The organism is Brevundimonas sp. ALps5 (assembly GCF_058681645.1).
This window is the reverse complement of sequence record NZ_CM178744.1, coordinates 4,112,256-4,166,681: the sequence shown is the minus strand read 5'-3', so window position 1 is coordinate 4,166,681 and position 54,426 is coordinate 4,112,256. Positions and strand designations below refer to the sequence as shown.

The following is a 54,426-nucleotide window of genomic DNA, read 5'->3' as shown; positions in this document are numbered from 1 at the left end:
GGAGTTCGGCCTCGGCGAGAACGCCGACGCGATCCGCGAGACGACCGCCCGCTGGGCCGCCGACCGGTTGGCGCCGCGCGCCGCGGAGATCGACGAGACCAACAAGTTCGCCCGCGATCTGTGGCCCGAGATGGGCGAGCTGGGCCTGCACGGCATCACCGTCGAGGAAGAATATGGCGGCCTCGGCATGGGCTACCTCGAGCACGTCGTGGCGATGGAGGAGGTGAGCCGAGCCTCGGCCTCCATCGGCCTGAGCTACGGGGCCCACTCCAACCTCTGCGTCAACCAGATCCGCCGCTGGGGCACGGCCGAGCAGAAGCAGAAGTATCTGCCCAAGCTGATCTCGGGCGAGCATCTGGGGTCGCTGGCCATGTCGGAGGCGGGCTCGGGCTCGGACGTCATGTCGATGCGGACGCGGGCCGAGGGCAAGGGCGACCGCTACATCCTGAACGGCACCAAATTCTGGATCACCAACTCCCCGACCGCCGACACCCTGGTCGTCTATGCCCGTACCGGCGAGGGCAACGGCGGGGTCACCGCCTTCCTGATCGAGAAGGGGATGAAGGGCTTCAGCGTGTCGAAGAAGCTGGACAAGATGGGCATGCGCGGCTCGGACACGGCCGAGCTGGTGTTCGAGGATTGCGAGGTTCCCGCCGAGAACGTCATGGGCGGCGAGGGGCGCGGCGCGGCGGTGCTGATGTCGGGCCTCGACTATGAGCGCACCGTCCTGTCGGGCGGGCCGCTGGGCATCATGCAGGCGGCGCTGGACGTGGTCCTGCCCTATGTCCGCGACCGCAAGCAGTTCGGCAAGCCGATCGGTTCGTTCCAGCTGATGCAGGCCAAGGTGGCGGACATGTACGTCGCCCTGAACTCGGCCCGGGCCTATGTCTATGCCGTGGCGCGGGCCTGCGACGCGGGCAAGACCACCCGCTACGACGCGGCGGGCGCCATCCTGCTGGCCTCGGAGAACGCGGTGAAGGTGTCGCTGGAGGCCGTCCAGGCCCTGGGCGGCGCCGGCTATACAAAGGAATGGCCGGTCGAGCGGCTGGTCCGCGACGCCAAACTCTATGACATCGGCGCCGGGACGAACGAGATCCGCCGCTTCCTGATCGGCCGCGAACTGCTGGGGAGCTGAGGCCATGATCGCCGCGCCGCCGCCTGTCATTCTCGAGGCCCCGCCACCCGCCGGCATCGACTGCTCGGCCGCCGATGAGACGACGGTGATGACGCTGCAGCAATCGCCGGCGCGGCCGGGCGCGACCCTGAGCCTGCGCGTGGCTGCGGGGCTGTGGGGCGGCAGCGACGTGCCCGCGGGTTGTCTCGCGGACTGGCGCACCAGCGATCCCGCCGTGACCCTGTCCCCGGATCGGCGCAGCCTGATCATCGGCGCGGGCGCCACGCCCGGCCAGACGGTGACCGTCTCCGCCGCCATCGGAAGCCGCCGCGTCGGGACATCGGTGCGGATCGTGGGTCGCGATGAGGTGGTGCTGACCGGCTTCTGGTCGCAGAAGTCCGTCGAATGCACGGGCGACCGACAGCCGATCGAGCCGGTGCGCGAACTGCATTTCGACGACAAGGGCGGCTATTCGGTCACCTTCATCCCGTTCGAGACCTACAAGGACTATTGGGGCGATTTCACACTGAACGCCGCGACCGGCGATCTGGCGATGACTTACGAGGGCGGCAACCGGGGCGGCGCCGATCTGGACCTGAGCGGCAAGGCGCGGCTGGAGCCGGGCGGCGACCTCGTGTTGGAAGACGTCTACCTCGGCGACCGGCAGGGGCCTTCCGACGGCGCCTGCCGCTATGTGTTCGGACGATAGATGACCATCCTCCCTCTGTTCTTCGCCTTAATGGCCATGGCTTGTTTGGGCGGCTCGCTGCTGATCGCGCGCATCGCCTGGCCGAGATTTCAGGCCATGGAACGGCGTGGAGACATGCGCGGGTCCGTGCCGGTTCACCTGATGGGGCCGGGGTCGGATCGGTCGCGGCTGGTGAGCCTGTTCTGGCGGACGCCCATTCCTGAGGATCGGCCACAGTTGAAGCGGCTGGTTCTGGCCTACCGGCTGGCCAATATCGCGGGGCTGGTGCTGATCATCGCGACCGCGCTCGCCATATGGGCGTCGGCTGGCGTTCGATCGAATTACACGCCCCGGCCGGATGGACGACCGACCGTCACGATCCCCATTTCCGCTCAGGATCACTGATGGCCAGCTTCGTCTGTTCCGTTTGCGGCGAGACCCACGATGGGCTTCCGGCCCGGGTGTTTCACTATCCCGACCTCTGGCTGGACCTGAGCGAAGCCGAGCGTGAGGCTGGCAAGGTCGACAGCGACCTCTGCATGACCCCGCAGCGAGAGTTCTTCGTCCGGGCGGTGATGAAGCTGCCACTGATCGGCGGACCGGAGCCGACGTTCGAGTTCGGCGTCTGGGGCTCGCTGAGCGAGACCAACTTCCAGCGCTACGTCGAGACCTATGACGATCCCGACCAGTCGAAGCTGGGCCCGATGTTCAGCTATCTCTCGAACGAGATCCGCGCCTTCCCGGACTCCTATGCCTTGCCGGGCGAGCTGATCCCCCGGGACGACGGGCGGCCCCTGTTCGTATTGGAGCCCGCCAACCATCCGCTGGCCATCGCCCAGACCCAGGGCGTGGCGTTCAGCAAAGTGCTTGAGATCATTCACCCGAACGGGACGTCGAATGCCTAGACTGACCTCCACCATCGACACCCACGGCGCGGCGTTCAAGGCGCTGGATGCGCATAATCGGGCGCTGGCCGACGAACTGCGGGCCAGGGTCGCCAGGGCGGCTCTGGGCGGGTCCGAGGCCTCGCGCGAGCGGCATGTGGCGCGCGGCAAGCTGTTGCCGCGCGACCGGGTCGAGCGGCTGCTGGACCCCGGCTCGCCCTTCCTCGAGGTCGGCCAGCTGGCCGCCAACGGCATGTATGGCGATGCGAAAGATCCCGACGGGGCGCCCGGCGCGGGGATGATCTGCGGCGTCGGCCGGGTCTCGGGCCGGGAGGTGATGATCGTCGCCAACGACCCGACGGTGAAGGGCGGCGCCTACTTCCCCCTGACGGTGAAGAAGCATTTGCGGGCGCAGGAGATCGCCGAGCAGAACAACCTGCCGTGCGTCTATCTGGTCGACTCGGGCGGGGCCAACCTGCCGCACCAGGCCGAGGTGTTTCCCGACCGCGAGCATTTCGGGCGCATCTTCTTCAACCAGGCGCGGATGAGCGCGAGGAACATTCCGCAGATCGCCTGTGTGATGGGATCCTGCACCGCCGGCGGCGCCTATGTGCCCGCCATGTCGGACGAGACGGTGATCGTGCGCAATCAGGGCACCATCTTCCTGGCCGGCCCGCCGCTGGTGAAGGCCGCGACGGGGGAGGTGATCTCGGCGGAAGAGCTGGGCGGGGCCGAGACCCATGGGCGCAAGTCCGGCGTGGTCGACCATGTCGCCGAGAACGACGAGCACGCGCTGGAGATCGTCCGCGACATCGTGGGCCATATCAACAGCGTGAAGTCGGTGACCATCGACGTTCGCGAGCCGAAGGCCCCCGCGCTGGATCCCGAGGAGCTCTACGGCATCATCCCCGAGGACGTCCGCGCCCCCTATGACGTGCGCGAGGTCATCGCCCGGATCGTGGACGGCTCGGAGTTCGAGGAGTTCAAGCCGCTGTACGGGTCCAGCCTGGTCTGCGGTTTCGCCCGCATCTGGGGCTATCCGGTCGCCATCCTGGGCAACAACGGGGTGCTGTTCTCGGAGAGCGCGCAGAAGGGGGCGCACTTCATCGAACTGGCCTGCAAGCGCAAGATCCCGCTGGTCTTCCTGCAGAACATCAGTGGCTTCATGGTCGGCGGCAAGTACGAGGCCGAGGGCATCGCCAAGCACGGGGCCAAGATGGTCACGGCCGTCGCCTCGGCCGAGGTGCCCAAGTTCACCATCCTGATCGGCGGCAGCTTCGGCGCGGGCAACTACGGCATGTGCGGCCGGGCCTATTCGCCGCGCTTCCTGTTCACCTGGCCCAACAGCCGGATCAGCGTCATGGGCGGGGAGCAGGCGGCGTCGGTGCTCGCCACCGTCCACCGCGACGCCGACAGCTGGACCCCCGAACAGGCCGAGGCCTTCAAGGCCCCGGTGCGCCAGAAATACGAGGACGAGGGCAATCCCTACTACGCCACCGCCCGCCTGTGGGACGACGGGATCATCGATCCGGTCCAGACCCGCGACGTCCTCGGCCTCGCCATTTCCGCGTCTCTGAACGCTCCGGTGCTGGACACGACGTTCGGAGTGTTCAGGATGTAGGTCCGCGGCGAAACGACCGACGGACAAGAACCAAAAAAACGGGAAACATCAGGATGCGGATGAAGATGGGCGGAATCGCCGTGGCCGGAATCGGTCTGGCGCTTTCGGGATGCGGGGCGAAGGTCGAGAGCTTGCCGACGCAGTTTCAGGGTCAGTGGGATCAGACGGCGGCGCTGTGCAATGACGCCGACGGGGTGTCGCGGTTGACGGTCTCGGCGACCAAGCTGGACTTCTATGAGAACCACGGTGCGCTTTCGGGTCCGGTGCGGACGCTCGGCGAGCGGGCCAGCGGCGCCTTCGATATGACCGGCGCCGACTTCGAGGACGCGAGCGTCAAACCGCGGGACATGCGCCAGTCCGGCGAACTGGTCCTGACCGACCACGGCACGGGCCTGATCCTGACGCTTCAGGGCCACCGCCAGAACTATGTGCGCTGCACAGGAAATCGAGCCTAGGTATTCATGTTCAAGTCCGTCCTGGTCGCCAATCGCGGCGAGATCGCCTGTCGGGTGTTCCGCACCGCCAAACGCATGGGGATTCGCGCCCTGGCCGTCTATTCCGAGGCGGACGCCAGGGCCCTGCACGTGCGCGAGGCCGATGAGGCGATGCTGATCGGCCCGGCGGCGGCGCGCGAGAGTTATCTGGATCAGGACAAGGTGCTGGCGGCGGCGAAGGCCATGGGGGCGGAGGCCATCCACCCCGGATACGGCTTCCTGTCCGAGAACGCCGAGTTCGCCGAGGCCGTGGTCGCGGCGGGGATGATCTGGATCGGCGCCCCGCCGGCCTCTATCAGGGCCATGGGCCTCAAGGATGCGGCCAAGAAGCTGATGGTCGAGGCCGGGGTGCCGGTCACGCCCGGATACATGGGCGAGGACCAGACGCCGTCGCATCTGAAGGCCGAGGCGGACGCCATCGGCTATCCGGTCCTGATCAAGGCCGTGGCGGGCGGCGGCGGCAAGGGGATGCGCCGCGTCGACGATGCGGCCGCGTTCCTCGACGCCCTGGCCTCGTGCCAGCGCGAGGCGGCGTCCAGCTTCGGCGACGACCGGGTGCTGATCGAGAAATACATCCTGAGCCCGCGTCACATCGAGGTTCAGGTGTTCGGCGACAGCCACGGCGAGGTCGTCCACCTGTACGAACGCGACTGCTCCCTGCAGCGGCGGCACCAGAAGGTCATCGAGGAGGCGCCGGCCCCCGGCATGGACGCGGCGACGCGGGCGGCGGTGACGTCGGCGGCGGTCAAGGCCGCCAAGGCCGTGAACTATGTCGGCGCCGGGACCATCGAGTTCATCGCCGACGCTTCGGAAGGGCTCAAGGCCGACCGCATCTGGTTCATGGAGATGAACACCCGGCTGCAGGTCGAGCATCCGGTCACTGAGAGCATCACCGGCGTGGACCTCGTGGAATGGCAGTTCCGCGCGGCGGCGGGGGAGGCGGCGCCGCTGAAACAGGCCGACATCCCCATGAACGGCTGGGCCATGGAGGCGCGGCTCTATGCCGAGGACCCTGCGAACGGGTTTTTGCCGAGCATTGGAAAGCTGGAGCATTTCGTCCTGCCTGACGACATCCGGGTGGACACCGGGGTCTATGAGGGCGGCGAGGTCAGCCAGTTCTACGACCCGATGATCGCCAAGCTGATCGTGCATGAGACCTCGCGCGAGGCGGCGGCTGCGCGGCTGGCCGACGCCTGCGGCGAGGTTGAGGTCTGGCCGGTCAGGACCAACGCCGGCTTCCTGAAGCGGTGCCTGGAGCATCCGCGCTTCGTCGCGGGAGATGTGGATACGGGGTTCATCGCCAAGGAAGAGGGCGCTCTCGTCCCTGCGATTTCACTGGAAGCGCTGGCGGCGGCCGCGAAGGAGGTTGCCGAGGAAACGGTCTGGCGGTTCACCAATCCAGACAGGGGCGATTCGTGGGAATCCCGCGTCAACCATCTGTTCGGATTCCGCTTGAACGCGGATCGTTCGTCGACCGTGGCCTTCGTCGCCGGAGGCGAAAAGCATATGGCCCAACTGGCGCCGGGGACTGAACCCTGGACCTACGACGCAAGCCTTCAGGGGCGTCGCTTTGTCGTCAGCCGCATTCCCGGGAACCGACAGAAGGGCGTACGTGCGAAATTGGCGGTGGAGCCCGGCGGGCGGCGTTTCTCCTATCGATTGGAGGGTCTCGAAGACGGCTCCATTCTCTTTGACGCGGGGCTGGCCGTAGAAGCTTCCCGGTTTGTCGCGGCGAGCGCGGCTGCCGGCGGCGGCTCCACCTCCGACGGCGCCCTGCGCGCCCCCATGCCGGGCAAGATCGTGGCTGCGCCGGTCAAGGCCGGGGATGCGGTGGTGAAGGGCCAGCCGATCGTGGTGCTGGAGGCCATGAAGATGGAGCACGCCCTGACCGCGCCCTTCGACGGGGTCGTCGGCGAGATCGGCGTCGCGGTCGGCGATCAGGTGGCGGCGGATGCGGTGCTGGCTGTGGTCAGGGCGGAAGCCTGATCCGGCACATTCGCGTGGCAGGGGATTTGCTCGCCTGACGTCCGAAGTCCCATGCCGGGACGTTCGGAGACGGGACGATGCCGAACCGACTGAAGATCAGGCCGAAAGCCCTGGCGGGCCAGATGGTCGCCGACCTGCTGCTGGTCTCGCTTCTGGCCGTAGTCACGGGCCTGATCGGGGTGCGCAGCGTGGTGCGCGGCGCCCGGGTCATCGGCATCCTGCCGCCCAAGCCGAACAGCGTGGTGTGCTGATCTAGACCGCGTTCCGCCCGTTCCAGCCGCGCCACCACTCGACGAAGCGCGGCAGGCCGTCGGCCAGAAGCACCCTGGGCTCGTATCCGGTCAGGGCGTGCAGTTTCGAGACGTCGGCATAGGTCGCGGTGACGTCGCCGGGCTGCATCGGGCGCATGATCTTGATCGCCTCGCGGCCCAGCGCCTTCTCCAGGGTCTCGATCATCTGCATCAGGCCGACGGGCTTGGAATCCCCGATATTATAGACCTCGTGCCCGCCCTGGGCCGGCGGGTTGTCGAGCACGCCCAGGATGCCGTCGACGATGTCGTCGATATAGGTGAAGTCCCGCGCCATCTCGCCGTTGCCGTAGACCTCGATCGGCTCGCCGCGCATGATCTTCTCGGTGAAGCCGAAATAGGCCATGTCCGGCCGACCCATGGGCCCATAGACGGTGAAGAAGCGCAGGCCCGACTGCGGGAAGCCGTACAGCGTCGCATAGCTCTGGCTCAGCAGTTCGCACGACCGTTTGGTGGCGGCGTAGAGCGACACCGGCGAGACCGTCGGATCGTCTTCCCGGAACCCCGCGCCGTCCAGCGGCCGGTCGCCGTAGACCGAACTGGAGGAGGCATAGACCAGATGCTCCACCTTCGCGTGGCGGCAGGCCTCCAGCAGGGACAGATGGCCCTTCAGGTTGGAGTGCTCATAGGCGAAGGGGTGTTCGATCGAGTAGCGGACCCCGGCCTGGGCGGCCAGGTGGACGACGCGCTTCGCCCCGCTGTCGCCGACGAGGGCGCGCATCGCGGCCTCATCGGCGATGTCGGCCCGCTCCATGCGGAAGGCCGGGTATGAGGCCAGACGCTCGGCCCGGGCCTCCTTCAGCGCCGGGTCATAGTAGGCGTTGAAGACATCGACCCCGATGACCGTCTCGCCCCGCTGGAGCAGCCGTTCGGCGACATGCATGCCGACGAAGCCGGCGGCGCCGGTGACGATGACGGGCCCCTGAGAAGCGGGCTGGGTCGATTCTGCGGTCATACGTCCTTTTACCAGCCGCTGGGCACGGGGATACGGCCACGACGCTGGCGCTGCTCGGTCGGCGGGGCCAGGGGGTTGGTCGCGGTCGGGGCGGGCGTCGGCGGCGGCGCGGCCTGGGGCGCCGGGGTCGGGGCGGCCTGGGGCTCGGGCGGAGGCAGGGGGGCGTGCTGAACCGGGGCCACGACCAGGGGCGTGGTGTCGACCTCGATGGCCGGCGGCGGGATCAGGCTGGGGTCGATGGGCGCGTCGAGCGCCTCCATCGGCGTGGTCACCAGCGCCATCTTGGCGATGACCGGCTCCTCGCCCGTATGTTCGCGCGTGAAGGAGAAGCGCTGACCCCAGGCGCCGGTCCAGCGATAGAAGATGTGCACCCCGATCTTGCGCAGCTTGACCAGCCGCTCGGCCCAGTAGGGCGAGACATAGTCGGCGTGATAGTGGGTGGCCATGCCGACATAGGAGGCGACCGAGCCGTTCAGGGCGGCGGTGGCCACGGCCTTGGCCCGGGCCCAGCCCTCGGGCGACGGCGGACGGTTCATGGCGCCGTCGCAGGTGAAGCTGAACTGGCAGCCCGTCGACCGCTCCTGACCCTGGAAGACCACACCGCAGATGGTGTTGGGATAGGCCGGGTGGCGCATGCGGTTCAGGACGACCTGGGCGACGGCGGCCTGGCCCTGGGGCGTCTCGTTTCCGGCCTCGTAATAGATGGCGGCGGTCATGCAGTCGACGGCGCGTGAGTACTGGACGATGTCGTCGGGCGACATGATGAAGGGCTTGGCGGCCTGAAGCGGCAGGTCCGAGAAGGGGATGGAGTCGTTGAAGATCTGGGCCGCGGCGGCGTCGAGCTGACGCACGGCGTCCGGGGCCAGGGTGAACTCGTCCGGCGTCAGGGGGCCGGACAGGGGGGCGCGGGTGTTGTGAACGCCCGGCGCGGCGGCCAGGCGGCTCTCCTGCTGGATTTGCGCCAGACGCTGGGTCAGGACCAGGGTGAGGGCGGCGGCGACGATCAGCAGACAGCCGAGACCGGCCAGAAGGCTGGGGGCCAGGTCCAGGAAGCGCAGTCCCAGCAGACGGTTCAGAAACGCCGCCAGCGGCCCGGGCAGGCGCGCGAACGGTTCTTCCGGAAGATTGGTGTCCAGGGTCATGGAGTTCCGAACAGGTTGCCGATGGGGGACCGTGCGAGGATCGATTAGAACCGTCTCGCGACGAGGCCAACCTCATTCACGGTCGCAGAGCATCATTCGTGCCACGATAGGGACGAACCCTGAGAGGCTGGCGAGGCCTGTCAGCGTCGCCCGAAGCTGAACTGGCAGCCCAGGAGGAAGGCCCAGAAGGCGGCGATCGACGGCACCTGCAGGCCGAAATCGACCGTGCCGTGGACCAGGACGACCACGCTGGCCGCGATCACCCCGCGCAGCAGGGTCTGGCCCTTGCGCAGGTTGAAGGTGCGCCAGACGGCCGCGACCAGGATGGTCGCGATCAGCAGGAACATCGGCAGGGCGCCGATGATGCCGGCCTCCTCGAGCCATTGCAGATAGACGTTGTGGACCGCCCGCACGCTCCACAGGGCGTGGTAGTTCTGGTCGGTGGTGATCTGGCTGTTGATGTCGGAGAAGGAGCCGAGGCCGTAGCCGAACAGGGGGGAGGCGGTGAAGGCCTGCCAGTGGGCGACGAAGATGTCGCCGCGCGTGACCTTGTCGGTCTGGACGGTCTGGAGACGGTCCCACAGCAGATCGTTGCCGCCGATCGCCAGGAACAGGGCCAGGACCGCGAGGACGCCGCCGGCGATCAGCAGGGGCATCCGGTCGCGCTTGGCGTCGAACAGCTCCCAGATCATCAGGACCAGGGCGCCCACGACCGTCGCCGTCAGCCCCATGCGCGAGGCCGTCAGCAGCAGACAGGTCATCGACATCAGGACGCAGGCCAGGGAGACGGCGACCTTGCCGAGGGTGCTGGCGGGGTCGAGGCCGCGGGTCTGGCGCCAGTCGCGCAGCAGGGCAGCCAGGCCGACGACGGTCAGCATGCCGAAGACCGTCGCGCCGCTGTTGGCGCTGAGGAAGCCGCCCGACAGACGCGGACCGACCATGAGCTGGGCGCCCGAAACGAAGGAGAGGAGGGAGATCAGGCCGTAGCCGGCGCCGACCAGAAGCACGACGCGCACCGTGGCCCGGGCCCAGGACATGCGGGCCGATTGCAGGCAGCCGACCAGGAAGATGCAGCCGAGGCCCAGCAGCTTGGCGATCTCGAACAGGGTGGCGGGCGGATTGACGGTGATCGAGCCCTTCTCGACCCCCGCCCAGGCCCAGATCGGGTGGGCGCCGCCGGGGGCCAGGTCGGTGAAGCTCCACAGGGCCGCTGCCAGGGTCAGGCCGAACAGGATCGCCAGAGGCGTCAACGGCGAGATGTCGTGCAGACCCCGGCGCACCGTCGGAAAGGCCAGGGCCACGCACAGGCTGAGCGCCAGCAGGACGGTGAACCACAGGGCCGCGATCGGCTGGTTCGCCCCGAAGGTCAGGTGGGCCGCGCAGAGCAGGGCCGGCGCCGCGCCCAGCGCCGCCATGGTCTTCCAGCCCAGGGAATCGCTCCCGCCGCCGCCGCCGCCGCCGCCCGTGCCGGACGTCGACGCCGGCGCGAAGCTGGTGCTGGATCGCCGGCGACGGCGCGGGGACGAGGTGTCGGTCATGGTCCGACTATACGGCGCCGCTTAAGGCTCAGGAAGCGTAGTACTTCTTGTAGTCCGCATAGTAGTAGCCGGCGTCGCCGTAGCCGTAGCGCGACTGGGCGATCATATCGACCTGGGTCAGGGCGATACCGGCGACATGGGCGCCCGACTGTTCGAGCAGCTTGATCGCGGTGGCGATGGCCTTCTCGGGGGTCTTGCGCCAGCGGGTCAGGAAGACGACGGCGTCGGACTGGCCGGCCAGGACGCGGGTGTCGGCGACGGCCAGGACGGGCGCGGTATCGAGGATGATCAGATCGAACTGGCCGCGCAGATGCGTCAGCAGCTGGGCCATCGCCTGCGACCCGAAGACGTCCTTGGGCGTGAAGCTGTTCTTGGCCAGCGGCAGGATCGTACAGCCCGACGGCTCGTCGAGGTGCATGGCGGACTCGAGCGAGGCCGTGCGGTTCAGAACCTCGAGCAGGCCGACCTCGGGTTCGACGCCCAGCAGACGGTTGACGTTGCGGCGGCGCAGGTCGCAGTCGACCAGGATGACGCGGGCGCCCGACTGGGCGGCGATACGCGCCAGGCTGACCGAGGTCGTCGTCTTGCCCTCGGCGGGCAGGGCGGAGGTCATGGTGATGACCCGGATGTCCTGACCGATCCGCGAGTAGAGGATCGAGGCGCGCAGGGCGCGGACCGCCTCGGCGAAGCTGGAGAGCGGCCGTTTGAGGATGTAGTCGGCCGGGGTTTCGTCGCGGTCGACAGCGTCGGCGACCGAGGACAGCATCGGCACCGAACCCAGGTGGGGCAGGTGGAATTTGCGCTCGATGTCGTCGCCGGTGGTGACGCCGGAGTCGAGCATCTCGGCGAGGACCACGGCGGCCATGCCGGCCGCGATGGCCAGGATAAGACCGATGGCCAGGTTCAGGCCGATGTTCGGCGAGCTGGGGCCGGTCGGGATGGCGGCGCGCGACACGATGCGGGCGTCGGACTGTTCGATGCCTTCCTGCGAGCTGGTTTCCTTGAAGCGGTCCAGGAAGGATTGATACAGGGTCCGGACGGACTCGGCGTTGCGTTCCAGCTCGTTCAGGCGAACGGCGGCGGCGTTGTTGGCGGCCAGGGTGCCGCGGGCGCCGCCCAGGCTGCCGGCCATGGAGGCGGTGCGTTCGCGCGAGACCTGGGCCTGGGCTTCCAGGTTGGATATGATGCGCTGGATCTCGGCCTGGATCTGGCTGTCGATGTCGGCCAGTTCGCGCTGAGCGCGCAGCATGTCGGGGTGGCGCGGACCATAGCGGCTGGACAGGTCGGCGACGCGGCCCGAGACCTCGGCGCGACGGGCGCGCAGCTGTTGAACGACCTGCGAACCCAGGGCTTCGCCGACGTCTTCGCCGGTGGAGCCCTTGGCCAGTTGCTGGCGAGCGGTGCGCAGGCGGGCCTCGGCCTCGGCCTGCTGAGTGCGGACGCCAGCCAGTTGCTGGTTGTAGGCCGAGATTTCCTGTTCCGTCAGCGAGGCGCCCGAGGTGCTCAGCAGGTTGTTGCTGGCGCGGTACTGGGCGACGGCGGTTTCAGCCTGCTCGACCTCGCCGCGCAGCTCGCCGAGGCGACCGTTCAGCCAGGTGTTGGCCTGACGGGTGGCGTCGAACTTGGCTTCCAGCTGTTCCAGCAGATAGCGGTCGGCGAAGGTGTTGGCGATCTGGGCCGCCTTGGTCGGATCTTCGGAGGTGAAGCCGACGCTCATGACGTAGGTCAGGCCAGCGCGGCGGATCGACAGGCGTTCGAGGACGATGTCGACGACCTTTTCCTTTTCCTTCTGGGCGTCGATCTGGGACATGCGAGCGCGGGCCGCGTCGGGCGCCGCGGCGCCGAACAGGGCGCCGACGCCGTTGACCACGGACTTGATGACACCTGGCTTGCCGAGGGCAGGGTTGAACTCCGGGTCGTTCTGGAGCTTGAGCACATCGACGACGCGTTCGGCCAGGTGACGGGACTTCAGGATTTCGACTTCTGTGTCGACCACGCCGGTGTCGGCGCTCAGCCCGGAAAGGACGGCCGTGGTGTCGACCACGCTTTCCTTGCGGGTGTCGATCATCAGGTTGGCGGTGGCGGTGTAGAGCGGGGTCGCCCGCGCCGTCACCACGACGGTCACCACCAGCACCAGGACGGCGATGGCCGCGAACAGCTTCAGCCGGCGGCGGAAGGTCGCGATCAGGCGGTGGATGTCGACGATCTGGGCGATCTCGCCCAGTGCGCCGCGCGCACCTCCGCCCCATCCCGCGGGCCCAAAGGAGTTGTTCTCGGGCGCGGGGCGCGGATCGGTGCTGACGGTCATGGACGCGGTTTTACAGTCTAGTTCTTGATAAGCCGTTAGAACTGGGTGACCAGCGAGACCATCAGTTTGTTGAGATCGAAGTTCACACCACTGTCGGCGCCGTCCGAGTTCTGCTCGTAGTGGCTGGCGGTCACGCTGGCGCCGAGGTGACGGTTGATCAGATAGGTCGCGCTGGCCTGGGCGCCGAAGCGCTTGTCGGTGCGGTCGATACCGTCATAGTCGTCGTTGCCGTAGGAGACCTGACCGCTGAGGATCACGTTGCGCATGAACTCGTGGTCGATCTGGACCGCCGCGTTGGTCGAGACATAGCCGCCCGAACCGATAATGGCCGAGTCCTCGATCGTGCGAGCGCCGGTCAGGGTGACCGTGGTCAGCTGGGTCGGGAACCATTCCAGCGAAACGCGCGCGCCCAGGCCGCTCAGGTCCTTATAGGCGCTTTCGTCGAAATTCTGTTCGATATAACCGGCGGCGATTTCACCGCGGGCCACGGCGCCCAGTTCGAAGTTGGCGCCCGCCAGGATTTCATAACCCGAAGAGTCGCGCGCGGCGATGGTCGGGGTCGAGGCGACGTCATAGTTGCGGTCGTTGGCGTTGGCCTGGACGAAGAGGGCGGTCGCCGGGCTGAGGGCGACGTCGACGCGACCCGTGATGCTGCTGTTGACGCGGTCGCGGTCGTCCTGATCGACGACGGCGCCGGTGGAGGTGAAGCCGTCCTTGTAGTCGAAGCTGCGGATGTCGCCGCGGCCGGAGAGCTTGACCCGGCCGGCCGTGCGCGTCGCGGCGATATAGCCGGAGGCGGCGTCGTACTCGATCGGCTCGGCGGCCTGGGCGCCCGAGCTGGCGGCGGTGCGCGGCTCGTGGAACTGGCCGTAGCTGGCGCCGCCCACGATGTTCATGGCGCGCGAAACGTCCAGGCGCGCGGCGCCGCCCAGATCGTAGTCGGTGGTGTTTTCGCTGGTGTAGTTGGAGTACCGCGAGATGGTCGAGCGGGCGTAGGCCGTGATCGAGCTGCGGTTCCAGTCGGTGGACACCGCGACTTCGGGGCGCAGACGCAGGATGACGTCGTCGACGGCGCCGGTGGCGGTCGCGAAGACGTTGTCGTTGTACTCGCCGACGATGTCGAGCTTGGGATAGACGGTGAAGCCGCCCATCGGCAGGCCCATCGCTTCATATTCGGGGTGGGGCCGGTCGCGAACGGCGACGCTGCGGTCGCGCGCGAACATATCGCCCGATTGCGCCTGGGCCTGGGCCAGGCTGCCGGACGTCGACTGAGCCAGAGCCGAACCGGCCTGGGCGGCGGCGCCCATGGCGATCAGAACAGTCAGACTTCTGCTAACAATCGACATGGATCATCTATCCCGCCGAGATGGCGGGCCCCAAAGTTTGAAAAGATTATAGCTCTCGTGGATGGGGCCTGTGTTTCCACAGGCCCCTCCGAGACTTAGGTCGTGGGGCGGTAGTCCGAACCGCCGCCGCCGCCGCCCGACGAAGCGGGCGGGGGAACCGGAGCGCCGCCGCCGGACGAACCGCCGGAGGCCGGAGCGCCACCGCTGCTGCTGCTGAGCGACGAGACCTGGGCGGAAACGGCGCCGAGGGCGGCCGAACCCGAGGCGGACAGGGCGCCCGAGGACGTCATGTTCGAACGGGCGATCGACAGGGCGGCCAGGGCCTGGTCCGGGGTCGCGCCGCTGGCGGCGATCGCCTGTTGGACGGCGGCCTGGACCTGGGCGGAGGCGGCGTCGCCGCTGAGGCCGGCGGCCGCGGCGGCCGTCTGGGCCTGGGTGACAGCAGCCTGGATGCTGGCGGCCAGGGCGGCGACGTCAGCTTGAACCGAGGCGGCGAGGGTGACGGCCGGAGCCGCGACGACGGCGAGAGCGCCGACGGAGGCCAGCGTCCGGGACGCCACCGCGAAAATCATGGATTTCATCATGTTGGAGTCCCTTTTAAGCTCTTGGAAACAGAATGCCCAAACATGGGTCAATCGTAAAGCCGATCCGTGTTATATCGCCGTTTTGCGGCGCAACATTGGATCGTCTGTGTCTTGCCGGTCACGTCTTACGGCTTTTGAGCGAGGTTTTTCGCTTGCAGGGTGAGGGCGTGGGCATGTGTGAACGTCGCGGCCATGCGTCCGGCGGGATCGTTAATGGAATCAATGTTCCAGACCGGCTGCTGCCACGCGATGAGCGTGGTGTGTTCCTGGGTCGCCTCGGCGCGGATCTGCGGCGTCAGTTCGCCCCAGTGATCATAGAGGAAGGTGAGGCGCCAACCGGTGACGTCGGCGCCGAAGGGTGCGACGGAATAGGACCGCTCGATCGCGTCGAGGGCCTCGGCGTCGAGGGGGCGACCGTCGCGAGACTTTATATATGCGATGCGAAGCCAGGCGGCGGCGGACAGGGGCGCGGCCTTGATCGCGGCGCGGTCGGCGGCCATGGCCTCGGCCGCGGGGGTTTCCGGCGAGGTCGCCGCGAGGTCCGCGCGCGCCTCGGCGCCGACGCCCAGGCCGGCGAGAACGGGGAGGGGTGTCGCCGGCGAGCCGGCCCCGATCGCCAGGGCCGCGCCCGACATGAGAGTCGTCGCGGCGAGGGCCGCGCAAGCGCCGAGTTTGATCCTGTAGCTGTCGGAGGCTTTCACCGCGAACTCCCTGTCGTCACATTCTTACGCTCTTCAAGCGTTACATTGATATCTTCTTGATGGATTTGTGTGAAAGAGCGAGGGGTTTCGCGTGGGGCTTGTAGCGGTTGGACTGGGCTGACCGATCGGCTAATATTGCGCTGCAGCAAGGGGTTCTGATTATGACGTGGCTTCGGGGAATGTTTTTGGGCTTGGTGCTGCTGTTCGGCGTTGCCGGATGCGGCGGCGGCGGCCCCCTGCCGGGAACCGGCGGGCCGGTCACCGTGGCCGATCTTCAGGACGCGCCGGTGCGCACAGTTCCTGAGTACAAGCTGGGCCCGGCGGACAAGCTGCGCGTCAACGTCTTCGGCGAAGAAGCCCTGACCGGCGAGTTCCTGGTCGGCGGTTCGGGCAAGGTCTCCCTGCCGCTGATCGGCGAGGTCCAGGCCGCGGGCCTGACCATCGCCCAGTTCCAGGAAGAGATCGCCCAGGCCCTGCGCCAGGGCTATATCAATGAGCCGCGCGTCAGCGCCGAGGTGCTCAACTACCGCCCCTTCTATATTCTCGGCGAGGTGAACAAGCCCGGCGAGTACCCCTACACCAACAATCTGACGGTGCTGAACGCCGTGGCGACGGCCGAGGGCTTCACCTATCGGGCCGATACGCGCCGCGTCTATATCAAGCGCCAGGACTCGGCGAGCGAGCAGGTCTTCCCCCTGAACGCCGTCACCCAGGTGGCGCCGGGCGACACCATCCGGATCGGCGAGAGGTTCTTCTGATCGCCGATCAAGGACCCGGGAATCGACGTCTTCGGATTGGGGACTTGCCGTCGGGGCTGAAAGCTCCGATGTGGCGTTCATGATCGGATCCCTCTTCCGCAAGTCCAAACCCGCCGTCCGGCGCGCCGCGAGCGTGCCGGACGGTTCGGTCGTCTGGGCCGTCGGCGACGTGCATGGCCGCGCCGACCTGCTGCTTCCGCTGCTGACCGAGATCGTCGGCGACCTTCGCGCGACCAAGCCGGCGCGGCCGGTGATCGTGATGCTGGGCGACTATGTCGACCGCGGCGCCGATTCGAAGGGCGTCATCGACCTTCTGTGCAAGCTGTCCGATGTCGAGGACATCGAGACCCATTTCCTGCGCGGCAATCACGAGGAACGCTTCGAGGCATTCCTGAGCGAGCCCGAGCTGGGGCCGTCGTGGTGCGAGTACGGCGGGCGCGAGGCGCTGCTGTCCTACGGCGTGACCATCCCCGCCCTGAAGGGCGAGATCGAAGGCTGGGTCGAGGCCTCGGCCAATCTGGGCGCGGCCCTGCCGGACAGCCACCGCAAATTCCTGGCGCGCCAGCGCTCGTCGTTCGAGATCGGCGACTATTTCTTCGCCCATGCCGGCGCGCGTCCGGGCATCGCCCTGGCCGAGCAGTCGGAGCAGGATCTGATGTGGATTCGCGGCGACTTCCTGGGCGGCCGCACGCCGTTCGAGAAGGTGGTGGTGCATGGCCACACGCCGGAGGAGGCTGTCCACGCCGACGGCCGCCGCATCGGAATCGACACCGGAGCCTACGCCACCGGCGTCCTGACCGGGCTGAGACTTGAAGGCGAGACGCGCCAGCTGCTGCAGACCCGCGCCATCGGCAAGACGATCGAGACCTCGCGCCGGGCGATCTAGCCACTCCGAAAGAGCGCGGCTCTCCAGAAACAGCAACGCCCGGTCACTGCAGTGACCGGGCGTTTCATTTTTGGGACGTGTGTCGCCTCAGGCGGCAACCCCTCAGACGGCGGCCCTCAGGCCGCGACGCTGACCCATTCGAAGACGCTGCCGGGCGCCTGGCGTTCGCGCCAGGTGTAGCCCGTGCGGTCCCAGCGGGAGATCCAGGACGACAGGTTGTCCAGCACGACCTCGCCGGTGTCGCCCGCGACCAGCAGGACGGCGTGGCTTTCACCCCACTGGGTGTCGACGATGGCGATGGACAGGACCTCGGCGGGCACGCCGGCGGCGATCAGCGCCTGGCGCTTGGCCAGGACGTAGTCTTCGCAATCGCCCCGGGCGACGCGGCCGGTCGGAACTTCCCAGAAGTCGGGCTTGCCGTAGTTGGACTGGTCCGAGGTCTGGCGGATGCCGCGGTTGACCGTGCGGTTGACGCGGTTGAGCAGGGCCCAGGTGTCCGCGTCGAGGGTCAGGACGGCGACATCATTGTCGGCGCGCTGTTCGGCGCGGTCCTGGGTCCCGGACGAAGGTGCGGTGAAGGCGTCGGCCGAGGCGGCGCCGGCGGCGTCCGGCAGCGGCGTGGGATGAATGCGCGGAGCCGGCACGCCGAGGCGGGCGAAGGTGCGGGCCATCGGATTGCCGGCGACCTCGGCGGCCGAGGCGGCCTGATAAGCCACGCCATCGGCCGAGGCGTCCACGGCCTGGGAGCCGAAGTCCTCGGCGGAGACCGCGCCTTGCGAGACAATGCGCATGGGACGCGACGTGGCGACCGGGCGGGCCGGCATATTCCGTTGCGAGGCGGCAGTCTGGGCGTTCGGGAAGACCCGGCTCCAGTCATAGTTTCCGCGACCGGCGGCCGGGGCGGAGACCGGGGTAGCGCGGCCGGCGGCCGGCGCGGCGGCGTTCGAACGGGTGAAGGCCTGCTGCCAGAACAGCTGCGACGCCAGGCGCGACACCGCAGCCGGATCGCGCGCGTCGGCGGCGGATCGCTCGCACTGCGTCGGCTCGCGCCGGCAGAAATCCAGGAAGCCGCCGGGCGCGGGCGCCGCGACGCCGAGCGGCATGGCGACACGCGTGGCCTGTCCGGTTTCACCGGCCAGTGCGGTGGAAGCCCCCAAGGCTCCGACAGCAAAAATCATCAGTGCCGCGCTTCTGCGCAGACGGTAGCGAGACATAGGTGTTCTCCGATCCCCACGGAGACAATGCCATCAGAAGTAAAAGATGAGTTTTACGAACGTTGTTGCTGGTTAATGTACCGGGTTGGTTGATCGTAAAGTAAGGTTAATTCACGTATACCATGCCGTTGTTCTAAAATGGGACAGGGCTCTATTACTTTAGTCGAAAAGGGGAGGGGAGGGGCGTTCGCCTTGGCCTGACCGCCGGCGCTGGCTATACCGGGGGCTCAGCATGCGGGCGTGGCGGAATCGGTAGACGCAACGGACTTAAGCTGAGGATTGAGTGCGCCGGGGGAAATCCCGGACGTAGAACCGCTCAAATTCGGGGAACCCTTTCAACTGGCGATCCCGAGCCAAGCCCGCCGACGTTCGCGTCCCGGGAAGGTGTAGAGACTAGACGGGCGGCGTCTAAAGCCATCGGCCGAACGGCCGGGGTCATGACGAAGGGATAGTCCAGACCACGAACGGCCTGTTCTTGCGGGGCGGCGGCGAAAGCCGAGGTGGTATGAAAATCCGTCGGGCATCGCCCATGCCGGTTCGATCCCGGCCGCCCGCACCACCGCCTTTCCGATCCGGCCGCTCCAACCCGGAATTCCCTCAATCGTAGAGCGCGAAGCCTCGCGCTTTCCGTGAGTTGCATGCAGCGGCCGCGCTGGACTGCCGTCTGACTCGCAGCCTAGTTTGTCGGACAGAGGAATCCCGAATGTCTCACCAGCCGCTGACCGCGCGAGAGATGCAGTGCCTGGAGTTGGCCGCGCAAAGGCTGAGCGACCAGGAGATCGCCGACCGGCTGGGCATCAGCCGGCGGACGGTGGCCGCGCACTTCCAGAGCATCTTCGGAAAGCTGGGCGTGCGGGACCGACGGCGGGCGGCCGAGCGCCTCGGCATTCAATACCTAGGCGCCGCAATACCGATATCCGGGGCGGCCGTTTCCACCCCTGATGCCGGGGCCGAGGCGGTCAACGACCTCGTCGCGACGGACCGTGATGCGGCTCCTTCGTCCCAAGGATGGTCCATCCCTCCGGCTCCGGAGCGGCGGGCTCTCCGACTGGCGCTGGTGCTCGCTTTCGCGATCGGAGGGACGGTGTTGGCGGTGGGCGGCGCCGCGATCCTGAGCATGGGCATGGAGCTCATCCAGAGGTCGGCGCCGGCCGGAGCTCGCTGAGGCGGACGCCAACATACTCATCCCGCCATGGGGCGGAGGGATACCTTCATGTCGAACATCAGCACACTGCCGACCTCCTCCCGGTCGACCCTGCAAGCGAAGCGCGCCCTGGGGGCCAGGGCCGCTCGCGAACTGCGCACGGCCGAACACCAGCTGGATCACGCCCTGGCCACGCACCTCGCCCTGGCCCAGACCCTGATCATGGGGCGGCTGGAGATCGGCGTGGCGGCGGCCGCAGGTCAGGAAGCCCTGGCCGAACTGACACGGGCCATCGGCCTGGCGGTCGAGGCCCGGGGCGCGACCATTCGCGCCCATGAAGGCCTGCTTCAGACCGCCGAAGAGTTCTCCGTGCCGTGGCGAATGGAAAGCCCCACCGAAACCAAGCCGGGCAGTACGGCTCCGCTGGCCTCGGCCGTGGCCTGACCAGAGCCAGGCGGGCGGTCACACAAGTCGGGCCGCTCAGGGCCAAGGCAGGGTAGAGTCGGCGTTCCGGGATGAATCTTCTTCAGTACCTCCTCATGGCGCCGACCGTCCTCGTCCTGGCCGGCCTGCTGTGGTTCGGCCAGCGCGAGGATCGCCTGGGGGCGGCGGTGTTCGTCACCGCCATCCTGGCCCCGCCTGTGCTCGAGCCCCTGGTGATCGGAAACGTCCGCTGGGGGCTGGGGCTGATGTCCATCGGCCTGCTGACGTCCCTGATCGCCCTGGTCATGGTGTCCCGCCGTTGGTGGATCATCGCCGCAGCGGGCTTTCAGCTGGCGGCGACCTCGAGCTACGCGATCGCCATCGCACAGCCTGAGCTGCTGATCTGGACCGGGGTGTCGCTTCGGCTGGTGCTCTGGATGCTTCAGATGGTCGCCTGCGGCTTCGGCATCGCGGAGGCCGTGTCGGCCCGCCGTAACTCCCAATCCCATTCCCGGGCCCAGGCCCGACCTTTTTCGACAGAAATCACCCGATGAAAAAATCCGACACCCAATGGACGTTCGAATCCGCCGCCGCCTTCTGGCGCGAGTGGTCGGTCCAGGATCTCGAGCCGGTCTGGGAGCGCTTCGCCTCGGCCGAGAAGTTCCTGCTGGACTGGGAGCCCGCGAGCCCCGGAGAGGCCGGGGCCATGCTGGAGGTCCTGCTCCAGACCGTGGCCTCGCGCAGCGACGGACGCGACCAGACGGCCCTGGCGCACCTGCGGCGCTATGTAGAGGATCTGCCGAAAGTGTGAGGGACGGGATGGGGCAGGGGGCTTCCAATTTCGTCCGGACGCGCGCCATTCTGTCCACTGGAACGGTCGAAGAACCGTCCGGAGGAACAAGACCATGGCTTTCCTGGACTGGATCGCACCCCTGTCGCCCGTGAAGCGTGACGAAACGCGTGAGCGCGTCTTCTCCGCCGATATGTGTCCCCTGACCTGGAGCTTCTGGGTGGTGGACGCCGAGGAGAACGCGCCCGACGATACGACCGTACATGGCGACCCGCGCCGGCGGACTTCCGGGGAAGCCTAGACAAAACGCCGCGTCGGGCTACGAGAGCCGCCCGGTCCAGCTAACTGTCACGCATCCGCCATGCGCGGACGCTAAGGGGCCGTCAGGTCATCGGAGCGTCCCCCTGTGAAGTCCACCACCGCGATCGTCTCGGCTCTTCTCATGCTGGGAGCCGCGCCGGCTCTCGCCCAAACCCCAGGGGAAGTTCCCGCGCCGGAACGGGCGCCGCTGCCGCCGTCGAACATCGCCCCGGGCCGTCCGACCCTGGTCGTGACCATCGTGATCGATCAGTTCAGCGCCAATCTGTTCAACCAGTATCGCAGCCGGTTCACCGGCGGTCTGAAGATCCTGGCCGACCAGGGGCTGGTCTATACCAACGGCTTCCAGAGCCACGGCGTGACCACGACCTGCCCGGGCCACTCCACGGTCCTGACCGGCGCCCATCCGACCCATACCGGCATCCCGGCCAATGAGTGGATCGATCCGGCGACCGGCAAGGACCTCTACTGTCTGGCCGCGCCGCAAAACACCATCGCCGGACCGGCGCATGGCGAGAACGGCCGGGTCGGCTCCAACGCCCTGCTGGTCACCAACCTGCCGGACTGGGTCAAGGCGCAGAGCCCGCGGAGCCGCGTCTTCGCCGTCTCGGGCAAGGATCGGGGCGCGATCAATCTGGCGGGTCACCACGCCGACGGGACCTTCTGGATCGAAGGGCCGATGCTGACGACCTATGTCGAGCCGGGCCAGACGGCCGAGGCGCGGCTGGCGCCGATCGCGGCCTTCAATGCGGCCTACAAGGCGAAGCTGGCGGCGGATCCGAACCCGACCTGGACTTTCCAGCACGACCAGTGCCGTACCCTGCGGTCGACCTCGACCGTCGGCGGCCAGACCTTCCACGCCGACCTGCCGCCTATGGAGGCCAATCTCGAGGACTCGCCCTACCTCGACGAGACCACCCTGGACGCCGCGACCTATCTGCTGGACAGCCAGCAACTGGGCCGGCGCGGGGTCGTCGACCTGCTGGGCGTCAGCCTGTCGGGCACTGACAAGATCGGCCACGCCTATGGCACCCAAGGCCCCGAGATGTGCGAGCAACTGCTGCGCATGGACGAGGCTCTGGGCGCCTTCCTCGGCCGCGTCGCGGCGACGCCGGGCGCCATCGTGGTCCTGACCGCCGACCACGGCGGCTCGGACTTCCCCGAGCGGATGACGGATCGCGGCGCGGTCGCCGGCCGCTATGACACCACCATGCTGCCGCGCATCAATGCCCGGCTGAAGACGCAGTTCAACCTGACCGACAACCCGCTGCAGAGCGGCGGCACGGGCTTCATCGTCGCCGACAAGGATCACAAGGAGCTGCCGGAGCCGCTGCGCAGCCAGATCATCGCCGCCGCGATTCCGCTGCTGAACGCCGAGCCGAACATCGTCCTGGCCGTGCCGCGCGACGAGCTGCTGCAGGACCCGATGCCGGCCCGCAATTTCAATCCGGAAGAGCTGACGATCCGCGAGCGGCTGCGCCTGAGCGCCGTCGCCGGGCGGGGCGCCGACATCCTGCGGGCCTATGCCTACAACCTGACCTCCAACGCCCGGATCGGCGGCTCGATCGCCAGCCACGGCTCGCCCTGGGATTACGACCGCCGGGTGCCGATCATCTTCTGGCGGCCCGGTGAACGCGGCGAGGAGCATTTCTGGCCGTTGCGCACCGTCGACATCGCCCCGACCCTGGCCAATCTGATCCAGGTCCCGACGCCGGATACGGTCGACGGCGTGTGCCAGAACCTGGGCCTCTATGACGTCCCGGCCTGTCCGGCTGTCGAGGCGGAGCCGGCGGCCAGGCCCTGAGGCTGATCCCGACGCCCGGCTTCGTTACAGGGCGTCACATCGTGTTTCCCGGCGGGGTCTGATCTACCGCCCCGCGTGTTACCTTGCCAGAAGGGCCACAGATTCCCGGCAAGGGATCAGGAAACGCGACCGAAGACGACGGAACGGGACAGTTCAATGATCAGAGCACGACGCGCGCGCATCGTCGCGACCCTGGGGCCCGCCAGCCGGGCGCCCGGCACGGTGAAGGCCCTGGCCCAGGCCGGGGTGGACGTCTTCCGCCTGAACTTCAGCCACGGCTCGCATGACGACCATGCCGCCGCCCTGAAGGCGGTGCGCGGGGCCGAGATGGCGCTGCAGCGGCCTCTGGGCGTGCTGGCCGACCTGCAGGGTCCCAAGCTGCGCCTGGGCCGGTTCAAGGATGTCGAGATCGACATCAAGCCGGGCCACAAGATGCGCTTCGATCTGGACCCGACGCCCGGCGACGAGACGCGGGTGCAGATGCCGCATCCGGAAATCTTCAAGGCGTTGCGCACGGGCCATCTGCTGCTGCTGGACGACGGCCGGGTGCGGCTGCGCGTCGGCGAGCGGACCGACGAATGGGCCGACGTCACCGTCGAGAGCGGCCACAAGCTCAGCGACCGCAAGGGCGTGGCGGTGCCGGAGGCGGTGATCCCGGTCTCGGCCCTGACGCCGAAGGATCGCGAGGACCTGGCCTTCGCCCTGCGCATCGGCGTCGACTGGGTGGCCCTGAGCTTCGTTCAGAAGGCCGAGGACATGGCCGAGCTGAAGCGGCTGGTCGGCGGCAAGGCGGCGTGCCTGGCCAAGATCGAAAAGCCCCAGGCCCTGGCCGATCTGGGCGCCATTCTGGACTACTGTGACGGCGTGATGGTCGCGCGCGGCGATCTGGGCGTCGAGATGGACCCCGAGGAGGTGCCGGTGGCCCAGAAGGCCATCATCCGCGCCGCCCGCCAGCGCGGGGTGCCGGTGATCGTCGCCACCCAGATGCTGGAGTCCATGACCAGCGCCCCGGCCCCGACGCGCGCCGAGGCCTCGGACGTCGCCAACGCCGTCTATGAGGGCGCCGACGCCCTGATGCTGTCAGCGGAAACGGCCTCGGGCGACTATCCGCTGGAAGCGGTGGGCATCATGAACCGGATCATGGAGCGGGTGGAGAAGGACCCGATCTGGCCTGACCTGATGGACGCCGAACACGCGGGCATGGACGACTTCGACGCCGACGCCCTGGTCGCGGCGGCGCGCAAGGCCGCCGAGGCCCAGTCGACCGCCTGTATCGTCATCTTCACGACTTTGGGCGGCACCGCCCGGCGGATGTCGCGCGAGCGGCCGCTGCAGCCCATGCTGGCCTTGACGCCCAAGGCCGAGACGGCGCGGCGACTGGCCCTGGTCTGGGGACTGGAGCCGCGTCTCGGCAATGAGCCGACCTCGCTGGAGGACGTCACCGACAACGCCGTCGACAGCGCGGTGCAGTTCGGCCTGGCCCAGCCGGGGCAGCGGGTGCTGATCCTGGCCGGGACGCCCTTCGGCGCGCCGGGGGCTGCGAATCTGCTGCGATTGGCCCATGCTCCGGCCAAACCGGCGAAGCGGGGCAAGAGCTGAGACACAGGGCGTCTTCCCCGCTATAAGGCCCGCTCCAGGGGAAGAGCCTTTTATGATCAAATACCTGGGCTCGAAACGGGCCCTTCTTGATCCAATTAAAGATGCGGTAGCCCGGGTCCTGCCCGAGGGCGGGACCGTCTGCGACCTCTTCTCCGGCAGCGCCCGCGTGGGCCATGCCCTGAAGGCGCAGGGCCATCGAGTCTGGTCTAACGACCACAACAGCTATGCCCACACCCTGGCCACCGCCTATGTGCAGGCCGACCGCGAGATCTGGGCGGACAGGGCCGCCGCCGTCATCGCTGAACTGGCCGAGGTGAAGCCCGAGGCAGGCTGGTTCACCAAGACCTTCTGCGAGGACGCCCGCTTCTTTCATCCGGAAAACGGGGCGCGCGTCGACGCCATGCGCGACCGGATCGCGACGATGGCGCTGGAGCCCGAGCTGGAAGCCATCGCCATGGTGAGCCTGATGGAGGCCGCCGACCGGGTGGATTCCACCGCCGGGGTCCATATGGCCTATATGAAGGCCTGGGCGCCGCGGGCGCTGAAGCCGCTCGTGCTCAGGATGCCGGACCTGTTGCCCGGCGTGGCGGGCGGACCGTGCCGGGCGACGCAGGGCGATGCGGTGGAGATCGCTGCCCAGGTCGAGGCCGACCTTGTCTATCTGGACCCGCCCTACAACCAGCACTCCTATCTCGGAAACTACCACGTCTGGGAAAGCCTGGTGCTGTGGGACAAGCCAGAGACCTATGGCGTGGCCAACAAGCGGGTGGACGTCCGGACGAGGAAGAGCGCCTTCAACTCCAAGCCGGGAATCGGCCCGGCGCTGGAGGCGGTGATCGAGGCCATCCGGGCGCCGAACCTGATCGTGTCGTTCAATGACGAAGGCTATCTGTCGCGCGCACAGCTGGTCGAGATGCTGTCGGCGCGGGGCCGGGTGCAGGTGGTGGAGATCGACCGGCCCCGCTACGTCGGCGCGCGCATCGGCATCCACAATCCCAAGGGCGAGAAGGTCGGGGCCGTGGGGCGGCTGAAGAACGTCGAGTATCTGTTCCTCGTCACCGACCGGGTTGTGGCCCTGCCCGAGGCGGCGTAGCGTTTCATTAAGGAACACTCGCGGGCGCCGGTCGTTTGGCTCGGCATGGAACAGCTGTCGATGACCCCGATCTCGCACGCCGAAGCGCTCCGCGCCCAGGCCGCTGAAAAGGCCTACCGCAAGGCCATGGACGCCCGCGACGCCGTTGCCTGGCGAGCGCCCGGCGTCAGCCGCTTCGACAGCCGCCCGGCCAATGACACGGGCGAGAGCGAGCCGACGATCAAGGAACTGCTGAGCGACCTTCCGCCGTGGGTTACTATCGCGGCAGGTGCGGTCGTGGCGGCGTCCATGGGCGCGCTGCTGGGCGGCGCGCTGCACATCTAGAGCTTTATCCCGCCAGCAAGGCCCTGATCGGCGCCCAGCTGGGGCGGTGGGCAGGGCAGGGACCCATGGCTTTGAGGGCGGCCTGATGGATGGGAGCGTTGTAGCCCTTGTGGGCCGCGAAGCCGTAGCCCGGGTATTGGGCGTCCAGCTCGATCATCAGCCGGTCGCGCGCGGTCTTGGCCAGGATCGAGGCCGCGGCGATGGACAGCGACAGGCCGTCGCCGCCGACCACGGTCTTGACCTCGCACGGCAGTTTGAAGCGGTAGTTGCCGTCGACCAGCGCCGCCTTCGGCTGCACTGACAGGGCCTCGATGGCGCGGCACATGGCCAGACCGGTCGCGTGGAGGATGTTGAGCTCCTCGATCTCCTCCACCGAGGCGAAGCCGACGCCCCAGGCGATGGCCGAGGCCTTGATGCGCGGCTCCAGCAGGAAGCGGCGCTTCTCGGTCAGGGCCTTGGAGTCGTCGATGCCCTCGGGCAGGTCGTCGGGGTTGAGGATCACCGCCGCAGCCGAGACGGGACCGGCCCAAGGCCCACGCCCGGCCTCGTCCACGCCGCAGACCGGGCCGCCGACCGACTGGGCCAGCAGGACCTCGAGCGCGGTGGTCGGGAAGGCGCGGTCTGATTTGGAGGAGGGCTTGGGCATCAGCGGCCGCCCATAGCCCGAACCTCGTCGCAGCGGAAGCACGGCTCGATGTGGTCGTTGACCATGCCGGTGGCCTGCATGAAGGCATAGACGATCACCGGACCGCAGAAGTTGAAGCCGCGCGTCTTGAGGGCCTTGGCCATGGCGACGGACTCCGGCGTCTGGGTCGGGATGTCGCCCATGCCGGCGCGACGGCCCTGGATCGGGGCGCCGCCGACGAAGGACCAGAGCCATTCGGAGAAGTCCTCGCCCGAGGCCTGCATTTCCAGATAAATCTGCGCCCCCTTGATAGCGGCCTCGATCTTGGCACGGGAGCGGATGATGCCCGGGTCGTTCATCAGTCGCTCGCGGTCGGCGTCGTCGAAGCGGGCGACCTTCTCCGGATCGAAGTTGGCGAAGGCGGCGCGCAGGGTCTCGCGTTTTCGCAGGATGGTGATCCAGGCGAGGCCCGCCTGAAACCCGTCCAGCACCAGCTTCTCCCACAGGGCGCGCGGGTCGTACTCGGGCACGCCCCATTCGGTGTCGTGATAGGCCGTGTAGAGCGGGTCGGTCCCGCACCAGGTGCAGCGATGCGGGGATTCGGTCATGGGCCGATCCTAGCCGTGCGCCCTCCCGCCGTCATGTTCCGAAAGTCGTGGCGAACCGGCGTTTCGTGAGACAGGATCGGCCTGAACCTGGGGAGGATCACATGGGTGTTCGGGCGTGGATCGGGGTGGCGTTCGTGGGGCTTCTGCTCTTCGGGCCGATGACCGTTCAGGCGCAGGTGCAGCCTGTATCACTGGAGGCCGTCGCCGAGGCGGTAGACACGGGCGACCTCGCTGCGCTGCGGCGGGTCTCGGCTGATCAATCATTGATCGGGCAACTGCGTTCCTCTGATCCCGACACCCTGATCGCCTTCCATCTGGCCCTGGCCCAGGCCTATGCCGAGGCGGGGCTGAAGGACGAGGCGATCAAGGCCTATCAGGACGCCCTGACCGCCATCCTACAGTTCAGGGGGCAGGGCGACATTTCCATGGCGGCGCCGATGGAGGCTGTGGCGCGGCTGTCGGACACACCGGCGAAGAAGGCCCAGTGGCTGCTGACCGCCTATGATCTGCGCGAGGGCGTCTGGGGGCGGGGCAACCAGAACCTCAAGCCCTGGCTGGACGAGCTGAACGCGGCGCGGGTCTCGGCGGGGCTGGAGCCCTTCGCTTCGCGGGGCGGAGAGGAGGGGCCGCCGCCTCCGCCGCCTCCGCCGCCTGTTCCGGGGCAGCCGCCCTCGACCGACGGCTTTCGCGAGGTGCAGGTCTGGTACGCCACCCACCGCGCCCCGACCGGCGACCTGACGCCGGCGACCTTCTATGGCGGTCAGAGGGCGGCGCTATCCTTCGGCGTCGCCGAGGTCAGCGTGCCCAACAACCGCAATCCGGGGACCATCCCGCGGCCGTCGATCTGGACCCTGGAGTTCCGGCCGGATCCGGAGAAGCACATGATCCTGAACAGCGTGACGCCGGTCACGGATCGCGACGCCTTCTTCCAGCGCGTGTCCTCGGTGGTGGCGCGCAGCCAGCAGAAGGAGGTCTTCGTCTTCATCCACGGCTACAACACCAGCTTCGAAGGCGCGGCGATCCGCACGGCCCAGCTGGCGGTGGACATGAACCTGGACGGGGCGCCGATTCTCTATTCCTGGCCGTCGCGGGCCAGCCTGCTGGGCTATCAGGCCGACACGCGGACGGTGGCGGATCAGGCCCTGTTGAACGAGGTCGCGGACTTCCTGACCGACGTCGCCAACCGCACCGGGGCGACGCGGGTGCATCTGGTGGCCCACTCCATGGGCAACCGGGTGCTGGAGCGGGCGCTGGACGTGATCGCGGCGCGGACACCCAACCAGCCGCCGATGTTCAATGAGGTGGTGTTCGCCGCCGCCGACGTCGGGGTGGACGAGTTCGAGGCGACCTGGCCTCGCATCCTGCACACCGGCCGCCGCTTCACCCTCTATGCCTCGCAGCGCGACCGGGCGCTGCAGATCTCGCAGCAGGTCAACCGGATGCAGAGGGTCGGCGATGCGCGCAACATCATCGTGCGCGACGGGCTGCAGACGGTGGACACCACGGCGGCCTCGGGCGGACTTCTGGGCCACGACGACTTCGCCGGGAGTGCGCTTGCCGACTTCCGGGCGGTGATGTGGCTGTCGCTGGCGCCGGACAAGCGTTGCGTGCTGGAGACCGCCCAAGCGGCGCAAGGCCAGCGCTACTGGGCCTTCGGCGGCGGCTGTCCGGAGCAGGAGTTCGTCGAGGACACCGAGACGGTCCGCGCCGACGGCGGCATCGACAAGGCCCTGGCCAAGCTGGACGCCGACACGGCCAAGGCGGCGATCGTGGCCCGGGCGGCGCTGGTGAGGAAGCGCGAGCGGCTGGCGGCGATGTTCGGGATCAGTCAGTCGATTGCGGGAGAGACCACGTCTCCGGCGGCGCCCAGTCCGGCCGGCGCACCGTAACGGGACGACCCTCGACGGTCAGATCGCCGTCGATCCGGTCGAGGCGGAGGAGGGCCATGGCCGAGCCTTCCGCGCCCGTCATCACCTCGCCCGCGCGCCGGTCGCCGTTCAGCAGGACCTCGGCCCCGGTCGCGGGCGCCGGACCGTCGAAGACGAGGGGCAGCATGCGGTTGCGGATGGCGCCGCGCCGCTTCATGCGCGAGGTCGTCTCCTGGCCGACGAAACAGCCCTTGGCGAAGTCGATGCCGTTCAGCAGGTCGAAGTCCGCCTCGATCGGATAGGTGCGGTCCACGGCCACGTCGCGCGCCGGATCGGGCACGCCGACAGCCAGACGATGGGCGTCGTAATCGGCCTCGGTCGCGGTGGTGGTTCCGGTCTCGCCGTAGCGGCGGCCGCCGAGCAGAGCCGTGCGCGGATCGGCGACGAAGCCGTCGGCGACCTCGGGCCATGAGGCCGTGACCGGGCGGTCGTCGGCGGCGACATCGACCCTGGCCCGGAGTTTGTACATCGTCAGCCGCTGGATCACGGCCTCGCGCCGGTCGGCGGCGACATCCAGCAGGACAGCGTCCCGGTCGCCGAACAGGAAGAGGTCGAATAGCAGCCGTCCGGGCGGGGAGAGCAGGGCGCCGAAGCGCAGTTCGCCTTCACCCAATGTCTCGACATTCTGGGTCAGAAGATTGTTCAGGAAGGGCTTTGCATCCTCACCCGACACACGGATCAGGGCGCGGCTGTCGAGGTGGGCGGTGCTTGTCATGCGGCCAAGATAGGGTTGGCGCGTTCTGGGGGCGAGGCCCACCCACTCATCTTTCCGGGAATGTTTTCCACTGAACCCGGTTGAACTGCCTGTTTCATCTCTCTGAACCTTCGATAGAATCCGTATACGGTCCATCCATGGCGGCGCGTTTTCCCATTCTCTACATCGCCGAGGCCGAGGCTGAGGCCGCCGTTCTGTCGTCCGGCGTGCTGGCCTACCTCGTCGAGGCCATGCCCCAGGCGACCTTTACGGTGGTGGGGTCGCCCGCGACCTCGCCCCTGTTCGCCGACGTCCCGCGCCTCGACAAACTGCTGACCCTGGACCGCGACGGCCGGTTCGAATGGATCGCCCTGTGGAACCAGGTGCGGGAGACGAAGTGGGGTCTGGTGGTCGACATGCGCGGCTCGACCCTGTCGGGCAGGCTGAAGCGGCAAAAGCGGGCCGTGCGGGGCAAGGACAATCCCGAACTGCATGCCGTCGAGCAGGCCGCCGACATCCTGAAGCTGGACGAAGTTCCGTCGCCGAAGCTTTTCATCGGCGAGGAGACGCAGGCCGCCGCCGACGCCCTGGTCCAGCCGGACGGCAAGCCGATCCTGGCGGTGGGGCCGGGCACGGACTGGATCGGCAAGCGCTGGCCCGCCGACCGCTATTCGCGCATCGCCGCCGCCCTGCTGGCCGACGACGGGCCGCTGGCGGGCGGGCGGCTGATGATCGTGGGCGAGGAGGCTGACCGCGACCTGGCCCACACCATCCGCCTGGCCGTGGCGCGCAACCGGGTGATCGAGACGCAAGGACGGCTGACGCGGCTGCAGACCGCCGCGGCCCTGTCGCACGCCTCTCTCTACGTCGGGGCGGACTCGATCTGGACCCAGCTGGCGGTCGCCGCGGGCGTGCCCTCGGTCGCCGCCTTCGGTCCCTCGGACGAGACGAAGGTCGGGCCATGGCAGGGCGCATCCGTGCGCGGTCCGCGCTCGCTGGACGAGTTCAAGGCGCTGGATCCCAAGCTCAACCAGGCCATCCAGCATATGATGGACCTGCCCGCCGAACGGGTGCTGAAGGCGGCGAAGAAGCTGCTGGCCTCGCGTCGCTAGAGCCCGGCCACCGCGCCCGGAACCCAGGCCTCCAGCGCCGCAGTGTTGGTGATGTCGCCGGGGAAGGGGACCGCCGGATCGAAGGGGCCGAACAGGGGCGGGGCCGAAAGAGCCGCCTTCTGGAGCGTGCTGAACCCGCCCAGACCGGACGGCAGGTCGACCGAGCGGACCTCCATATAGCGGGTGGGCGCATTGGTGGCGGCGCCGACCTGGATCGCGCCCAGCCGCAGCAGGTGATCGACGACCAGGGTGCAGGAACTGAAGCAGGCGGCGTCGGTCAGGACGACCAGCTTGCCCGGGAACAGCGGGTGCGGCGGCGGCGGAAGCTGGGTGCGTTCGGTCGCGACCGTGCAGCCGTCCAGCGAGGCGGTCAGGGGGCGACCGGCGGCGAGGGCGGCGTCCATTTCGGCCCCTTCGGCGTTCCAGAAGTCGGCAGAGTCCGGCATCCGTGCGGCGTAGGCGGCGAGACTCTTGCGGTTGTCCGGCGAGGCGCGCCAGACGGTGGGGCAGTCGCCGCCGCCCGAGGACGAGATGGCCTTCATCGGCTCGTCACCGAGCAGGATCGATGCGACCTGATCACCGAAGCGGGAGTTGCCGCCGCCGTTGCCGCGCAGGTCGATGACCACCATAGGCGCGGCGCGCAGCTCGGCCTGTCTGGCGCGCACGGCCTCGACGACGGGGGCCACGGAGTCGTCGAAGGATTCGAAGGCGATCCAGCGGGCCTCGCCGACGGCGCGGACGCCATAGCCCGCGTGGCCGGTCAGGCGGCGGCCGGCGCGGATGCGGGGGAAGTCCTCGGCCGTGACCGGACGCCAGTTCAGTGCGACATCGAGCGGCTGGCCTTCGGCCTCGAACCGGCACTGGCGCGGGCGGGCGATGAAGGGATTGCCGTCGTCCAGCACGACCCAGATGGAGTTGACGGTCAGCTGGGCGGCGATGTCGGGGTCCGGGACGCGATCAGCGGTGCGCTCCCGCAGCAGGGTCGCCGCCGGGGTTCCGTCGCAGGCGACCAGCCGCGCGCCCTCGGTCGGGCCGCCGGGCTCGGTGACGGTCACGACGAGATCGACGCCACGTTTGACCACCATGAAGCCGGGCCAGCTCTTGACCGGCAGGCCGCTCTTCGGCGCCCAGGCGATGTGGTCGTCGCCGAGGCCAGAGGCGAAGCCGCGCAGGGTGGCGGCCATGCCGTCGGCGTCCCGGACCTGAGGAACCCGGGCTTGAGCCTTCGTCAGGCTGGCGGCGAAGCGGGCGGTGAAGGCGGCGTCGCCGACCTCGGGGACCATGGCCGGGTGGTTGTCGCGGATCAGGGCGGCGGCGGCCTCCAGATCCGTGCGCGTCAGGACGGGCCAATCGGTCGGGCTTTCCTGAGCAAAGGCGGGCGCCGACAGGCACGCGGCCGCGAGGGCCAGAACGAGGCGGATCAGCGGTTTCATGGGGCGCTCCGGGAACGGCCGAGCTTCCGATGGGGGTCGCGTCGCTTCAAGTGAAACTCTTGCAATGCTTTCCCCGGTCCGAGGAGGCGTCTAGAACCGGCGCGCCCGAGACAGCTTCAGGATTCCCGCCATGACCAAGACCTATGACCTGATCGTGCGGGGCGGCGAGGTCTGTAATCACGCCGGGCGCGGGATGGCAGACGTGGGGATCAACGACGGCCGCGTCGAGTTCGTCGGCGACCTGTCGCAGGCCTCGGCGGGCGAGACCTTCGACGCCACCGGCCTGACGGTGCTGCCGGGCGTGATCGACACCCAGGTCCACTTCCGCGAGCCGGGGCTGGAGTGGAAGGAAGACCTTGAGAGCGGATCGCGCGCGGCGGCTCTGGGCGGCGTCGTCGCCGTGTTCGAGATGCCTAACACCGAGCCCTCGACCACCGATCCGGACGCCCTGGCCGACAAGCTGGCGCGGGCGCGCGACCGGATGTGGACCGACCACGCCTTCTACATCGGCGGCACCCACGGCAATGCGTCGATGCTGGGCGAGCTGGAGCGTCTGCCCGGCTGCTGCGGCATCAAGGTCTTCATGGGCGCCTCGACCGGGACCCTGCTGGTCGCCGACGACGACGGGGTGCGCGAGGTGCTGCGCCATGTGAAGCGGCGCGCGACCTTCCACTCCGAGGACGAATACCGTCTGGTCGAGCGGCGCCCGCTGGCCCGCACCGGCGACTGGACCAGCCACCCCGAGGTGCGCGACGCCGAGAGCGCCATCCGCTCCACGAAGCGGCTCGTGGCCCTGGCCCGCGAGACCGGCGCGCGGATCCACGTCCTGCACGTCACGACGGCCGAAGAGATCGAGTTCCTGGCCGACAACAAGGACGTCGCCACCGTCGAGGTCACGCCCCAGCACCTGACGCTGGACGGTGACGAGGCCTATGCCCGTCTGAAGGGTCTGGCCCAGATGAACCCGCCGATCCGCAGCCAGCCGCATATCGCCGGCCTGTGGCGCGGCATCGAGCACGGCGTCGCCGACGTCCTGGGCTCGGACCATGCGCCCCATACGCTGGAAGAAAAGGCGCGGCCCTATCCGGCGTCGCCGTCGGGCATGCCGGGGGTGCAGACGCTTGTCCCGGTGATGCTGACGCACGTGGCCAACGGGCGGCTTTCGCTGGAGCGGTTCGTCGACCTGACCTCGGCGGGCGCCAACCGGGTGTTCGGCACGGCGGGCAAGGGGCGGATGGCCGAGGGCTATGACGCCGACCTGACCATCGTCGACCTGAAGGCGAAGAAGACCCTGATCCACGCCGACATGGCCACCCGTTCGGGCTGGACGCCGTTCGACGGCTTCGAGGCGACCGGCCTGCCGATGGCGACGATCATCCGCGGCCGCACGGTGATGCGCGACGGCGAGCTGATCGGTAAGGCAGGCGGCCGTCCCGTGCGCTTCCAGGAGACGCTGAAGCCGTGACGAAGCCCGGGGGCAGGCTGGGTCTGATCGGCTTCGGCGCCTTCGGGCGGCTGACCGCGCGCCATCTGTCGGAACGGTTCGAGATTTTGGCCTATGATCCGGTGGCGACGGATGATCTTGGGCTGGTTCAGCTGACCGGTCTGGCGGAAGCCGCGGCCTGTCCGATCGTCATCCTGGCCGTGCCGGTCGAGGCGCTGGAGGCGACGGTGACGGCTATCGCGCCCCATGTGGCGCCGGACGCCCTGATCATCGACGTCGGTTCGGTGAAGGTCCTGCCCGCGCGGCTGATGGCCGAAGGGCTGCCGCAGGGCGTGCGGCTGGTCGGGACCCATCCGCTGTTCGGGCCCCAGAGCGGCAAGGACGGGATCGCGGGCCTGAGGATCGCCGTCTGTCCGATCAACGACGACCGGGCGGCTCGGCGGGTGGCCGCCTTCTGCCGGTCCATGCTGGGGCTCAAGGTGTTCAGCGTCTCGCCCGAGGATCACGACCGCGAGGCGGCGGTGGTGCAGGGACTGACCCATCTGATCGCCCGGGTCCTGCTGGCCATGGAGCCCCTGCCGAGCCGGATGACGACCGCCAGCTTCGAGCGGATCATGCAGGCGGTGGAGATGGTGCGCCACGACAGCCCGGCGGTGTTCCGGGCCATCGAACGCGACAATCCCTTCGCCGCCGGGGTCCGCGAGCGGTTCTTCGCCCTCGCGGACGAGGCCCGCGCGGAACTGGACGGTCCCGAGGGTTAGTGGGCCTTGATGAAGGCCGCGACGGCGTCGACAACGCCCGGGGCCAGAGGCAGGCTGGGGTCGCGGTAAGTCGCGGCGTTGCCGGCGGGGTCGGCGGGCGCGACCTTGAGCACATGATTGACGCCCTCGAACGGGACGAGGGTCGCGTCCGGGCGGGCGGCTGACAGGGCCTCGGCGTCGGTCATCTTCACCTGCAGGTCCGTCGTGCCCTGGCCGATGAACAGCGGACCGCGATACGCCGCGGCCAGCTTCGCCGGGTCGAGCGGCAGCCAGGAGATCAGATAGGGCTGGACCGAGGGGCGGAAGAGGGCGGCTAACTGCGGCGGGGCGTCGGGGACGGTGCGGCCGGCCTCGAGCTCGGACAGGGCCGAGAAGGCCTGGGTCTTCAGTGGCTCGGGCATGCCGGCCATCTGCTCGCGCAGGACCGTGGCGGCAGGACGGCCCGCGCCCGACAGGGAGATGACGCCGCAGATCCTGTCGTCGGGCGTCTGGACGGCTTCCAGCGCGACGAGGGAGCCCTCGCTGTGCCCGATCAGCCAGGCGCAGGGCTGGCCGGCGCGGGTCGCGGCCTCGGCGGCCCAGGCGCGGGCGTCCGCGGCGTAGGCGTCGAAGCGGAGATCGGCCTCGCTGGTCAGGGCGAAGGCGCTGGCGCCGATGCCGCGTTTGTCGATGCGCAGGGTGGCGATGCCTTCGGCCGCCAGCCCCTCGGCCAGCAGGCGGTAGGTCCCGGCCGAGACGCCGAGCGGATTGTTCCCGTCGCGGTCGGTGGGGCCCGAGCCCGGGATGATGACGGCGACGGCGGTGGTCTGGCCCGCCGGGGTCAGCAGGGTCCCGTGCAGGGGCGACGGCGGGACGGGGAGGGCGACGTCGGTGGACGTCTGTTCCGTGGCGGCAAGCGTCAGGGCGCCCGCGAGCAGGAGGGTCAGCATCGTTCAGTCTCCGAAAAAGAGGGTGGGACGCGAAATCAGAAGGGCTGGCGGTCGGGATCGGTCCGCCACACGCGCCAGCTTTCGAACACGGCGAGGACGGCGCTGACGATGACAAAGGCGAAGAAGGCCTGCAGACCCAAAGGCTGGGGCATGAAGGTGGCGAGGATCACGGCGCCGATCCCGCCGAAGAACCAGAGCCGACCGGCGAGACGGTTCGATCGGTCCCACGCGGTGCGGCTCTTGTAGGCCCAGGGCGTCTTGACCCCGACCCATGGATTGGGGCCGACGCGGCCGAGCAGGGCGCCCAGGGCGGCGAACAAAAGGCCGAGGGCCGCCATCATCGTCCCCGGACCGTCAGCGCGCTCGCCGACCCCGCCGAGGCTGAAGGCAGTCATCGTCAGGGCGATGACGACGAAGGCGATCAGGAGTACGGCCTGGCCGGCCTTGAGCCCACGGCTGCGCGCAGCGTCGCCATCCTCCTCCGCTCTCGCCGCCGCCAGTCCGAGGGCGCCGCCCAACACAAGGCCGAGGATGCCCATGCCGCCGATCAGCAGAGCCAGTTCGGTCCGGTCGCCCCAGCCGTCGACCTGTCCCGAGCGGTTGAAATGCATGGGAATGTCGCCGGTCGGGCCGTTGATGGCCGTGTTCCCGGCCAGGATCATCTGGGCCGCGAAGGCGAGCCCGGTCAGCTTATCGAGCGGCGTGAGTTTCAGGGTCATGTTTCGGTCTTCCCCTTGGGAGCGGGCAGCGGGTCGTCCGCCGTGGCGCCCGTCCCCGCGATTTCCATGAGGAAGGCCATGGCCTCCTCGACGGCGGAGATCTCCAGCCGGTAGCGGATGGTCTGGCCCTCGCGCTCGGGGCTGACGAGGCCGGCCTCCTTGAGCGCGTTCAGATGGCCGGTGATGGTCGGCCAGCTCATGTCGAACGCGGCGGCGATGTCGCCGGACGCCATGGGGCCCTTGCGCAGCATCGCGACGATGCGGCGGCGGACCGGGTGCGACAGGGCCTTGAACAGGGTGTTCATGAGGCAGGATCCTAATTAGGAATTTTCCTAATCGCAAGCCTTATTTCGGCAGTTGCCTAAGAAGGCCGCCGCCAGCTTTTGCGAAAGGCTTGCAAGCGAGGCGAGGACCGGGTTGAACCGGCGCATCATTGAAGGAGCCCGCCATGAACATCAGCGACCAGATCGTCCTCGTCACCGGCGGGGCGCGCGGCGTGGGGGCGGCGGTGGTCCGGGCCTTCGCGGCCGAGGGCGCGCGGGTGGTGATCAACTGGCGCGCCAGCGGCGACCGGGCCGAGGCCCTCGCGGCCGAGCTGGGCGACCGGGTCATGGCGTATCAGGCCGACGTCGCCGACCGTTCGGCGGTCGAGGCCATGGTCGCGGCGACCGAGCACCGCTTCGGCGGGCCGATCACCACGGTGGTCAACAATGCGCTGGACTACAGCTTCAACGGCGATGCGCGCTCGGTCCTGACCGACATCGGCTGGGCCGAGATGGAGAGCCAGTTCTCGACCGTGGTGCGCGGCGCCCTGAACGTCATCCAGGCCTGCGTGCCCGGCATGTGCCGCAACGGGGGAGGGCGCGTCGTCAACATCGGCACCAACCTGTTCCAGAACCCGGTCGTGCCCTATCACGACTACACCGCCGCCAAGGCCGCGCTTCTGTCCCTGACCCGCACGGCGGCGGGCGATCTGGGGCCCAAGGGGATCACCGTCAACATGGTCTCGGGCGGACTGCTGCGGACCACGGACGCGAGCGCCGCCACGCCCGACGCCGTCTTCGACCTGATCGCCGGCATGACGCCGCTGCGGTCGGTGACGACGCCGGAAGAGTTCGCCGACGCGGTCCTGTTCTTCGCCTCGCCCTGGAGCCGGGCGGTGACGGGGCAGAACCTGGTGGTCGATGGGGGGCTGGTGCGGGATTGAGGCTGTCTCCTCCCTGTCGCGCAGCGATGGGGAGGTGGCGCGGCGCTTCTTCAGCGCCGTGACGGAGGGGGCGACGCCGTATTGCCCGAAGAGTCCGTCACCTTCATCGCTTCGTCGCCCCCTCCGTCTCCTCGCAAGGGTTCGGAGCCACCTCCCCATTCGCCCAGCGGCGAACAGGGAGGAGACGAAAGGGACGCCTCAGATCGAGAAGCTGACCCCGCAGCCGCAGCTGGTCGCGGCGTTCGGGTTGCGGACCACGAACTGGGCGCCGGCCAGTTCATCGACGTAAGCGACCTCCGACCCCTTCAGGAAGGGGACCGAGACCGGGTCGATCAGCAGGGTCTGGCCGTCGGTTTCGATGCGGAGGTCGTCGGCCTCGGCGGTCTGGACGAGGTCCATCTGGTACTGGAAGCCGGAGCAGCCGCCGCCCTCGACGGCGACGCGTAGCATGACCGTGTGACCCTCGGCGGCGCCGAGCTTGGCCAGACGCTTCGCGGCGCTGGGCGACAGGACGATGCCCTCGGGCGTGCGGGTCGCCACTTTCAGTTCAAACGGAGCAGGTTGGACGCTGGTCATGGCTGTCTATATGAGACGCCGGGGGCCGCACGCAAAGGCCCGGCCGATCACGAAACGCGACCCGCTTGAGCCAGACGCCTCCGACCGACACCCCTTTCGCCGACACCTGCGGCTTCGCTCCCTATGCGGAGATCCCGGCGGACACCCTCGGGCGGCTGGTCCCGGAGCCCGCGAGCCGGACGCGCAACGCCTTCGCCCGCGACCGCGACCGCATCATCCATTCGACCGCCTTCCGCCGTCTGAAGGGCAAGACCCAGGTCTTCGTGGCCCATGAGGGCGACCATTACCGCACCCGCCTGACCCACAGTCTGGAGGTGGCCCAGATCGCCCGGTCGCTGGCCCACGCCCTGGGGCTGGATCAGGACCTGGCCGAGACCATCGCCCTGGCCCACGACCTGGGCCATCCGCCGTTCGGCCATGCCGGTGAGGACGAACTGCAGGTGCAGATGGAGCCGTTCGGCGGCTTCGACCACAACGTCCAGACCTTCCGCGTGGTGACCAAGCTGGAGCGCCGTTATCCGGGCTTCGAGGGCCTGAACCTGTCGTGGGAGACGGTCGAGGGGGTGGTCAAGCACAACGGCCCGGTGACCCACAAGCTGGACGACCCGGCCTGGCAGGCCATCGCCGATTATACCCGCACCAGCGACAATCCTGACTGGGACCTGAGGCTGGACAGCTTCGCCTCGCTGGAGGCCCAGGCGGCGGCCATCGCCGACGACATCGCCTACAACAACCACGATGTGGACGACGGTCTGCAGGCCGGGCTGTTCACCCTGACCGATCTGGCCGGGGTGCCGCTGATCGGGCCCGCTCTGGCGAGCGTGCGCGCCGACTGGCCCGAGCTGGACGACCGGATGGTGCGGCTGGAGGCCGTGCGGCGGATGATCGGCCTGATGGTCGACGACGTCCTGGCCGAGACCGAGCGGCGGCTGGCGGCGGACCGGATCGTCACGCCCGAGGACGTGCGCGCGGCCAAGCGGACCCTGATCCAGTTCTCGGACGCCATGATGGCCGATCTGGGTGTGCTACGCGCCTTCCTGTTCCAGCGCATGTATCGCCACTACCGCGTCAACCGGACCCGCAGCCAGGCGCGGCGAATCCTGGCCGAGATGTTCCAGCTGTTCATGGCCGAACCCGAGGTTCTGCCGCCGGAATGGTTTGGCCGGGCGGGGTCGGATGATCTGAACCGGCGGGCGAGGGCGGTGTGCGACTACATCGCCGGCATGACCGACCGCTATGCGATCGAGGAGCATCGGCGGCTGTTCAGCATCGACCTGATCCGCGAGATGTGAATTTCACCCCAACTGTGATTCGTCTGCGGGGGCGGGCGGGTTAGAGTGTCAGGCCGCGCGCCGATTCGCGCCGGGCCGAGAGATCAAGCGCACATGTCCTACGACGACAACAACCGCCCGAACGACAGCCGCGACCGGGGGCCGTATACGCCGCCGACCGACGATGACCTGCCGTTCAACCGCGGCGGTTTCGACGCGCGTCGCGGACCGCCGGCCAAGGCCCCGCCCGTGACCCTGATCGTCAGCGCCGTGGTGCTGCTGGTGCTGATCATCGCGGTGGTGGTCTTCTATCGCTCGGGCCTGCGCGCCTCCAACGACGTGCCGCCGGCCGTGGGCACGCCCGTGGGCCAGATGAAGGTCGAGGCGCCCCAGGACGCCCAGCCCGTCGATGAGGAAGCCGGCGTCGACGTCTATCGCGACGAGACCCCCTCGACCGAGACGGCCCCGACCTTCACGCCGCCGCCCGAGACGGCCCAGCCGCGCCCGGCGCCGCGTCCCCTGCCGCCGGTGGTCTCCGACGAACTGCCGCCCGCGCGTCCTGCGCCGGCGACCGCGACGCGTCCGGTCCCGACGCCGCCCGTCGTGCGGCCCTCGCCCCAGGCGACCCAGACCCCGCCGACCCCGGCGCCCGCCGCGGGCGGGGCCTCGGCCGTGCAGATCGGCGCCTTCTCCTCGACCGCCATCGCCGACCGCGAATACGCCGCCGTCGCCGCCCGCTTCCCGCAATATGCGCGCGGCGCCCAGAAGCGCGTTCAGGAAGTCACCGCCTCGAACGGGTCGACCGTCTATCGCACCACCTTCTACGGCCTCAGCCGCGAGCGGGCCCAGGCCTTCTGCTCGGCCATCCAGGCCGCCGGCGGCGATTGTCTGGTGCGCTGAACCCGGTGAACAGCGCCGCCATCTATGGGTGTCTGGGAACGGCCCTGACGGACGAGGAGCGGGCCTTCTTCGCCGACGTCCGGCCGTGGGGCTTCATCCTGTTCCGCCGCAATGTGGAGACGCCCGATCAGGTGCGCCGCCTGACCGACGCCCTGCGCGACAGCGTGGGCTGGGAGGCGCCGGTTCTGGTCGATCAGGAAGGCGGCCGGGTCCAGCGTCTGGGACCGCCGCACTGGGCCAAATATCCGCCCGGCGACGCCTATCTGAAGGCGACCAACGACCCGATCACCGCGCGCGAGCTGGCGCGGCTGGGCGGACGGCTGATGGCGCATGATCTGAAGGCGGTCGGCATCAATGTTGACTGCGCGCCGGTGCTGGACGTGCCCGTGCCCGGCGCCCACGACATCATCGGCGACCGCGCCTATGCCCGCGATCCGGCGCTGGTGGCCCAGCTGGGCCGGGCGACGGCCGAGGGGCTGCTGGCCGGGGGCGTCCTGCCGGTGATCAAGCACATGCCCGGCCACGGCCGCGCCTTCGCCGACACCCACAAGGAGCTGCCGACGGTCCATGCGGACCTCGACGCCCTCGACGCCTGGGATTTCGCCCCGTTCAAGGCCCTGTCGGACATGCCGATCGGGATGACGGCCCACATCGTCTTCACCGCCATCGACAGGAAGCGTCCGGCCACCCAGTCGAAGAAGGCGATCAAATTGATCCGCGAGCGTCTGGGCTTCGGCGGCCTGCTGCTGTCCGACGATCTGGTGATGAACGCCCTGAAGGGCACCCTGACCGAGCGGGCGGAAAAGTCGCTCAAGGCCGGCTGCGATCTGGTCATCCATTGGAATGGTGACCTCAACGAGATGCGTCAGGTCGCCGAGGGGGTCGGTCGACTGAAGGGGGGAGCGGCCCGCCGAGCCGAGGCCGCGCTGGCCCGCATCGTCCATACGCCCGAGCCGCTGGATATGGTCGAGGCCCGCGAACGCTTTGACGCCATGCTCAAGGGCCGCCTGGACGCCGCGAAGGGCGCGGACGTCGGCGAAGCGCAGGCCTAGATCGTGACCGAGGCCTTCCAGCCCAATCTGGACTTCGCCGCCGTCGAGCAGATCGATGCGGGCGAGGCCTTCGTGGTCGATCTGGAGGGCTATGAAGGGCCGCTGCACGTGCTGCTGGCGCTGGCGCGGACGCAGAAGGTCGATCTGCTCAAGCTGTCGATCACCAAGCTGGCCGAGCAGTATCTGGCCTTCGTGCATGAGGCGCGGCGGCGGAACTTCTCGCTGGCGGCCGACTATCTCGTGATGGCGTCGTGGCTGGCCTATCTGAAATCGCGGCTGCTGCTGCCGCGCACCGACAAGGGCAAGGGCGACGAGCCGCCGGCCGAGGACATGGCCGCGATCCTGGCCTTCCGCCTTCAGAAGCTGGACGCCATGAGGAAGGCCGTGGAGGCCATTCAGGCCCGGCCCCAGCTGAAGCGCGACGTCTTCACCCGGGGCGACCCGGAGGCGACGGTGATCGTGCCGTCCGACCGCATCGACGCCAGCCTGTACGAGCTGATGAGCGCCTATGTGATCCAGCGGCGGCGCGAGCAGGCGCGGCACTATACGCCCGGCCAGCGGGTCGAGGCCTTCGGGCTGGAGGCGGCGCGCGACTGGCTGCGCGATGTCCTGCCCCGGCTGGAGGAGTGGACGACGCTGGATCAGGTCGCGCCCCTGCGTGGCGAGGGCGACGACGGCCCCAGCCAGGCCAGCTTCACCGCCTCGACGCTTTCGGCCAGTCTGGAGCTGGTCAAGGAAGGGGCGATGGACGTGCGTCAGGACGGGGCGTTCGAGGACATCTATCTGAAGCGGCGCGGAATCGGCTTCCCGCTGGAGCTGCAGCCGTGACCGATCTTCAGTTCGTACCCGATGAGACCGAGATGGAGCGCCGCGTCGAGGCGCTGCTGTTCGCCGCCGCCGGGCCGCTGTCCGCCGCCGAGATCGCGCGCCGCCTGCCCGAGGGGACCGACGTCGGTGCCGCCATCTCGGGCCTGCGCAAGCGCTATGAGGGCAGGGGGGTGGAACTGGAATGCGTCGCCGACCGCTGGCGCTTCCGCACCGCGCCGGACCTGTCGTTCCTGATGACCGAGGAGCGGGAGGAGCCGCGCCGTCTGTCCAAGGCCGCGCTCGAGACCCTGGCCATCATCGCCTATCACCAGCCCGTCACCCGGGCCGAGATCGAGAGCGTGCGCGGGGTGTCGATCTCGCGCGGGACGCTGGACCTGCTGCTGGAGATGGGCTTCGTGCGGCTGCGCGGACGTCGCCGCACGCCGGGCCGTCCGGTCACCTACGCCACCGCCGACCGCTTCCTCGAACATTTCGGCCTGGCCAGCCTGTACGATCTGCCCGGCGCGGCGGAGATGAAGGCGGCGGGCCTGCTGGATCTGTCCCTGCCCACAGGCTTCGAGGTGCCCGACCCCTCGCGCGGTTCCGACGCCGACGAGGAGGACCCCATCGAGGAGGGCGACCACCCCGAGTTCGCGCAGGATTTCGTGGGGGATTGAAGTCCGCGTCTCCTCCCCGCGCAGCGGGGAGGGGGACCGCGAAGCGGTGGAGGGGCTTTGAGGCGCCGCGATCGCTTGAAGAGCCCCTCCGTCTCCTCGCGAAGGGCTCGGAGCCGCCTCCCCACTGCGTGGGGAGGAGACTAAGCCGTCAGCGCCCTCGGCAGTTTGAACGTCACCGTCTCGCGCTCACCGGGGTCGTTGACCATGGTCGTGTCGAAGCGGTCGGCGATGGCGGCGAGGAGGGCCTGGATCAGGGGCTCGGGGGCCGAGGCGCCGGCGGTGACGCCGACGGTGTCCACGCCCTCGAACCAGCGCCAGTCGACCTGGGTGGCGTCGTCGACCAGCCGGGCGTCCTTCGCCCCGCCGCGCAGCGCCACCTCGACCAGCCGCACCGAGTTCGACGAGTTGGGCGAGCCGACCACCAGCACCAGGTCGCAACCGTCGGCCAGCACCTTGACCGCCTCCTGACGGTTGGTAGTGGCGTAGCAGATGTCTTCCTTGTGCGGGTCCGGCAGCTCAGGGAACCGGGCCTTGAGCGTCTTCAGGATCTCGGCGGTGTCGTCCATCGAGAGCGTCGTCTGGGTGGCGTAGGCGAGGGGCATCTCACCTGGCCGCTGAACTGTCTCGGCGTCCTCGACGGTCTCGATCAGGGTGATGGCGCCCTCGGGCAGCTGGCCCATGGTGCCGATGACCTCGGGGTGGCCGGCATGGCCGATCAGCAGGATGTGGCGACCCGCATTGTGGTGACGCTCTGCCTCGACATGGACCTTGGAGACCAGGGGGCAGGTGGCGTCGAGGAACAGCATCTCGCGCGCCCGGGCGCTGGCGGGCACCGACTTGGGCACGCCGTGGGCCGAGAAGACGACGGGGCGGTCGTCGGGGCATTCGTCCAGCTCCTGGACGAAGACGGCGCCCATGGCCTTCAGCCGCTCGACGACATGGCGGTTGTGGACGATCTCGTGGCGCACATAGACGGGGGCGCCGAACTTCTCGATGGCCCGTTCGACGATCTGGATGGCGCGGTCCACGCCGGCGCAGAAGCCGCGCGGCGTGGCGAGGCGAACCTTGAGCGGGCGTTTGATCGGCGCATGGGCGTTCATGGCGCCAACCTAGGACTTTCCGGGCCAAATCGCTACCGGCCCGCCACAGTCGGCGTGAGGCTGCGTGTCTTTCACGCGTGACGTTTGCCGCGCCTCGCTTTAGCCGCTATCAGCACACAGCGTGGCGGTGTCGGGCGCCGACACAATGCTGCGCGCCCATTCGGCTGTCGGAAATTCCCTTGATGCGTCGCCTTGTCCCCGCCTTGTCCGCCCTCATCCTGATGGCCGGCGTGCTTCCCGATGTCGCCCACGCCCAGTACAGCGGTGGCCAGCAACAGCAGGGCAGCCGCTCGCGTGGCGGCCAGCAGCAGGGCGGCGACGACGAGGACGGCGGCAGCACGCGTCGGCCCCCGCGCCAGGGGACCCTGCGTCAGCAGGCCAACGCCGGTCCGTGCCCCTATGTGAAGATTCTCTATGACGCCGCCCGCTACGTCGAGCTGGCCGACAACCGCGCCGCTGTCGCCAACGTCGGCTACACCGGCGAGATCGAAGGCGTCACCGCCGGTTGCAGCTACAAGTCCGACGAGCCGATCACCGTCCAGATGAACATCCTGTTCGACCTGGGCCGCGGCCAGCGCGCGACCGGCGACCAGCGGACCTATCGCTACTGGGTCGCGGTGACCGAGCGGAACGCCGCCGTCCTGGCCAAGGAATATTTCGACCTGCCGGTCGATTTCCAGGGTCAGCCGACCGCCTCGGTTCAGGAAGAGCGCACCATTGTGATTCCGCGCAAGGACGTCAGCGTCAGCGGTTCGAATTTCGAGGTTCTGGTCGGTTTCGACGTGACGCCTGACATGGCCGCCTTCAACCGTGACGGCAGCCGCTTCCGCGTCAATGCCGGTACTGCTCCGGCCCCCGCTCCGGCGGCGCCGGCAGCGCAGCCCCCGGCCCAGTAATGACCGATCTCAAGTCCGAACTGGGCGAAGCGGTCGCGGCCGCCTTCGCCGCCGAAGGCGTGGATGCAGCGCTGGCGCGGGTCACCCCCTCCGACCGGCCCGATCTGGCCGACTTCCAGTCCAACGGAGCGCTGGCCGCCGCCAAGGCCCTGAAGGCCAATCCGCGTGAGCTGGCCGGCAAGGTCGCCGAACGGCTGGCCGCCGATCCGCGCCTGTCCTCGGTCGAGGTCGCCGGACCCGGCTTCATCAACTTCAGGGTCTCGGATGCGACCCTGGCGAAGCGCGCGCAAGCCGTCGCCCAAGACGCCGAACTGGCCGGGGCTTCGGCGGTCGCCGAACCGCGCAAGGTGGTTATCGACTACGCCGGGCCGAACGTGGCCAAGCCGATGCACGTCGGTCACCTGCGCTCCTCGATCATCGGCGAGAGCCTGAAGCGGCTGTTCCGCCTGCGCGGCGACACCGTCTGGGGCGACGCCCACTTCGGCGACTGGGGCTTCCAGATGGGCCTGCTGATCGTCGCCGTGGGCGATGAGGGCAAGGCGGACGGCTTCCTGGTGGAAGGCGACGGCCCGTTCCCGGCCGAGAGCCCGGTCAGCCTGGAGGACCTCGAGCGTCTGTACCCGGCCGCCGCCGCGACCGCCAAGGAAGACCCCGCCTATCGCGACCGCGCCCGCAAGGCGACGGCCGAGCTGCAGGGCGGCCGCCCGGGCTATCGCGCCCTGTGGAAGCATTTCGTCGCCGTCAGCCGCACGGCGCTGGAGCGTGAGTTCGGCGCCCTGGACGTCACCTTCGACCTCTGGAACGGGGAATCGGACGCCGATCCGCGCATGGCCGGGATGATCGCCGACCTGACCGCCAAGGGGCTGCTGGTCGAGGACGACGGCGCCCAGGTGGTCCACGTCGCCGGTCCCGGCGAGACGCGCAAGAAGAAGCTGGCCGACGGTTCGGTGATCGATGCGCCCAGCCCGCCGCCGCTGCTGGTGGTGAGTTCCGAAGGCTCGGCCATGTACGGCACGACCGATCTGGCGACCATCGTCGACCGGCGCGAGACGCTGGATCCCGACCTGATGCTCTATGTCGTCGATGAGCGGCAGGCCGAGCATTTCGAACAGGTCTATCGCGCCGCCTATCTGGCCGGCTACGCCAGGCCGGGCGAGCTGGAGCACCTCGGCTTCGGCACCATGAACGGCACGGACGGCAAGCCGTTCAAGACCCGCGCGGGCGGGGTGCTCAAGCTGCACGACCTGATCACCCAGGCGACCGACAAGGCGCGTGATCGCCTGCACGAGGCCAACCTCGGCGCCGACGTCGATCCGGCCGAGTTCGAGGACATCGCCCACAAGGTGGCCATCGCCGCCCTGAAGTTCGCCGACCTGTCGAACAGCCGGACCACCAGCTACATCTTCGACCTCGACCGCTTCATGAGCTTCGAGGGCAAGACCGGCCCCTATCTGCTCTATCAGGTCGTCCGCATCCGCTCGCTGCTGCGGCGCGGGGCGGAGCAGGGCGCACAGCCCGGCCCGATCGTGGTCGCAGAGCCCGCCGAGCGCGATCTGGTCCTGACGCTGGACGCCTTCGACCAGGCGATCTCGGACGCCTACGACAAGCGGATGCCGCACCTGATCGCGGAACACGCCTATCGTCTGGCCCAGGCCTTCTCCAAATTCTACGCGGCCTGCCCGGTGCTGGTCGCGCCGGACGAGGCCACCCGCGCCTCGCGTCTGGCCCTGTCGAAGGCGGCGCTGGATCAACTGGTGCTGGCGCTGGGCGTGCTGGGCATCGCGACGCCGGAACGCATGTAGCGAAGCTGCTCCGGTTTCGGGTTAGACTGTGTCGATCCCGATCCGGAGCCTGCCATGTCCCTCGACGCCTTCATCAACGGCCTGCCCAAGGCCGAGCTGCATCTGCACATCGAGGGCAGCCTCGAGCCCGAGCTGATGTTCGAGCTGGCGAAGCGGAACAAGGTTGAGATCCCGTTCGACAGCGTCGAGGCCGTGCGCGCGGCCTATGACTTCTCGAACCTGCAGGACTTCCTCGACATCTACTACGCCGGGGCCAATGTCCTGCAGACCGAGCAGGACTTCCACGATCTGGCCTATGCCTATTTCCAGCGGGCGGCTGCCGATCGCGTGCGCCATGCGGAAATCTTCTTCGACCCCCAGACCCATACCGACCGGGGCATCCCGTTCCAGGTGGTCGCCGACGGTCTGCTGTCGGGAATGAAGGCGGCCGAGGCCGATCTGGACGTCTCGTCCCAGTTGATCCTCTGCTTCCTGCGCCATCTGGATGAGGACGCGGCCTTCGCGACGCTGCGGAAGGCCGAACCCTGGCTGGACCGGATCCGGGGCGTGGGTCTCGACTCGTCGGAGGTCGGCCATCCGCCGTCCAAGTTCAAATCCGTCTTCGCCGCGGCGGGCTCGATGGGCCTCAAGCGCGTCGCCCATGCCGGGGAGGAGGGGCCGCCCGAGTATGTCTGGGAGGCGCTGGACCTGCTGAAGATCGACCGGATGGACCACGGCAACCGCTCGATGGAGGACCCGAAGCTGGTCGAGCGTCTGGCGAAGGAGGGGATGACCCTGACCGTCTGCCCCCTGTCGAACCACAAGCTCTGCGTCGTCGACGACCTGAAAGACCACCCCGTGCCCGAGATGCTGCGGCAGGGTCTGCACGTCACCCTGAACTCCGACGACCCAGCCTATTTCGGCGGCTATGTGAACGAGAATTACCGTCAGTTGACGGACGCCGTCGGCCTGACGCGCGAGCAACTGATCGGTCTGGCCAAGAACAGCTTCGAGGGGTCGTTCCTGACCTCCGCGGAGAAGTCGGCCTTTATCGACGAGATCGACGCCTACGCGGCATCGTGATGGCCCGCCGCGCTTGACTTGAAGCCAGAGTCGAGGCCTAGGTCGCCTCGCTCTCGCGGGAGAGATCGGGCGGTGGAAACACCGGCCCGGAGCCGAAGGCGCAACCGCCCCGGAAACGCTCAGGCAAACGGACCGCGAGGACATTCGGACGCTGGAAAGTCGCCTGTAAGGGCGCGCCGACGGAGCAAGACGTCTTCTGTGAAGGCGTTGGAATCTCTCAGGCTTCAGGACAGCGGGGGCGCGAGGACGGCGGAGCTTCCGCCACTGGACGCGACTCTGAAAGCCGAATGCATGACCGATGAAGCCCTGAAGACCACCCCCCTGAACGCCGCGCACCGCGCGCTCGGAGCCCGTATGGTCGGCTTCGGCGGCTATGACATGCCGGTGCAATACGAAGGCGTCCTGGCCGAGCACCGCTGGACCCGCGAACACGCCGGTCTGTTCGACGTGTCGCACATGGGCCAGTGCAAGATCACCGGCACCGACGCCATTTCCCAGTTCGAGCGCTTCGTGCCGGGCGACTACCAGATCCTGAAGTCGGGCAAGCAGAAGTACTCCCTGCTGCTCAATGCCGGGGGCGGCATCATCGACGACCTGATGGCCGGCAAGCCCGACCACGACGGCCTGTTCGTCGTCGTCAACGCCGGCAACAAGGACGAGGACTTCGCCTTCTGGGCCGCCAACCTCGAGGGCGACGCCAGGCTCACCGTTCTGGATGATCGCGCCCTGATCGCCATCCAGGGCCCCGAGGCCGCCGAGGTCATGCTGAAGTACGAGCCGGTGCTGGCCGAGTTCGGCTTCATGGATTGCGCCCGTCTGATGCTGTTCGGGGTCGACTGCTACGTCTCCCGCTCGGGCTACACCGGCGAGGATGGCTATGAGATCTCGGTGCCGGCCGCCGACGCCGAGCGCGTCTGGAACGCTATTCTGGAAGACGCCCGCGTCAAGCCGATCGGCCTGGGCGCGCGCGACAGCCTGCGCCTTGAGGCCGGCCTGCCGCTGCACGGCCACGACATCGACCCCACGACCTCGCCGGTCGAGGGCGCGCTGACGTTTGCCCTGTCGAAGTCCCGGAAGGAAGCCGCGAACTTCAACGGCGCCGAGCGCATCCTGAAGGAACTGGCCGACGGCCCGGACCGCGTTCGCGTCGGTCTGAGCGTCAAGGAAGGCGCCCCGGCCCGCGAGGGCGCCGAGATCGCCGATCTGGACGGAAACATCATCGGCAAGGTCACCTCGGGCGGCCCGTCGCCGACGCTCGGCCGCAACATCGCCATGGGCTATGTGCCCCCCGCATTCGCCGAACTGGGCACGGATCTGAAGGTCCTGGTGCGCGGCAAGCCCGCCGCCGCCGAGGTCGTCGCCATGCCCTTCGTCGCCTCCCGCTACTACCGCAAACCCAAAGCCTGAGAGCCCCAGCCATGAAATTCACCAAGGATCACGAGTGGGTCAGCGTCGACGGCGACATCGCCACCGTCGGCATCTCCAAACACGCCGCCGACGCCCTGGGCGACGTGGTCTTCGTTGAAGTCCCGGAAGTCGGCAAGACCGTCTCCAAGGGCGACAGCTTCGCCGTGGTCGAGAGCGTCAAGGCCGCTTCGGACGTCTACGCCCCCGTCTCCGGCGAGGTGGTCGAGGCCAACGACGCCCTGGGCAACGCCCCGGAGACCGTCAACTCGGCCCCGGAAGCCGACGGCTGGTTCGCGAAGATCAAGATCGCCGACGCCTCGCAGCTCGACGCCCTGCTCGATCAGGCCGCCTACGACGAATATCTGACGACCCTTTAGAATACCCGCTCATCCCCGCGAAAGCGGGGACCCAGCCCTGTCGCAAGGCAGGCGCTGGGATGAGCGGATCGTCCTCCCCGGCGACAGTCCTCGCCCGAACCACTGGGTCCCCGCCTTCGCGGGGATGAGCGGAATAGAACATGCGCTACCTCCCCCTGACCGCCGACGACCGTGAGGCGATGCTCGCCGCCATCGGCGTCAAATCGATCGACGACCTGTTCGTGGATGTGCCCGAGGCCGCGAGGCGCGAGGGCTTCGTCGACCTGCCGCGCGTGGCGGGCGAGCTGGAGGTGGAGCGGGCCCTGTCGAAGATGGCCGGGCGCAATGTCGCGGCCGGTTCGGCGCCCTTCTTCTGCGGGGCAGGGGCCTACAAGCACCATGTCCCGGCGACCGTGGATCACATCATCCAGCGCTCGGAGTTCCTGACCAGCTACACCCCGTACCAGCCGGAAATCGCGCAGGGGACGCTGCAGTACCTCTATGAGTTCCAGACCCAGGTCGCGAACCTGACGGGCATGCCGGTCGCCAACGCCTCGCTGTATGACGGCTCGACCGCGATGGCCGAGGGCGTGCTGATGGCCACGCGCGTCACGCGCCGCAACAAGGCGGTCATCTCGGGCGGGGTGCACCCCCACTACGTCCGCGCCACCGAGACCGTGGTCCACGCCGTGGGCGTCGAGACCGAGGCGCTGCCGGCCGCCGTGGACGCCGAGGCCGCCGTCATCGACGCCATCGGGCCGGACACCGCCTGCGTGGTCGTCCAGACCCCGAACGTCTTCGGCACCGCGACCGACGTGACGAAGATCGCCGAGGCCGCCCACGCCGCCGGCGCCCTGCTGATTGTCGTGGTCACCGAGGCCGTGTCGATGGGCCTGCTCAAGTCGCCGGGCGAAATGGGGGCCGACATCGTCGCCGCCGAGGGCCAGTCGATCGGCAACGCCCTGAATTTCGGCGGACCCTACGTCGGCCTGTTCGCCGCGCGCGAGAAGCTGATCCGCCAGATGCCCGGCCGCCTGACCGGCGAGACCGTGGACGCCGATGGCGAGCGCGGCTTCGTCCTGACCCTGTCGACGCGCGAGCAGCACATCCGCCGCGACAAGGCGACGTCGAATATCTGCACCAATTCCGGCCTCTGCACCCTGGCCTTCACCATCCACATGAGCCTGCTGGGCGAGACGGGGCTGCGCAAGCTGGCCCTGCTGAACCACGAGAAGGCGGTAGCCACGCGTGACGCCCTGGCGGCTATTCCCGGCGTGGAGATCCTGACCCCGCGCTTCTTCAACGAGTTCGCGGTGCGCCTGCCGAAGAACGCCGCCGAGGTCGTCCAGACCCTGGCCGATCACCACCTGCTGGCGGGCGTGCCCTACAGCCGTCTGGCGCCTGATGCGGGCATGGATGACGTCCTGCTGGTCGCCGCTACCGAAACCACCTTGGATGCCGACATCCAGATCCTCGCCAAGTCGCTGACCAAGGTCCTGGGAGCCTGAAGATGAGCACCATGAACACCGTCGGCCGCCCGACCGCCCCGAACGCCGTCACCTCGAAGCCCGCCACCCTGACCGGCGCGCGTGGCCTGCTGCAGGACGAGCATCTGATCTTTGAAGGCGAAGGCTGGGGCAAGACCGGCGTCGACCTGCCCGAGCCCGCCACGGACGGCGGCGATCTGGGCGATCTGGTCCGCCGCGACCCGATCGGCCTGCCGGGCCTGTCGGAGCCGGAAGCCATGCGCCACTACGTCCGCCTGTCGCAGAAGAACCACGCCATCGACCTGGCCATCTATCCGCTCGGCTCGTGCACGATGAAGCACAACCCGCGCCTGAACGAGAAGATGGCGCGTCTGCCGGGCTTCTCGGACATCCACCCGCTGCAACCGATCTCGACGGTGCAGGGCGCGCTGGAGCTGATGGATACGCTCGCTCACTGGCTGAAGACCCTGACGGGCATGCCCGCGGTGGCCCTGTCGCCCAAGGCCGGCGCCCACGGCGAACTGTGCGGCCTGATGGCCATCCGCGCCGCCCACGAGGCGTCCGGTCAGCACCTGAAGCGCCGCAAGGTGCTGGTCCCGACCTCGGCCCACGGCACCAACCCGGCCACCGCCGCCTTCGTCGGCTATTCGGTGGTGGAAGTGGCCCAGACCGAAGACGGCCGCGTGGACGTCGCCGACCTGGCCTCCAAGCTGGGCGATGATGTCGCCGCCATCATGGTGACCAACCCCAACACCTGCGGCCTGTTCGAGCGCGACATCCTGGAGATCAGCCGCCTGACGCATGAGGCGGGGGCGTACTTCTATTGCGACGGCGCCAACTTCAACGCCATCGTCGGTCGGGTGCGCCCGGGCGACCTGGGCGTCGACGCCATGCACATCAACCTGCACAAGACCTTCTCGACGCCTCACGGCGGCGGCGGTCCGGGCGCGGGTCCGGTGGTGCTGTCCGAGGCGCTGGCGCCCTTCGCCCCGGCCCCCTGGGTCGTGCATGACGACAACGGCTATTCGCTGATCGAGCGGGAGGAGGGCGACGCCGCCCAGGCCTTCGGCCGCCTGTGCGCCTTCCAGGGCCAGATGGGCATGTATGTGCGCGCGCTCAGCTACATGATGAGCCACGGCTCGGACGGCCTGCGTCAGGTCGCCGAGGACGCCGTCCTGAACGCCAACTACATCAAGGCCCGCCTGTCGGACCTGATGAGCCCGGCCTTCCCGGACGGTCCGTGCATGCACGAGGCCCTGTTCGACGACGAATGGCTGAGGGGCACGGACATCACCACGCTCGACTTCGCCAAGGCGATGATCGACGAGGGCTTCCACCCGATGACCATGTATTTCCCGCTGGTCGTCCACGGCGCCATGCTGATCGAGCCGACCGAGACGGAATCCAAGCAGGAACTGGACCGCTTCATCCACGCCATGCGTCTGCTGGCGGAAGCGGCGAAAGCCGGCGACGTCGACCGCTTCAAGGGCGCGCCCTTCCACGCCCCGCTCAAGCGCCTGGACGAAACCCGCGCCGCCCGCTCGCCGGTGCTGCGCTGGACCGCTCCGGCCGGGACGAATATCGCGGCTGAGTAATGCCGGGTCGGGTGGCGGTCAGCCCGCCACCCGCCTCAGCGCGGCGAACGCGGACCGGCCGAAGGGCTCGGGGCCGTCGTCCTCGCCGGACAGCCAGGCCTCGGTGGCCAGTTTCATGATGCCGATGGCGGCCGAGGCGGTGACGCGGCAGGCCACGTCGCTTTCGGGCAGGCCCTTGCGGTCGCTGAGCGCCTTCGACAGCGCCCGCTCCATCTTCTCGTACTTGGCCTGATCGCCGGCGCACAGGGCCGGAGTGTCGTGGATCAGCCGGGCGATGGCCTTGGCCTCCGCCGTCTGATAGCGGGCGGCCAGGTCCGCCATCGCGTTTTCGACCATGTCCAGCAGCGGCTCATCGATCGGACGGCGGCCGATGGCCTCGGCGACGATGTCGGGGAAGTCGGCCTTGGCGGCGAAGACGATCTCTTCCTTGGAGCCGAAATAGTGGAACAGGCTGCGGCGCGACACGCCCGCGGCCTCGGCGATCTCATCGAGCGTGGTGGCCTCGAAGCCCTTGGCCAGGAACAGCCGCGTGGCCTCGGACTGAATCCGGGTATGGGTCTCCGCGCGCTTGCGTTCGCGCAGGCCGCCGGAGCGCTCGCTGGGGGGTGTCGATTTGTCTTCTTGCACGTCTTGCATATTTGCATTGGATGCAGATATTGCAACCAACGCCCTTCAGGCGGTTACCGACGCAGAGGATAGCGACATGGCGACCTGGACCACAAAGGATATTCCCAACCAGTCGGGCAAGCTGGCTGTGGTGACCGGCGCGACCGGCGGCCTGGGGCTGGAGACGGCACTGGATCTGGCGGGCGCGGGCGCCGAGGTCATCCTCGTCGGGCGCAATCCGGCCAAGGGGAGGGACGCCCTTGCGCTGATCCAGGGGCGGCATCGCGACGCGATTCTGCGCTTCGAACAGGTCGACCTTGCCGATCTGGGCTCGGTGAAGGCCTTCGCCGACAGGATGCTGGCCGAGGGGCGGCCGATCGACATCCTGATCAACAACGCGGGCGTCATGGCCCTGCCGAAGCGTCAGACGACGGCGGACGGCTTCGAAATGCAGTTCGGGACCAACTACCTGTCCCACTTCGCCCTGACGGGCCGGCTCCTGCCCTTGCTGACGGCCCAGCCACTGGGGGAGCGGGCGCGCGTGGTCCAGCTGGCCAGTATCGCCCACAAGGGCGGCCGCATCCGCCTGAGCGACCTGAACTACGAGCGCGGCTACCGGCCCTGGCCCGTCTACCAGCAGTCCAAGCTGGCCATGCTGATGTTCGCCATCGAGCTGGACCGCCGCAGCCGCGCCAACGGCTGGGGCCTGACCAGCGTGGCGGCCCACCCCGGATTCGCGCGCACCGACCTGATCGCCAACGGCCCGGCGGCGGACGGCGGCTCCCTGTTCGAATGGGGCGTCGGCCTGATCGCGCCGATTCTCAGCCATTCGGCGGCCGACGGCGCCCTGCCGACCCTGATGGCGGCGACCGCCCCGGGCGTGACGGGCGGCCAGTATTTCGGGCCCCAGGGCTGGAACGACATGAAGGGGCCGCCGGGGATCGCCGAGATCCGGCCCCAGGCGCTGGACGCCGGGGTCGCGGCGAAGCTGTGGGGGGCCTCGGAGCAACTGACCGGCGTGGCTTTCTAGGCACGGGCGAGGGGAGGGCGCTCAAGGCTTACAAAACCTTCACCGTTCAGCCTCGGTTCAGCCACCGAAGCAGATTGTAAACACCGTTGTGGCAAGGTCGTCACGGTCGAGACTTCTTGGCCGGATCGTGGACCCGGAGAACACCGGGGACGTTGTCAGAACAGACTGCCTTCCCATCTGGACCTCCCGTGACCCTCGCCTTCGCCCCTTCCGGATTTTCGCCTCGCTCCCGCGATCCGCTGCGCGCCCTCAAGCGCTCGGCGCTGATGGTCGCCGGGGTTCTGGTGGTCATACTGGGCCTGCTGATTGGGCCGCTGCCG

56 protein-coding genes and 2 riboswitches (2 of these 58 running past the window's edge) are annotated in these 54,426 nt (G+C 68.7%); of the genes, 38 read left to right on the top strand and 18 right to left on the bottom strand.

Annotation, left to right across the window (positions count from 1 at the left end):
• The 8 genes from ACW172_RS20050 to ACW172_RS20015 all read left to right on the top strand — a co-directional run.
• Positions 1–1,135, top strand: partial view of an isovaleryl-CoA dehydrogenase gene (locus ACW172_RS20050; protein ID WP_492033145.1) — the 3' portion only. 29 nt of this gene lie to the left of the window's left edge; only the last 1,135 of its 1,164 coding nucleotides appear in the window; the start codon falls outside the window, past its left edge; it ends in the stop codon at positions 1,133–1,135.
• Between the two features lie 4 nt (positions 1,136–1,139).
• On the top strand, positions 1,140–1,823 hold the full coding sequence (locus tag ACW172_RS20045; RefSeq protein ID WP_492033144.1) for a hypothetical protein: 684 nt from the start codon (positions 1,140–1,142) through the stop codon (positions 1,821–1,823).
• The gene (locus ACW172_RS20040) at positions 1,824–2,207 is read left to right on the top strand and encodes a hypothetical protein (RefSeq protein ID WP_492033143.1); all 384 of its coding nucleotides are present in this window, start codon (positions 1,824–1,826) and stop codon (positions 2,205–2,207) included.
• On the top strand, positions 2,207–2,707 hold the full coding sequence (locus ACW172_RS20035; protein ID WP_492033142.1) for a DUF2199 domain-containing protein: 501 nt from the start codon (positions 2,207–2,209) through the stop codon (positions 2,705–2,707). The genes ACW172_RS20040 and ACW172_RS20035 overlap by 1 nt, the downstream gene beginning before the upstream one ends.
• Positions 2,700–4,307, top strand: a complete 1,608-nt coding sequence (locus ACW172_RS20030; protein WP_492033141.1) for a carboxyl transferase domain-containing protein — start codon at positions 2,700–2,702, stop codon at positions 4,305–4,307. Before ACW172_RS20035 ends, ACW172_RS20030 begins: the two co-directional genes overlap by 8 nt.
• A gap of 53 nt (positions 4,308–4,360) precedes the next feature.
• Positions 4,361–4,762, top strand: coding sequence for a hypothetical protein (locus ACW172_RS20025; RefSeq protein WP_492033140.1), 402 nt, complete (start codon positions 4,361–4,363; stop codon positions 4,760–4,762).
• A 6-nt stretch (positions 4,763–4,768) separates the two neighbouring features.
• Complete coding sequence (locus tag ACW172_RS20020) at positions 4,769–6,787, top strand: acetyl/propionyl/methylcrotonyl-CoA carboxylase subunit alpha (protein ID WP_492033139.1); 2,019 nt, start codon at positions 4,769–4,771, stop codon at positions 6,785–6,787.
• Positions 6,788–6,864: 77 nt separating this feature from the next.
• A complete protein-coding gene (locus ACW172_RS20015; protein WP_492033138.1) occupies positions 6,865–7,038 on the top strand; it encodes a hypothetical protein in 174 nt (57 codons plus the stop codon).
• Position 7,039: 1 nt separating this feature from the next.
• Here the strand turns inward: ACW172_RS20015 and ACW172_RS20010 are convergent, their stop codons facing one another.
• From ACW172_RS20010 to ACW172_RS19980, 7 genes are all read right to left on the bottom strand, one after another.
• Positions 7,040–8,050: an NAD-dependent epimerase/dehydratase family protein gene (locus ACW172_RS20010; RefSeq protein WP_492033137.1), complete on the bottom strand. Its 1,011-nt coding sequence runs from the start codon at positions 8,048–8,050 to the stop codon at positions 7,040–7,042.
• A gap of 8 nt (positions 8,051–8,058) precedes the next feature.
• The gene (locus ACW172_RS20005; RefSeq protein WP_492033136.1) at positions 8,059–9,192 is read right to left on the bottom strand and encodes a cell wall hydrolase; all 1,134 of its coding nucleotides are present in this window, start codon (positions 9,190–9,192) and stop codon (positions 8,059–8,061) included.
• 140 nt (positions 9,193–9,332) lie between these two features.
• Positions 9,333–10,730, bottom strand: a complete 1,398-nt coding sequence (locus ACW172_RS20000) for an O-antigen ligase family protein (RefSeq protein WP_492033135.1) — start codon at positions 10,728–10,730, stop codon at positions 9,333–9,335.
• A 28-nt stretch (positions 10,731–10,758) separates the two neighbouring features.
• Positions 10,759–13,038 carry a GumC family protein gene (locus tag ACW172_RS19995; protein ID WP_492033134.1) on the bottom strand — a complete coding sequence of 760 codons (2,280 nt, stop codon included), beginning with the start codon at positions 13,036–13,038 and terminating at the stop codon, positions 10,759–10,761.
• A gap of 35 nt (positions 13,039–13,073) precedes the next feature.
• Complete coding sequence (locus ACW172_RS19990; RefSeq protein WP_492033133.1) at positions 13,074–14,384, bottom strand: outer membrane beta-barrel protein; 1,311 nt, start codon at positions 14,382–14,384, stop codon at positions 13,074–13,076.
• 95 nt (positions 14,385–14,479) lie between these two features.
• Entirely contained in the window at positions 14,480–14,968 is a 489-nt protein-coding gene (locus tag ACW172_RS19985; RefSeq protein WP_492033132.1) for a hypothetical protein, read from the bottom strand.
• Between the two features lie 125 nt (positions 14,969–15,093).
• Complete coding sequence (locus ACW172_RS19980) at positions 15,094–15,669, bottom strand: hypothetical protein (RefSeq protein WP_492033131.1); 576 nt, start codon at positions 15,667–15,669, stop codon at positions 15,094–15,096.
• Between the two features lie 179 nt (positions 15,670–15,848).
• Here ACW172_RS19980 and ACW172_RS19975 point away from each other — a divergent pair, with 179 nt between their 5' ends.
• Entirely contained in the window at positions 15,849–16,427 is a 579-nt protein-coding gene (locus ACW172_RS19975) for a polysaccharide biosynthesis/export family protein (protein ID WP_492033130.1), read from the top strand.
• Positions 16,428–16,506: 79 nt separating this feature from the next.
• Positions 16,507–17,313: a metallophosphoesterase family protein gene (locus tag ACW172_RS19970; protein ID WP_492033129.1), complete on the top strand. Its 807-nt coding sequence runs from the start codon at positions 16,507–16,509 to the stop codon at positions 17,311–17,313.
• Positions 17,314–17,429: 116 nt separating this feature from the next.
• Here ACW172_RS19970 and ACW172_RS19965 read toward each other — a convergent pair whose 3' ends face one another.
• Positions 17,430–18,470: a transglutaminase-like cysteine peptidase gene (locus ACW172_RS19965; protein WP_492033128.1), complete on the bottom strand. Its 1,041-nt coding sequence runs from the start codon at positions 18,468–18,470 to the stop codon at positions 17,430–17,432.
• 760 nt (positions 18,471–19,230) lie between these two features.
• Between ACW172_RS19965 and ACW172_RS19960 the strand changes: the two genes are divergently transcribed.
• The 9 genes from ACW172_RS19960 (at position 19,231) to ACW172_RS19920 (ending at position 26,022) form a co-directional block, all read left to right on the top strand.
• A complete protein-coding gene (locus tag ACW172_RS19960) occupies positions 19,231–19,692 on the top strand; it encodes a helix-turn-helix domain-containing protein (RefSeq protein ID WP_492033127.1) in 462 nt (153 codons plus the stop codon).
• A gap of 48 nt (positions 19,693–19,740) precedes the next feature.
• Positions 19,741–20,115 (top strand): hypothetical protein, encoded by a 375-nt coding sequence (locus ACW172_RS19955; RefSeq protein ID WP_492033126.1) that lies wholly within the window; start codon positions 19,741–19,743, stop codon positions 20,113–20,115.
• 71 nt (positions 20,116–20,186) lie between these two features.
• A complete protein-coding gene (locus ACW172_RS19950) occupies positions 20,187–20,648 on the top strand; it encodes a hypothetical protein (RefSeq protein WP_492033125.1) in 462 nt (153 codons plus the stop codon).
• The gene (locus ACW172_RS19945) at positions 20,645–20,905 is read left to right on the top strand and encodes a hypothetical protein (RefSeq protein ID WP_492033124.1); all 261 of its coding nucleotides are present in this window, start codon (positions 20,645–20,647) and stop codon (positions 20,903–20,905) included. The genes ACW172_RS19950 and ACW172_RS19945 overlap by 4 nt, the downstream gene beginning before the upstream one ends.
• 94 nt (positions 20,906–20,999) lie before the next feature.
• On the top strand, positions 21,000–21,185 hold the full coding sequence (locus tag ACW172_RS19940) for a hypothetical protein (protein ID WP_492033123.1): 186 nt from the start codon (positions 21,000–21,002) through the stop codon (positions 21,183–21,185).
• A gap of 105 nt (positions 21,186–21,290) precedes the next feature.
• Complete coding sequence (locus tag ACW172_RS19935; RefSeq protein WP_492033122.1) at positions 21,291–23,006, top strand: alkaline phosphatase family protein; 1,716 nt, start codon at positions 21,291–21,293, stop codon at positions 23,004–23,006.
• A gap of 156 nt (positions 23,007–23,162) precedes the next feature.
• On the top strand, positions 23,163–24,605 hold the full coding sequence (gene pyk / locus ACW172_RS19930) for a pyruvate kinase (RefSeq protein WP_492033121.1): 1,443 nt from the start codon (positions 23,163–23,165) through the stop codon (positions 24,603–24,605).
• A gap of 52 nt (positions 24,606–24,657) precedes the next feature.
• On the top strand, positions 24,658–25,698 hold the full coding sequence (locus ACW172_RS19925) for a DNA adenine methylase (protein WP_492033120.1): 1,041 nt from the start codon (positions 24,658–24,660) through the stop codon (positions 25,696–25,698).
• 60 nt (positions 25,699–25,758) lie between these two features.
• Positions 25,759–26,022, top strand: a complete 264-nt coding sequence (locus ACW172_RS19920; RefSeq protein WP_492033119.1) for a hypothetical protein — start codon at positions 25,759–25,761, stop codon at positions 26,020–26,022.
• 4 nt (positions 26,023–26,026) lie between these two features.
• Here the strand turns inward: ACW172_RS19920 and rnhB are convergent, their stop codons facing one another.
• Both rnhB and ACW172_RS19910 read right to left on the bottom strand, forming a co-directional pair.
• The gene (rnhB, locus tag ACW172_RS19915) at positions 26,027–26,668 is read right to left on the bottom strand and encodes a ribonuclease HII (protein WP_492033118.1); all 642 of its coding nucleotides are present in this window, start codon (positions 26,666–26,668) and stop codon (positions 26,027–26,029) included.
• Positions 26,668–27,255: a DNA-3-methyladenine glycosylase I gene (locus ACW172_RS19910; RefSeq protein ID WP_492033117.1), complete on the bottom strand. Its 588-nt coding sequence runs from the start codon at positions 27,253–27,255 to the stop codon at positions 26,668–26,670. The genes rnhB and ACW172_RS19910 overlap by 1 nt, the downstream gene beginning before the upstream one ends.
• A gap of 101 nt (positions 27,256–27,356) precedes the next feature.
• Between ACW172_RS19910 and ACW172_RS19905 the strand changes: the two genes are divergently transcribed.
• On the top strand, positions 27,357–29,144 hold the full coding sequence (locus tag ACW172_RS19905; RefSeq protein WP_492033116.1) for an alpha/beta hydrolase: 1,788 nt from the start codon (positions 27,357–27,359) through the stop codon (positions 29,142–29,144).
• Here ACW172_RS19905 and ygfZ read toward each other — a convergent pair.
• Positions 29,080–29,898 carry a CAF17-like 4Fe-4S cluster assembly/insertion protein YgfZ gene (gene ygfZ, locus ACW172_RS19900; RefSeq protein WP_492033115.1) on the bottom strand — a complete coding sequence of 273 codons (819 nt, stop codon included), beginning with the start codon at positions 29,896–29,898 and terminating at the stop codon, positions 29,080–29,082. The genes ACW172_RS19905 and ygfZ overlap by 65 nt on opposite strands.
• 137 nt (positions 29,899–30,035) lie before the next feature.
• On the opposite strand from ygfZ, the gene ACW172_RS19895 reads away from it, so the two are divergent.
• Positions 30,036–30,989 (top strand): glycosyltransferase family 9 protein, encoded by a 954-nt coding sequence (locus ACW172_RS19895; protein ID WP_492033114.1) that lies wholly within the window; start codon positions 30,036–30,038, stop codon positions 30,987–30,989.
• Here ACW172_RS19895 and ACW172_RS19890 read toward each other — a convergent pair.
• On the bottom strand, positions 30,986–32,422 hold the full coding sequence (locus ACW172_RS19890) for a S41 family peptidase (RefSeq protein ID WP_492033113.1): 1,437 nt from the start codon (positions 32,420–32,422) through the stop codon (positions 30,986–30,988). The genes ACW172_RS19895 and ACW172_RS19890 overlap by 4 nt on opposite strands.
• Positions 32,423–32,552: 130 nt before the next feature.
• On the opposite strand from ACW172_RS19890, the gene ACW172_RS19885 reads away from it, so the two are divergent.
• Together ACW172_RS19885 and ACW172_RS19880 are read left to right on the top strand one after the other, a co-directional pair.
• Positions 32,553–33,887, top strand: coding sequence for a dihydroorotase (locus tag ACW172_RS19885; protein ID WP_492033112.1), 1,335 nt, complete (start codon positions 32,553–32,555; stop codon positions 33,885–33,887).
• Entirely contained in the window at positions 33,884–34,627 is a 744-nt protein-coding gene (locus ACW172_RS19880; RefSeq protein WP_492033111.1) for a prephenate dehydrogenase/arogenate dehydrogenase family protein, read from the top strand. The genes ACW172_RS19885 and ACW172_RS19880 overlap by 4 nt, the downstream gene beginning before the upstream one ends.
• Here ACW172_RS19880 and ACW172_RS19875 read toward each other — a convergent pair.
• The 3 genes from ACW172_RS19875 to ACW172_RS19865 are packed head-to-tail and all read right to left on the bottom strand — an operon-like array spanning position 34,624 to position 36,580.
• A complete protein-coding gene (locus ACW172_RS19875) occupies positions 34,624–35,556 on the bottom strand; it encodes an alpha/beta hydrolase (protein ID WP_492033110.1) in 933 nt (310 codons plus the stop codon). The two genes, ACW172_RS19880 and ACW172_RS19875, sit on opposite strands and share 4 nt — an antisense overlap.
• Before the next feature lie 35 nt (positions 35,557–35,591).
• A complete protein-coding gene (locus tag ACW172_RS19870; protein WP_492033109.1) occupies positions 35,592–36,275 on the bottom strand; it encodes an SdpI family protein in 684 nt (227 codons plus the stop codon).
• A complete protein-coding gene (locus ACW172_RS19865; RefSeq protein WP_492033108.1) occupies positions 36,272–36,580 on the bottom strand; it encodes a metalloregulator ArsR/SmtB family transcription factor in 309 nt (102 codons plus the stop codon). The genes ACW172_RS19870 and ACW172_RS19865 overlap by 4 nt, the downstream gene beginning before the upstream one ends.
• Positions 36,581–36,723: 143 nt before the next feature.
• On the opposite strand from ACW172_RS19865, the gene ACW172_RS19860 reads away from it, so the two are divergent.
• Positions 36,724–37,482, top strand: a complete 759-nt coding sequence (locus ACW172_RS19860) for a 3-oxoacyl-ACP reductase (protein ID WP_492033107.1) — start codon at positions 36,724–36,726, stop codon at positions 37,480–37,482.
• Positions 37,483–37,680: 198 nt separating this feature from the next.
• Here ACW172_RS19860 and erpA read toward each other — a convergent pair whose 3' ends face one another.
• A complete protein-coding gene (gene erpA, locus ACW172_RS19855; protein WP_492033106.1) occupies positions 37,681–38,058 on the bottom strand; it encodes an iron-sulfur cluster insertion protein ErpA in 378 nt (125 codons plus the stop codon).
• A 65-nt stretch (positions 38,059–38,123) separates the two neighbouring features.
• On the opposite strand from erpA, the gene ACW172_RS19850 reads away from it, so the two are divergent.
• From ACW172_RS19850 to scpB, 5 genes are all read left to right on the top strand, one after another.
• Entirely contained in the window at positions 38,124–39,350 is a 1,227-nt protein-coding gene (locus ACW172_RS19850) for a deoxyguanosinetriphosphate triphosphohydrolase (protein ID WP_492033105.1), read from the top strand.
• 93 nt (positions 39,351–39,443) lie between these two features.
• Positions 39,444–40,229, top strand: a complete 786-nt coding sequence (locus ACW172_RS19845) for an SPOR domain-containing protein (RefSeq protein ID WP_492033104.1) — start codon at positions 39,444–39,446, stop codon at positions 40,227–40,229.
• A 5-nt stretch (positions 40,230–40,234) separates the two neighbouring features.
• The gene (gene nagZ, locus ACW172_RS19840; RefSeq protein WP_492033103.1) at positions 40,235–41,281 is read left to right on the top strand and encodes a beta-N-acetylhexosaminidase; all 1,047 of its coding nucleotides are present in this window, start codon (positions 40,235–40,237) and stop codon (positions 41,279–41,281) included.
• Between the two features lie 3 nt (positions 41,282–41,284).
• Positions 41,285–42,109: a segregation and condensation protein A gene (locus ACW172_RS19835; RefSeq protein ID WP_492033102.1), complete on the top strand. Its 825-nt coding sequence runs from the start codon at positions 41,285–41,287 to the stop codon at positions 42,107–42,109.
• A gap of 32 nt (positions 42,110–42,141) precedes the next feature.
• On the top strand, positions 42,142–42,765 hold the full coding sequence (gene scpB, locus ACW172_RS19830) for an SMC-Scp complex subunit ScpB (protein ID WP_492035025.1): 624 nt from the start codon (positions 42,142–42,144) through the stop codon (positions 42,763–42,765).
• Positions 42,766–42,905: 140 nt separating this feature from the next.
• On the opposite strand, the gene ispH is transcribed toward scpB, so the two are convergent.
• The gene (gene ispH / locus ACW172_RS19825) at positions 42,906–43,865 is read right to left on the bottom strand and encodes a 4-hydroxy-3-methylbut-2-enyl diphosphate reductase (RefSeq protein ID WP_492033101.1); all 960 of its coding nucleotides are present in this window, start codon (positions 43,863–43,865) and stop codon (positions 42,906–42,908) included.
• 182 nt (positions 43,866–44,047) lie between these two features.
• On the opposite strand from ispH, the gene ACW172_RS19820 reads away from it, so the two are divergent.
• From ACW172_RS19820 to gcvPB, 7 genes are all read left to right on the top strand, one after another.
• Entirely contained in the window at positions 44,048–44,761 is a 714-nt protein-coding gene (locus ACW172_RS19820) for a Tat pathway signal sequence domain protein (protein WP_492033100.1), read from the top strand.
• On the top strand, positions 44,761–46,563 hold the full coding sequence (gene argS / locus ACW172_RS19815) for an arginine--tRNA ligase (RefSeq protein WP_492033099.1): 1,803 nt from the start codon (positions 44,761–44,763) through the stop codon (positions 46,561–46,563). Before ACW172_RS19820 ends, argS begins: the two co-directional genes overlap by 1 nt.
• 54 nt (positions 46,564–46,617) lie before the next feature.
• Positions 46,618–47,625, top strand: a complete 1,008-nt coding sequence (locus ACW172_RS19810; protein WP_492033098.1) for an adenosine deaminase — start codon at positions 46,618–46,620, stop codon at positions 47,623–47,625.
• A gap of 46 nt (positions 47,626–47,671) precedes the next feature.
• Positions 47,672–47,770: riboswitch (glycine riboswitch) on the top strand.
• Between the two features lie 4 nt (positions 47,771–47,774).
• A riboswitch (glycine riboswitch) is annotated at positions 47,775–47,860 on the top strand.
• A gap of 56 nt (positions 47,861–47,916) precedes the next feature.
• On the top strand, positions 47,917–49,032 hold the full coding sequence (gcvT, locus tag ACW172_RS19805) for a glycine cleavage system aminomethyltransferase GcvT (protein WP_492033097.1): 1,116 nt from the start codon (positions 47,917–47,919) through the stop codon (positions 49,030–49,032).
• An 11-nt stretch (positions 49,033–49,043) separates the two neighbouring features.
• Positions 49,044–49,409 carry a glycine cleavage system protein GcvH gene (gene gcvH, locus ACW172_RS19800; RefSeq protein ID WP_492033096.1) on the top strand — a complete coding sequence of 122 codons (366 nt, stop codon included), beginning with the start codon at positions 49,044–49,046 and terminating at the stop codon, positions 49,407–49,409.
• A gap of 140 nt (positions 49,410–49,549) precedes the next feature.
• The gene (gcvPA, locus tag ACW172_RS19795; protein WP_492033095.1) at positions 49,550–50,896 is read left to right on the top strand and encodes an aminomethyl-transferring glycine dehydrogenase subunit GcvPA; all 1,347 of its coding nucleotides are present in this window, start codon (positions 49,550–49,552) and stop codon (positions 50,894–50,896) included.
• 2 nt (positions 50,897–50,898) lie between these two features.
• Entirely contained in the window at positions 50,899–52,470 is a 1,572-nt protein-coding gene (gcvPB, locus tag ACW172_RS19790; RefSeq protein WP_492033094.1) for an aminomethyl-transferring glycine dehydrogenase subunit GcvPB, read from the top strand.
• An 18-nt stretch (positions 52,471–52,488) separates the two neighbouring features.
• On the opposite strand, the gene ACW172_RS19785 is transcribed toward gcvPB, so the two are convergent.
• Positions 52,489–53,106 carry a TetR/AcrR family transcriptional regulator gene (locus tag ACW172_RS19785; RefSeq protein WP_492033093.1) on the bottom strand — a complete coding sequence of 206 codons (618 nt, stop codon included), beginning with the start codon at positions 53,104–53,106 and terminating at the stop codon, positions 52,489–52,491.
• 67 nt (positions 53,107–53,173) lie between these two features.
• Here ACW172_RS19785 and ACW172_RS19780 point away from each other — a divergent pair, with 67 nt between their 5' ends.
• Both ACW172_RS19780 and ACW172_RS19775 read left to right on the top strand, forming a co-directional pair.
• Positions 53,174–54,106 carry an SDR family oxidoreductase gene (locus ACW172_RS19780; RefSeq protein WP_492033092.1) on the top strand — a complete coding sequence of 311 codons (933 nt, stop codon included), beginning with the start codon at positions 53,174–53,176 and terminating at the stop codon, positions 54,104–54,106.
• A gap of 188 nt (positions 54,107–54,294) precedes the next feature.
• A protein-coding gene (locus ACW172_RS19775; protein ID WP_492033091.1) for a hypothetical protein crosses the window boundary here: on the top strand, positions 54,295–54,426 show its 5' portion. 273 nt of this gene lie beyond the right edge of the window; only the first 132 of its 405 coding nucleotides appear in the window; its start codon is at positions 54,295–54,297; the stop codon falls past the right edge of the window.

Bases quoted from the DNA above. Each gene is read 5' to 3' on its own strand.
- ACW172_RS20045 (WP_492033144.1), top strand. From the start codon at position 1,140: ATGATCGCCGCGCCGCCGCCTGTCATTCTCGAGGCCCCGCCACCCGCC.
- ACW172_RS20040 (WP_492033143.1), top strand. From the start codon at position 1,824: ATGACCATCCTCCCTCTGTTCTTCGCCTTAATGGCCATGGCTTGTTTG.
- ACW172_RS20035 (WP_492033142.1), top strand. From the start codon at position 2,207: ATGGCCAGCTTCGTCTGTTCCGTTTGCGGCGAGACCCACGATGGGCTT.
- ACW172_RS20030 (WP_492033141.1), top strand. From the start codon at position 2,700: ATGCCTAGACTGACCTCCACCATCGACACCCACGGCGCGGCGTTCAAG.
- ACW172_RS20025 (WP_492033140.1), top strand. From the start codon at position 4,361: ATGCGGATGAAGATGGGCGGAATCGCCGTGGCCGGAATCGGTCTGGCG.
- ACW172_RS20020 (WP_492033139.1), top strand. From the start codon at position 4,769: ATGTTCAAGTCCGTCCTGGTCGCCAATCGCGGCGAGATCGCCTGTCGG.
- ACW172_RS20015 (WP_492033138.1), top strand. From the start codon at position 6,865: ATGCCGAACCGACTGAAGATCAGGCCGAAAGCCCTGGCGGGCCAGATG.
- ACW172_RS20010 (WP_492033137.1), bottom strand. From the start codon at position 8,050: ATGACCGCAGAATCGACCCAGCCCGCTTCTCAGGGGCCCGTCATCGTC.
- ACW172_RS20005 (WP_492033136.1), bottom strand. From the start codon at position 9,192: ATGACCCTGGACACCAATCTTCCGGAAGAACCGTTCGCGCGCCTGCCC.
- ACW172_RS20000 (WP_492033135.1), bottom strand. From the start codon at position 10,730: ATGACCGACACCTCGTCCCCGCGCCGTCGCCGGCGATCCAGCACCAGC.
- ACW172_RS19995 (WP_492033134.1), bottom strand. From the start codon at position 13,038: ATGACCGTCAGCACCGATCCGCGCCCCGCGCCCGAGAACAACTCCTTT.
- ACW172_RS19990 (WP_492033133.1), bottom strand. From the start codon at position 14,384: ATGTCGATTGTTAGCAGAAGTCTGACTGTTCTGATCGCCATGGGCGCC.
- ACW172_RS19985 (WP_492033132.1), bottom strand. From the start codon at position 14,968: ATGATGAAATCCATGATTTTCGCGGTGGCGTCCCGGACGCTGGCCTCC.
- ACW172_RS19975 (WP_492033130.1), top strand. From the start codon at position 15,849: ATGTTTTTGGGCTTGGTGCTGCTGTTCGGCGTTGCCGGATGCGGCGGC.
- ACW172_RS19970 (WP_492033129.1), top strand. From the start codon at position 16,507: ATGATCGGATCCCTCTTCCGCAAGTCCAAACCCGCCGTCCGGCGCGCC.
- ACW172_RS19960 (WP_492033127.1), top strand. From the start codon at position 19,231: ATGTCTCACCAGCCGCTGACCGCGCGAGAGATGCAGTGCCTGGAGTTG.
- ACW172_RS19955 (WP_492033126.1), top strand. From the start codon at position 19,741: ATGTCGAACATCAGCACACTGCCGACCTCCTCCCGGTCGACCCTGCAA.
- ACW172_RS19950 (WP_492033125.1), top strand. From the start codon at position 20,187: ATGAATCTTCTTCAGTACCTCCTCATGGCGCCGACCGTCCTCGTCCTG.
- ACW172_RS19945 (WP_492033124.1), top strand. From the start codon at position 20,645: ATGAAAAAATCCGACACCCAATGGACGTTCGAATCCGCCGCCGCCTTC.
- ACW172_RS19940 (WP_492033123.1), top strand. From the start codon at position 21,000: ATGGCTTTCCTGGACTGGATCGCACCCCTGTCGCCCGTGAAGCGTGAC.
- pyk (WP_492033121.1), top strand. From the start codon at position 23,163: ATGATCAGAGCACGACGCGCGCGCATCGTCGCGACCCTGGGGCCCGCC.
- ACW172_RS19925 (WP_492033120.1), top strand. From the start codon at position 24,658: ATGATCAAATACCTGGGCTCGAAACGGGCCCTTCTTGATCCAATTAAA.
- ACW172_RS19920 (WP_492033119.1), top strand. From the start codon at position 25,759: ATGACCCCGATCTCGCACGCCGAAGCGCTCCGCGCCCAGGCCGCTGAA.
- rnhB (WP_492033118.1), bottom strand. From the start codon at position 26,668: ATGCCCAAGCCCTCCTCCAAATCAGACCGCGCCTTCCCGACCACCGCG.
- ACW172_RS19910 (WP_492033117.1), bottom strand. From the start codon at position 27,255: ATGACCGAATCCCCGCATCGCTGCACCTGGTGCGGGACCGACCCGCTC.
- ACW172_RS19905 (WP_492033116.1), top strand. From the start codon at position 27,357: ATGGGTGTTCGGGCGTGGATCGGGGTGGCGTTCGTGGGGCTTCTGCTC.
- ygfZ (WP_492033115.1), bottom strand. From the start codon at position 29,898: ATGACAAGCACCGCCCACCTCGACAGCCGCGCCCTGATCCGTGTGTCG.
- ACW172_RS19895 (WP_492033114.1), top strand. From the start codon at position 30,036: ATGGCGGCGCGTTTTCCCATTCTCTACATCGCCGAGGCCGAGGCTGAG.
- ACW172_RS19890 (WP_492033113.1), bottom strand. From the start codon at position 32,422: ATGAAACCGCTGATCCGCCTCGTTCTGGCCCTCGCGGCCGCGTGCCTG.
- ACW172_RS19885 (WP_492033112.1), top strand. From the start codon at position 32,553: ATGACCAAGACCTATGACCTGATCGTGCGGGGCGGCGAGGTCTGTAAT.
- ACW172_RS19875 (WP_492033110.1), bottom strand. From the start codon at position 35,556: ATGCTGACCCTCCTGCTCGCGGGCGCCCTGACGCTTGCCGCCACGGAA.
- ACW172_RS19870 (WP_492033109.1), bottom strand. From the start codon at position 36,275: ATGACCCTGAAACTCACGCCGCTCGATAAGCTGACCGGGCTCGCCTTC.
- ACW172_RS19865 (WP_492033108.1), bottom strand. From the start codon at position 36,580: ATGAACACCCTGTTCAAGGCCCTGTCGCACCCGGTCCGCCGCCGCATC.
- ACW172_RS19860 (WP_492033107.1), top strand. From the start codon at position 36,724: ATGAACATCAGCGACCAGATCGTCCTCGTCACCGGCGGGGCGCGCGGC.
- erpA (WP_492033106.1), bottom strand. From the start codon at position 38,058: ATGACCAGCGTCCAACCTGCTCCGTTTGAACTGAAAGTGGCGACCCGC.
- ACW172_RS19845 (WP_492033104.1), top strand. From the start codon at position 39,444: ATGTCCTACGACGACAACAACCGCCCGAACGACAGCCGCGACCGGGGG.
- scpB (WP_492035025.1), top strand. From the start codon at position 42,142: ATGGAGCGCCGCGTCGAGGCGCTGCTGTTCGCCGCCGCCGGGCCGCTG.
- ispH (WP_492033101.1), bottom strand. From the start codon at position 43,865: ATGAACGCCCATGCGCCGATCAAACGCCCGCTCAAGGTTCGCCTCGCC.
- ACW172_RS19820 (WP_492033100.1), top strand. From the start codon at position 44,048: ATGCGTCGCCTTGTCCCCGCCTTGTCCGCCCTCATCCTGATGGCCGGC.
- argS (WP_492033099.1), top strand. From the start codon at position 44,761: ATGACCGATCTCAAGTCCGAACTGGGCGAAGCGGTCGCGGCCGCCTTC.
- ACW172_RS19810 (WP_492033098.1), top strand. From the start codon at position 46,618: ATGTCCCTCGACGCCTTCATCAACGGCCTGCCCAAGGCCGAGCTGCAT.
- gcvT (WP_492033097.1), top strand. From the start codon at position 47,917: ATGACCGATGAAGCCCTGAAGACCACCCCCCTGAACGCCGCGCACCGC.
- gcvH (WP_492033096.1), top strand. From the start codon at position 49,044: ATGAAATTCACCAAGGATCACGAGTGGGTCAGCGTCGACGGCGACATC.
- gcvPA (WP_492033095.1), top strand. From the start codon at position 49,550: ATGCGCTACCTCCCCCTGACCGCCGACGACCGTGAGGCGATGCTCGCC.
- gcvPB (WP_492033094.1), top strand. From the start codon at position 50,899: ATGAGCACCATGAACACCGTCGGCCGCCCGACCGCCCCGAACGCCGTC.
- ACW172_RS19785 (WP_492033093.1), bottom strand. From the start codon at position 53,106: ATGCAAGACGTGCAAGAAGACAAATCGACACCCCCCAGCGAGCGCTCC.
- ACW172_RS19780 (WP_492033092.1), top strand. From the start codon at position 53,174: ATGGCGACCTGGACCACAAAGGATATTCCCAACCAGTCGGGCAAGCTG.